44 protein-coding genes and 2 pseudogenes (1 of these 46 running past the window's edge) are annotated in these 57671 nt (G+C 66.1%); 24 read left to right on the forward strand and 22 right to left on the reverse strand.

The window, feature by feature from the left end:
* Nucleotides 1-397, forward strand: a 397-nt coding sequence (locus ASF41_RS08550) for a hypothetical protein (RefSeq protein WP_210166978.1), incomplete at its 5' end; no start/stop codon positions are given.
* Between the two features lie 401 nt (nucleotides 398-798).
* Here the strand turns inward: ASF41_RS08550 and ASF41_RS08555 are convergent.
* Nucleotides 799-1161: pseudogene (locus tag ASF41_RS08555) on the reverse strand (NAD(P)H-dependent oxidoreductase); the annotation flags it as partial.
* A gap of 1797 nt (nucleotides 1162-2958) precedes the next feature.
* Between ASF41_RS08555 and ASF41_RS08560 the strand changes: the two are divergent.
* Nucleotides 2959-3414 carry a hypothetical protein gene (locus ASF41_RS08560; RefSeq protein WP_056492411.1) on the forward strand — a complete coding sequence of 152 codons (456 nt, stop codon included), beginning with the start codon at nucleotides 2959-2961 and terminating at the stop codon, nucleotides 3412-3414.
* Between the two features lie 17 nt (nucleotides 3415-3431).
* Here the strand turns inward: ASF41_RS08560 and ASF41_RS08565 are convergent, their stop codons facing one another.
* The 10 genes from ASF41_RS08565 to ASF41_RS08610 all read right to left on the reverse strand — a co-directional run bounded on the left by ASF41_RS08565 (nucleotide 3432) and on the right by ASF41_RS08610 (nucleotide 15499).
* Complete coding sequence (locus ASF41_RS08565) at nucleotides 3432-4796, reverse strand: TAXI family TRAP transporter solute-binding subunit (protein ID WP_056492415.1); 1365 nt, start codon at nucleotides 4794-4796, stop codon at nucleotides 3432-3434.
* Nucleotides 4793-5857: a DUF2955 domain-containing protein gene (locus ASF41_RS08570; RefSeq protein ID WP_056492419.1), complete on the reverse strand. Its 1065-nt coding sequence runs from the start codon at nucleotides 5855-5857 to the stop codon at nucleotides 4793-4795. Before ASF41_RS08570 ends, ASF41_RS08565 begins: the two co-directional genes overlap by 4 nt.
* A complete protein-coding gene (locus ASF41_RS08575) occupies nucleotides 5847-6890 on the reverse strand; it encodes an HlyD family secretion protein (protein ID WP_244479597.1) in 1044 nt (347 codons plus the stop codon). The genes ASF41_RS08570 and ASF41_RS08575 overlap by 11 nt, the downstream gene beginning before the upstream one ends.
* 99 nt (nucleotides 6891-6989) lie before the next feature.
* The gene (locus tag ASF41_RS08580) at nucleotides 6990-7457 is read right to left on the reverse strand and encodes a hypothetical protein (RefSeq protein WP_056219613.1); all 468 of its coding nucleotides are present in this window, start codon (nucleotides 7455-7457) and stop codon (nucleotides 6990-6992) included.
* Nucleotides 7458-7916: 459 nt separating this feature from the next.
* The gene (locus tag ASF41_RS08585; protein ID WP_056492422.1) at nucleotides 7917-9533 is read right to left on the reverse strand and encodes an FAD-dependent oxidoreductase; all 1617 of its coding nucleotides are present in this window, start codon (nucleotides 9531-9533) and stop codon (nucleotides 7917-7919) included.
* A 150-nt stretch (nucleotides 9534-9683) separates the two neighbouring features.
* Nucleotides 9684-10694, reverse strand: a complete 1011-nt coding sequence (locus tag ASF41_RS08590; protein WP_056492425.1) for an SLAC1 anion channel family protein — start codon at nucleotides 10692-10694, stop codon at nucleotides 9684-9686.
* A 57-nt stretch (nucleotides 10695-10751) separates the two neighbouring features.
* A complete protein-coding gene (locus tag ASF41_RS08595) occupies nucleotides 10752-13001 on the reverse strand; it encodes a xanthine dehydrogenase family protein molybdopterin-binding subunit (protein WP_056492428.1) in 2250 nt (749 codons plus the stop codon).
* Between the two features lie 14 nt (nucleotides 13002-13015).
* Nucleotides 13016-13462 carry a (2Fe-2S)-binding protein gene (locus ASF41_RS08600; protein ID WP_056492431.1) on the reverse strand — a complete coding sequence of 149 codons (447 nt, stop codon included), beginning with the start codon at nucleotides 13460-13462 and terminating at the stop codon, nucleotides 13016-13018.
* A 104-nt stretch (nucleotides 13463-13566) separates the two neighbouring features.
* Nucleotides 13567-14514 carry a GlxA family transcriptional regulator gene (locus tag ASF41_RS08605; RefSeq protein WP_056492434.1) on the reverse strand — a complete coding sequence of 316 codons (948 nt, stop codon included), beginning with the start codon at nucleotides 14512-14514 and terminating at the stop codon, nucleotides 13567-13569.
* Between the two features lie 190 nt (nucleotides 14515-14704).
* A complete protein-coding gene (locus ASF41_RS08610; protein WP_056348796.1) occupies nucleotides 14705-15499 on the reverse strand; it encodes an SDR family oxidoreductase in 795 nt (264 codons plus the stop codon).
* A 119-nt stretch (nucleotides 15500-15618) separates the two neighbouring features.
* Here ASF41_RS08610 and ASF41_RS08615 point away from each other — a divergent pair, with 119 nt between their 5' ends.
* Nucleotides 15619-16593, forward strand: coding sequence for a GlxA family transcriptional regulator (locus tag ASF41_RS08615; protein WP_056349294.1), 975 nt, complete (start codon nucleotides 15619-15621; stop codon nucleotides 16591-16593).
* 164 nt (nucleotides 16594-16757) lie between these two features.
* Here the strand turns inward: ASF41_RS08615 and ASF41_RS08620 are convergent, their stop codons facing one another.
* Nucleotides 16758-17792, reverse strand: a complete 1035-nt coding sequence (locus ASF41_RS08620) for an adenylate/guanylate cyclase domain-containing protein (protein ID WP_210166979.1) — start codon at nucleotides 17790-17792, stop codon at nucleotides 16758-16760.
* Nucleotides 17793-18323: 531 nt separating this feature from the next.
* Between ASF41_RS08620 and ASF41_RS23625 the strand changes: the two are divergent.
* Nucleotides 18324-18659: pseudogene (locus ASF41_RS23625) on the forward strand (alpha/beta fold hydrolase); the annotation flags it as partial.
* A gap of 88 nt (nucleotides 18660-18747) precedes the next feature.
* Here ASF41_RS23625 and ASF41_RS08630 read toward each other — a convergent pair.
* Nucleotides 18748-19017, reverse strand: a complete 270-nt coding sequence (locus tag ASF41_RS08630) for a hypothetical protein (protein ID WP_082504196.1) — start codon at nucleotides 19015-19017, stop codon at nucleotides 18748-18750.
* Nucleotides 19018-19301: 284 nt separating this feature from the next.
* On the opposite strand from ASF41_RS08630, the gene ASF41_RS08635 reads away from it, so the two are divergent.
* From ASF41_RS08635 to ASF41_RS08655, 6 genes are all read left to right on the forward strand, one after another.
* Entirely contained in the window at nucleotides 19302-19832 is a 531-nt protein-coding gene (locus ASF41_RS08635) for a sigma-70 family RNA polymerase sigma factor (RefSeq protein WP_056492451.1), read from the forward strand.
* Nucleotides 19829-20602: an anti-sigma factor gene (locus ASF41_RS08640; protein WP_056348807.1), complete on the forward strand. Its 774-nt coding sequence runs from the start codon at nucleotides 19829-19831 to the stop codon at nucleotides 20600-20602. The genes ASF41_RS08635 and ASF41_RS08640 overlap by 4 nt, the downstream gene beginning before the upstream one ends.
* Nucleotides 20603-20611: 9 nt before the next feature.
* Entirely contained in the window at nucleotides 20612-21724 is a 1113-nt protein-coding gene (locus tag ASF41_RS08645) for a catalase family peroxidase (RefSeq protein WP_056492454.1), read from the forward strand.
* The gene (locus ASF41_RS08650; RefSeq protein WP_056492457.1) at nucleotides 21721-22269 is read left to right on the forward strand and encodes a cytochrome b; all 549 of its coding nucleotides are present in this window, start codon (nucleotides 21721-21723) and stop codon (nucleotides 22267-22269) included. Before ASF41_RS08645 ends, ASF41_RS08650 begins: the two co-directional genes overlap by 4 nt.
* A gap of 664 nt (nucleotides 22270-22933) precedes the next feature.
* Nucleotides 22934-23647: a hypothetical protein gene (locus ASF41_RS24705; protein ID WP_156653245.1), complete on the forward strand. Its 714-nt coding sequence runs from the start codon at nucleotides 22934-22936 to the stop codon at nucleotides 23645-23647.
* A 1224-nt stretch (nucleotides 23648-24871) separates the two neighbouring features.
* Entirely contained in the window at nucleotides 24872-25438 is a 567-nt protein-coding gene (locus tag ASF41_RS08655; protein ID WP_056492460.1) for a phosphate-starvation-inducible PsiE family protein, read from the forward strand.
* 44 nt (nucleotides 25439-25482) lie between these two features.
* On the opposite strand, the gene ASF41_RS08660 is transcribed toward ASF41_RS08655, so the two are convergent.
* Complete coding sequence (locus tag ASF41_RS08660) at nucleotides 25483-26190, reverse strand: hypothetical protein (RefSeq protein WP_056492517.1); 708 nt, start codon at nucleotides 26188-26190, stop codon at nucleotides 25483-25485.
* A gap of 266 nt (nucleotides 26191-26456) precedes the next feature.
* On the opposite strand from ASF41_RS08660, the gene ASF41_RS08665 reads away from it, so the two are divergent.
* A complete protein-coding gene (locus ASF41_RS08665; RefSeq protein WP_244479599.1) occupies nucleotides 26457-27206 on the forward strand; it encodes a LuxR C-terminal-related transcriptional regulator in 750 nt (249 codons plus the stop codon).
* A 225-nt stretch (nucleotides 27207-27431) separates the two neighbouring features.
* Nucleotides 27432-28118, forward strand: coding sequence for a zinc metallopeptidase (locus ASF41_RS08670; RefSeq protein ID WP_056492465.1), 687 nt, complete (start codon nucleotides 27432-27434; stop codon nucleotides 28116-28118).
* Nucleotides 28119-28267: 149 nt separating this feature from the next.
* On the opposite strand, the gene ASF41_RS08675 is transcribed toward ASF41_RS08670, so the two are convergent.
* Nucleotides 28268-28888, reverse strand: coding sequence for a tyrosine-type recombinase/integrase (locus ASF41_RS08675; RefSeq protein WP_056492468.1), 621 nt, complete (start codon nucleotides 28886-28888; stop codon nucleotides 28268-28270).
* A gap of 296 nt (nucleotides 28889-29184) precedes the next feature.
* On the opposite strand from ASF41_RS08675, the gene ASF41_RS08680 reads away from it, so the two are divergent.
* Nucleotides 29185-35127 (forward strand): DUF3320 domain-containing protein, encoded by a 5943-nt coding sequence (locus tag ASF41_RS08680; protein ID WP_056492471.1) that lies wholly within the window; start codon nucleotides 29185-29187, stop codon nucleotides 35125-35127.
* Between the two features lie 7 nt (nucleotides 35128-35134).
* Nucleotides 35135-36097, forward strand: coding sequence for a hypothetical protein (locus ASF41_RS26015; RefSeq protein WP_244479600.1), 963 nt, complete (start codon nucleotides 35135-35137; stop codon nucleotides 36095-36097).
* 127 nt (nucleotides 36098-36224) lie between these two features.
* Here ASF41_RS26015 and ASF41_RS24715 read toward each other — a convergent pair whose 3' ends face one another.
* The 3 genes from ASF41_RS24715 to ASF41_RS08695 all read right to left on the reverse strand — a co-directional run bounded on the left by ASF41_RS24715 (nucleotide 36225) and on the right by ASF41_RS08695 (nucleotide 40430).
* Entirely contained in the window at nucleotides 36225-36386 is a 162-nt protein-coding gene (locus ASF41_RS24715; RefSeq protein WP_156653251.1) for a DUF4113 domain-containing protein, read from the reverse strand.
* 731 nt (nucleotides 36387-37117) lie between these two features.
* Nucleotides 37118-39565: a DNA topoisomerase (ATP-hydrolyzing) subunit B gene (gene gyrB / locus ASF41_RS08690; protein WP_056270416.1), complete on the reverse strand. Its 2448-nt coding sequence runs from the start codon at nucleotides 39563-39565 to the stop codon at nucleotides 37118-37120.
* Between the two features lie 220 nt (nucleotides 39566-39785).
* Nucleotides 39786-40430 carry an MBL fold metallo-hydrolase gene (locus ASF41_RS08695; protein ID WP_056220021.1) on the reverse strand — a complete coding sequence of 215 codons (645 nt, stop codon included), beginning with the start codon at nucleotides 40428-40430 and terminating at the stop codon, nucleotides 39786-39788.
* Between the two features lie 322 nt (nucleotides 40431-40752).
* Here ASF41_RS08695 and ASF41_RS08700 point away from each other — a divergent pair, with 322 nt between their 5' ends.
* Nucleotides 40753-42387: an AarF/ABC1/UbiB kinase family protein gene (locus ASF41_RS08700; RefSeq protein WP_056220018.1), complete on the forward strand. Its 1635-nt coding sequence runs from the start codon at nucleotides 40753-40755 to the stop codon at nucleotides 42385-42387.
* Between the two features lie 15 nt (nucleotides 42388-42402).
* On the opposite strand, the gene ASF41_RS08705 is transcribed toward ASF41_RS08700, so the two are convergent.
* Nucleotides 42403-42702, reverse strand: a complete 300-nt coding sequence (locus tag ASF41_RS08705; RefSeq protein WP_056492474.1) for a HigA family addiction module antitoxin — start codon at nucleotides 42700-42702, stop codon at nucleotides 42403-42405.
* 139 nt (nucleotides 42703-42841) lie between these two features.
* Here ASF41_RS08705 and ASF41_RS08710 point away from each other — a divergent pair, with 139 nt between their 5' ends.
* A complete protein-coding gene (locus tag ASF41_RS08710) occupies nucleotides 42842-43102 on the forward strand; it encodes a DUF3892 domain-containing protein (RefSeq protein WP_056270413.1) in 261 nt (86 codons plus the stop codon).
* Nucleotides 43103-43182: 80 nt separating this feature from the next.
* Here ASF41_RS08710 and ASF41_RS08715 read toward each other — a convergent pair whose 3' ends face one another.
* The gene (locus ASF41_RS08715) at nucleotides 43183-44850 is read right to left on the reverse strand and encodes an alpha-amylase family protein (RefSeq protein ID WP_056492476.1); all 1668 of its coding nucleotides are present in this window, start codon (nucleotides 44848-44850) and stop codon (nucleotides 43183-43185) included.
* Between the two features lie 215 nt (nucleotides 44851-45065).
* Between ASF41_RS08715 and ASF41_RS08720 the strand changes: the two genes are divergently transcribed.
* Nucleotides 45066-48137 (forward strand): penicillin-binding protein 1A, encoded by a 3072-nt coding sequence (locus tag ASF41_RS08720; RefSeq protein WP_056492479.1) that lies wholly within the window; start codon nucleotides 45066-45068, stop codon nucleotides 48135-48137.
* Between the two features lie 99 nt (nucleotides 48138-48236).
* Nucleotides 48237-49307, forward strand: a complete 1071-nt coding sequence (locus ASF41_RS08725; protein WP_056270401.1) for a hypothetical protein — start codon at nucleotides 48237-48239, stop codon at nucleotides 49305-49307.
* Nucleotides 49308-49564: 257 nt separating this feature from the next.
* Here the strand turns inward: ASF41_RS08725 and ASF41_RS08730 are convergent, their stop codons facing one another.
* Together ASF41_RS08730 and ASF41_RS08735 are read right to left on the reverse strand one after the other, a co-directional pair.
* Entirely contained in the window at nucleotides 49565-51190 is a 1626-nt protein-coding gene (locus ASF41_RS08730; RefSeq protein ID WP_056492482.1) for a hybrid sensor histidine kinase/response regulator, read from the reverse strand.
* A 687-nt stretch (nucleotides 51191-51877) separates the two neighbouring features.
* Complete coding sequence (locus ASF41_RS08735; protein ID WP_056220003.1) at nucleotides 51878-52093, reverse strand: hypothetical protein; 216 nt, start codon at nucleotides 52091-52093, stop codon at nucleotides 51878-51880.
* Nucleotides 52094-52318: 225 nt separating this feature from the next.
* On the opposite strand from ASF41_RS08735, the gene ASF41_RS08740 reads away from it, so the two are divergent.
* The 6 genes from ASF41_RS08740 to ASF41_RS08765 form a co-directional block, all read left to right on the forward strand.
* On the forward strand, nucleotides 52319-52570 hold the full coding sequence (locus ASF41_RS08740) for a hypothetical protein (protein ID WP_056220000.1): 252 nt from the start codon (nucleotides 52319-52321) through the stop codon (nucleotides 52568-52570).
* Nucleotides 52571-52758: 188 nt separating this feature from the next.
* Complete coding sequence (locus ASF41_RS08745; protein WP_056219997.1) at nucleotides 52759-53568, forward strand: Crp/Fnr family transcriptional regulator; 810 nt, start codon at nucleotides 52759-52761, stop codon at nucleotides 53566-53568.
* A 39-nt stretch (nucleotides 53569-53607) separates the two neighbouring features.
* Nucleotides 53608-55938 carry a PAS domain-containing protein gene (locus ASF41_RS08750; RefSeq protein WP_082504193.1) on the forward strand — a complete coding sequence of 777 codons (2331 nt, stop codon included), beginning with the start codon at nucleotides 53608-53610 and terminating at the stop codon, nucleotides 55936-55938.
* Nucleotides 55939-56024: 86 nt separating this feature from the next.
* Entirely contained in the window at nucleotides 56025-56837 is an 813-nt protein-coding gene (locus ASF41_RS08755) for a heme ABC transporter permease (protein WP_056219994.1), read from the forward strand.
* Nucleotides 56838-56901: 64 nt separating this feature from the next.
* The gene (ccmD, locus tag ASF41_RS08760; protein ID WP_056492485.1) at nucleotides 56902-57066 is read left to right on the forward strand and encodes a heme exporter protein CcmD; all 165 of its coding nucleotides are present in this window, start codon (nucleotides 56902-56904) and stop codon (nucleotides 57064-57066) included.
* Nucleotides 57063-57671, forward strand: the 5' portion of a protein-coding gene (locus ASF41_RS08765; RefSeq protein WP_056492488.1) for a DsbE family thiol:disulfide interchange protein. 3 nt of this gene lie beyond the right edge of the window; the window shows 609 of its 612 coding nt (coding positions 1-609); its start codon is at nucleotides 57063-57065; the stop codon falls past the right edge of the window. The genes ccmD and ASF41_RS08765 overlap by 4 nt, the downstream gene beginning before the upstream one ends.

The raw sequence follows: 57671 nt of genomic DNA on the forward strand, positions 1-57671 counted from the left end.
GATGTCTGCTTCATCTTCGCTCCTCAGATGTCTGCTTCATCTTCGCTCCTCAGGGGCTACGATGAACCAGCCATCCTCCGTTCGTGAAGACCCTCAATCTGTCCCACAGGTGCTGACGTCGGACAGTGATGACGACCACCGGAGCCTCGCGTCGCAGGCGACGAACCAAACCGTCTTCCGCCTCAATGGCGCGCGCGACGAGCACGGCCACGGCAGCCAGATCCGCAGGGATGGGTACGTGCTCGGTCTTCCTCTCGCCTTCCGTCTTGGCGAGAATGAGTTCTACGGGGTCGTTGGTGGGTTCATCGCACTCGGAGTCTGGCTCGAAGTCCCGGGCGCCCTTAAGGTTTCTGCGCTCGCTCTGCGCCAAGGTTCGCAGGAAGGCTCGAGCCAGTGAATCGGCGGGTTCGGCGTCCGGATGCTGGTCCTGCGAGATTGTTGAGGTCGACAACATGGCATGATCTCCCGCGACCGGGCAGCGGCGCCGGCCGTCAGCATGATGGCTGGATCGGATGCAGCGACGTGGCTGGCTCGTAGTCGGAGCACTCTGCGGACGTCGGCTTCAGGAGACCGCCTGCTTCATAGGCGATATGAGAGGGCATAGAACAAAACAAGAACGTATGCAAGCTTCCGTTCGGTTCACGTGAATTCACCAGAGGATGAAATCGATCGCCCTCCCGCTGCAAGCGATGAGGGCCGCAGCTCCCTTCGTGCAGAACGAACTGTGCAATCTGTAGCCCGCAGCTTGGACTATGTCGGCACGACCGACAGTTCTCCCTTGTTGCTGAATAGTTGCGCTTACCGTTTCACGAACCCGATGTCGGCCGCAACTGCCCCGAGCTGTTCGGGCTCGCGCTCCTTCCGCTCGCTGTAGCGGTTCACGAGGTAGTCTGTCCGCGCGCGTGTCACCCTCGTGAACTTCATTAGCTCCTCGGAGACATCCTCTACCCGGTCGTAGAGGGGGCCCGGCTTCATCCAGCCGTCGTCGAACTCCTTGTAGGCCATCGGCACCGAGGATTGGTTCGGGATCGTGACCATCCGCATCCAACGCCCGAGCACGCGCAGGCTGTTCACGGCGTTGAAGGACTGCGAGCCACCCGAAACCTGCACCACCGCAAGGGGCCGTCCTTACGTTGGCCGCACCGATCCCTCGCTCAGCGGTGCATGCAGACCAGGGAATTAGGAGCTCGAATGATTGGGTCGGGTCGGCTTCTGCCGGCCCGCTCTATGATCGAATCGAGTAGGACCTTGCCGTTCTGCTTTTAGGAAATGAAAGCTTGAAATTTGACGTTCGTGAGAGTCTCGACGAACTGCCGATTTGCGCCAGGAGCGGACCCCAGCGCACCGCCCGAAACCGGACATCCTCGTACAGGTAGGGTACCTTCCGGTGTCGACCCCTTGCAGAAGGCGGGAACGTCCGCTTGCGGGCTGGTCGGTGACGCGGTGACCTACGGCCGAGACGGGTGGCTAAAGGTCTGGCAGCTTTCGCTTGCTTGATGGCTACAAACGGACATAGGTCCAGCTGATGGGTGCCCAATGACTGGCTTAGCTGCTCTCATCGGCAAGGTTGAAAATGCGATGAAGCAGCCAAGATCCGCGAGCCATACAGAGGCGCTCCAGCACCCTCTGTGAGCCCGGCTACCCAAGCAGGAAGATCGAGGGCAAGCTGCTTCTCGCCGCATCGCACCAAGCGATGCGGCACTGCTCGTTCCGCATCTCGTCCGCCGCTTACATGTTAGAAACCGATAGCTTCTCGGGCTTGAGCCGTTCCCATCCGCCTCATACTCTGCTCTAATGCTGATTAAGCAGAACGGAGCCCGGCTATGGCAGTTCTACGCAATTTTCGCGTACAGGTAGACAGCGAGTCTACAGTGCTCGCTTTCGTATTCTCCGTCATTGCGGCTAGCTGCGCCGTAGTGGTGTACGGGGTGCTCTGGCAGTAGACAGGCAGAGACAGTCTCTGAGGGCGTCAGGCCGTTGCGTGATGCCGGCGTTGCTGTCGGCTGAACCTCCAACCCTCGGTCACTTCCTTGCGTCTTTGAGTAGGGGTTGATTGCTTGGCTGACATCCAGGCGAGAGCTTGAATATGTTTCGCTGGAAGCAGGCTTGCACCTCAGGTCCACCCGGACGCAAAGCTCCTGGCGTTGCCGCCGGCGGCAACGGGATGGGTACACAGAGTTGCCAGCGCAACATTTTTGCATGAGAGGGAATTGCAATTTATCCCAACACTCAAGTTGTCACAAATAATCAGACATTTTTGTGGTAGGATGCTACAGTTCCGGCCGCTATGGATCGGCTTAATAATTTTGATGTGATCACCCGGCAATCGGCGGAGGGCTTATCATGAAGTACGTCCTGGTCGCTTTCGGTCTCTTCGTGGGCCTGCTTGCATACGTCCCCACGGAGGCGAATGCCGTCGTCTGCGCTCGTGGCGTCTATCGGGCCGGCTGCGTCGGCCCTCGTGGCTCGGTCGTCGTTCGGCGCGGATACTACGGGCCGCGGGCAGTGGGGGTTGTCCGGCATGGATATTATGGCCCGCGGGCGGTAGGGGTTGTCCGGCGCGGATACTACGGGCCGCGGGCAGTTGGTGTGCGGCGCTTCCGACGCTGGTGACACCCGTCACCGCTTCTCCACCCTCCGCGTGAGAGTAGGGCCGGCGGTAAGGGCAACATTCGTTGGTTTCGAGCCCGACGCTTCACACGTCAGGATCACGGTTGCTTGAAGCCTTTGGCTTTACCCGCCAGGAAGTCCTGTGCGGGAGGAACCGCCGGCGGTCTACCTGCTTTGGGCTTCCAGGTCTTGCTCAAGCGTGACAGGCGAGTACGGACGGCCGCCTTTAAGCACTCCGCGAGCGCTTGAGACAGATGCCATTCGGGAACCTTCATCGGCATCGAGCCGGGTCTTAGGTTGACGCAAGGAGCGATCCCGGTGCGTGCTGACCCAATTGGGGGAGGCTGCATGGGTCAACCGTCACGAAGTGCAGCCGCTTACGGTGCCCTTCTCATCCTTCAGACCACGGTGGCCTCTAGCCTGCTTTGGATGATCCTACCGGTCTTCCGGCGGATGGTCTCGCGCCTCGGAGAGCCGCAGGATCTTGAACCTTGGCGTCACGCGATCATCATCGGCGGCGTTGTCGTCCTACAATCCTGCTATTGGGTGAGGCTTCGTTACGTGCCGCTCTCCGTGCCGTTCCGGAACGTTTTGGTCGGACACCTGCTCCTGTTCTCCAGCCGTGCGAGCTTCTTCTTCGGCGGTGCCTTTTTCTCAGTGGTCTTCTTCAGGCACCTGCCTGAACTCGAGGTGCTCCCGCCGTTCGGTCAGGCTGTGACCAAGGGGATCACGATCATCGCGGTCCTTTTCGCGCTGTTCTGTTACTCGCTGGAACTTGAGCGGCTGGGCAAGGCCATTGAGTAGCCGTCGACTGAACGTCGCTAGGATGCGGGGTCGGGTTGGTCAGTCTGTGTGGACGACACGAGGCGTGGCTTGGAATTGGCCTTCAACTGCGCCTCGGTCACGGCCAGATCGCCGAGGCGCCGGGCGATGGTGGCACGCGCCTGCGCGATAATCCGCTCCAGGAACTGAAAGTGGTCGCGCTCGATCTCGCCCGTTACCAGCCTCTCGAACAGACACTCCGTGATGTCTTCGAACTCCGCGTCAGCGGCGGAGAGTTGCATGGTGCTGCCGATCTTGGCCAGCCGAACCAGTTCGATCACCCGGCGCAGTTTGGCGCCTTCCTCGTGGCTGCGGCGCAGCCGGCGCCGTGACGCGATCCAGCCCACGAGGGGCGCGAGGATGGCAAAGACCATGACCGCGAGCCAGTAGACGTTGACCGTCTGGTCCAGGAGGCTTTCCTGCTCGCCGTTCAGGTAGGCCAGCGTTCCCGGATGCACGGGGAGCAGTGCGGACCGCTCGGTCTCGGGCGCCTCCATCTGTCCCGCCGCTGGCAGAACGGCGACGAGCTTCGCCTTCGTCGTCAGCATAAGCCGCGTGATCTCACCAGCCACGCGGTCCGGTAGCGAGGCCCGAGAAACGAGCAGGGTGCGGACTGCGAAGGTGTGGATCGCCTCATCCGGTTCGCTCGGCGTTCCCCCGTAGATCCCCTGCTTGATCTCGACTGACTTGTAGGCAGGCACCCGGGCGACGATGGCATCCGTTTCCGCGATGTCGAGGTAAGACGGCTTCGCTTTGAAGCTCTTCCGTATACCGGCGAAGGCGTCCGGGATCGGCCCCGGTCCGACCGGGCCAGAGGTGAGCGCGGCGACGACCCGCTTCGCCTTCAGCGCGGGCCCGAATTCCGCCGCCGGCATCTCGATGAGATCGGCCCCGCGCAGGCCGTAGAATTCACTGAAGGCCCTAAGCAGGCCGGCGTCGAACCCCTTCGCCACGGCGACCTTCTTGCCCGCAAACTCGCTCACGTTCTCAATCTTTGTTTCCGGTGGCAGAAGAACCGCAACCCCGTCCTGCCGAAGCACGAAGATCGTTCGTCCGTTCGCAGCCGCCTCGTCGTCGCTCCTCACGACAGCGAGATCGGCGCGGCCTTCCATGAGAGCCTTTCCGCTCTCGGACAAAGTGTCGGTCGGGATGGGGACCAAGCGGATGAGGGGATGCTCGGCGGATAGATCGCGGATGAAGGCGGCGAGCACCTTCTGCCCGTCGCTTCCGACTGGGCCGGTCGCCAAGGTCAACGTGTATCGGGCGGAGATCAGCACCGGGTAGCGCGTCAGGGTGTAGGCACCAACCGAGATCCCCGCAAAGAGAATGCCCACGACCGCTGCGATCTTGAGGGAGGGCTTCATCGCGCGCGGGTCTGGATGGGTGCGTTGTGGATTGGTCGTATGCGCCAGAATTCTAGGACCGAGACTGCCCCGACCGCATAGGCGGAGGCCCATAGAACGTTGGCAAGCCGCGTGATGAAGGCTTCGCTGCTCCCGCCCGGCAACGGTGTCATCCCGAGGCCCAGCAGCAGGATGAAGGTTGTGAGAGCGATGACGTAAACCGGCGCACGCTGGCCGGCGGTCGCGATGCGGCCTGCGAAGGCGAGGGTTGCCGCAAAGCACACCACCACGAAGAACGGGTAGGTCTCGTTCAGCAGGATCAAGTTGTAGACGACAGCCGCCGCCAAACCGCCGATGAAGTTGCCGAGGATTAGCCCCAACGCCGCGCGCTGCCCCTGTTGGGGATCATGCTGACGGAGCAGGTTCACGATCACGATCAGCACGACGACAGCGAGTTCCGACGCCACGAGAACGAACCCTGTCAGGACCGGCAGCAGGACGAGCGTGTTCAGAAGCGCGTCCCGTGCCGCCTCAGGCGGGCCGGGAGCATTCGCGGCGCCGGCTGGCACCTGAGGTGCGGTATCGGTCGCGTCTCCGGGGAATGCCGCGAACGCGACCCAGGCCGCCATCACCGCCACGAAGCCTGCAGAGGCGAGCGCACCAGCAAATCCCACGGCAGCGTCGGGCGAGGCGACGGCAAGGACGGGCAGGGAGACCACCGAGGTCTGGACGAGGAGCGTCACGAGGTTCGGTGCGCCCCTCAGGTGAGCGTAGAATGACAGGTAGAGTAGCAGCGCGAGGGCAAGGAGCAGGGCGGCTGGGTGGCTGAGGAGTGACGTCGTGATCGCGAGGACCGCTCCCATCGATAGTCCGATCAGAACGACGAGGAAGAGACCCTGGGTCAGGCCTGGGGGCTGCCGCAGCTTCGTGAGCATCTGCGCCGTCAGCAGAGGTGCTAGGAACGTGGCGTCCCACCCGAGCGCCTCGACGAGCGCGAAGCACGCGGTCACACCGAAGGCGAGACGGAGCGCGGTGCGGCGTACTCCTACAGGCTCTGGGTCGCTCGTCAGGTCAGTGGACATAGGTCAGGAGCGCAACGAGCCGCATCCGAAAGCGGCCGATGGCATTCATGATGGCATTGTCGCTGGGATAGACCATGACGCTCGCCTGCGAGCCGACCCGCAGGGGACGGGTTTCCCGGTCGAACTCGATGCGCACTGGCATGGGCTGGGGCGTTCTGATCCAGCCGCTCTGGCTGCGCGGGCTTGGCAAGCCGGTGCGCACATCGACGCTGCGGTTTCCGACGCCGTAGCCGAGGGCCCCGACCTTTCCCGCCAGTACCCGCCCTGGGAGGATGTCGAGCACAATCTCGACGGGATCGCCGACCTTGATGCTCTCAAGACTGTTCTCCCGGAACGCAGCCTCGATCCAGACCTCGCGCAAGTCGATGTAGGTCATGGCGGCCTCGCCCTTGCCGAGCACCTGACCGACCGCAAGCGAGAGATTGGTGACGCCGCCGTCGGAGGGAGCAACGATCGTAGTGCGTGTCAGGTCGAAGTTCGCTTGCTCCAGCGCGCCCATGGCCTCTCTGATCTGGGGATTGTCCTTGCCCTGAGGCCCAAGGGTCTGCTGGGCCTTCTCGACCTCGGCTTGCGCCTGAGACACGACTGCCTCGGCGGATTCAAGAGTCGTCTGCGCCTGCTGCTGGCGGGCTTGGGCGTAGACGCCCTTCCTGACCAACTCGAAGATGCGCGCCGTCTGCTCGCGCGCATTCTCCCGCTTGGAAACCGCGTCGGCGAGCTTGGCCTGGGCAGAGGCCACGGCCGCCGTCGAAGCACCGATGGACTGCCCAGCCGCTTCGAGCTTCGCTTCGGCGCGGCGGACGGCAAGTGCGTAGGCGTCTGGATCAATGCGGAACAGAACGGTGCCGGCATTCACGCGCTGGTCGGTCCGGACGCCGACCTCGGTGACCTTGCCGGCGACTTCCGGGGCGATCCGCACGAGGTAGGCCTGGACCAGACCCTGTGCGGTGTAGGGCGTCTCGCGGTCACCAGCGATGCCGTAGACGAAGAGGATCGCGCCCAGCGCTACGACCACAAGGGTGATGCGGCGCACCGGGTTCTTCCTGGGGCTTTGGCGATGTGCGGGAGGGTCCCGCACAGAGCTGTCGCCCTCGTGATCCTCTGAAATCCGAGCCATGGCTGGAGCGATCTTTTAGTTGAGCTTTCGATAAAGCCGCACGATCGCCTCCTCGGCGACAAGCATCGTCACCACGACCGCGATCAGCGTCACCATCCCGTGGAAGGCGCCCTCGAAACGGACGCTTGTGCCGAACACGACCGTCAGAGCCTCCAGGATCACGAACTTGGAGCCGAACAGGACAAGCCAGGCAAAGAAGAAGCGCGAAAATTTCATGAGAGCGCCGGATCTTGCATTGAAAAAATCGGCAACCCAATGCTCGACGACGATCGTCAGCTTCAGCAAGACCTGCAACAGGATGGCGGCCAGCAGGGAAATCGTGAACGACTCGATGAACACTTTCCCAGAATATTCGACGAACAAATTCAGCACGACGAGGTCGATCAGGATCGCCGTGAAATAACGCAGGAACAATCGCTGATTGTTCGACGGCGCGACGGCCGACACTGGTAGGAGCGTGTCAATTTGCGCTGCCGTGGCCATGCGCGGCTCCCGGATGTTATTCGATATCTTGATATCTGAACATACACGAATACTCGAGGCAAGTGGAAACCGACGTCGCGAATTTTGGCTACGATCTAGATTGGATTGCAAGACCGCAGGCTGGAGACGATCCCTTCCAGACCTGCCCAGCGCCGTAGCGCGATGCCAAAATACGCGATCAAAGACATCCTACTTTGTAGGAAGGTCGCGGCTGCGGTGACGACGTGGGTAAGTTGGCGCCGGAAGGTCTGCTTCAGGGCGAAGGGTCAGGGTCCGCTCCCCACCCGATCCAGCCGTAGAGTGGACGGACGGGTCCCGACCCTCTAGCGACCTTCGGAACGTCCGCTTCGAGGCTGATGAGGCAGCGACCCGCGACCGAGATGGGTGGATTGTTTCCAGTCCGCTTTCGGATGAAAAATCCCCAAAACCGACGTTCATTAACGGGGGAATGCGATGCGATCAGGCGTGGACGTAGTCCCAAACCTTGGAGATGACGACCGACCCCTCGCCCACCGAGGATGCGACGCGCTTGACCGAGTTGGCGCGCACATCGCCCACCGCGAAGAGGCCGGGCTGCGACGTCGCGTAGGGCGAGGTCTCGCCGATCGCCTCCCCGGTCAGCACGAACCCGTGGGCATCGAGCTTGGCGAGGCCGGAAAGCCAGCCGGTGTTGGGCGCGGCACCCACCATCACGAACAGGGCGCAGGTCGAGACCGTGCGCAGGGTGCCGTCGGCGACGTTGCGGATCGTCACCGCTTCGAGGTGATCCGCACCCTGCAGGGCGGTCACCTCGGCGCCGTATTCGATCGTGATCGCGGGCTCCGCCTCCAGGCGGTTGGACAGGTAGCTCGACATCGAGGTGGCGAGGGACCGTCCGCGCACGAGGAGGCGCACGTGGCCCGCCGAGCGGCTGAGGAACATCGCCGCCTGACCGGCCGAGTTGCCGCCGCCGATGATGATCGTCTCGGTGTTCCTGCAATAGCGCGCCTCGATTTCCGTCGCGGCGTAATAGATGCCCGCGCCCTCGAAGGCTTCGAGGCGGTCGATCGGCAATCGCCGGTACTGCACGCCCGTCGCGGCGATGACCGCGCGCCCGCGAACCCGCTGGTCGTTGTCGAAGGTCGCGCAGAAGGCGTCGTCTTCGAGCCGCTCCAGCTTCACCACCCGGCGTGGCATCGCGAACCGCGTCCCGAACTTCATCGCCTGGACCTCGCCGCGCCAGACGAGGTCGGCGCCTGAGATGCCGGTCGGGAAGCCCATGTAGTTCTCGATGCGGCTGGACGTGCCGGCCTGGCCGCCGATCGCGAGATCCTCGATCACCAGGGCGCGCAGCCCCTCCGCCCCGGCATAGACGCCGGCCGCCACGCCGGCGGGGCCGCCGCCGACGATGAGCACGTCGAAGGCCTCGTCGTCGACGAGGTCGTAGTTCAGGCCGAGCAGCTGCGCGACCTTGTCCGGGGTCGGGTCCGTCACCACGACGTCCCGGCCGAAGATCACGGCCGGCCGAGCGGAGGAGATCGCGCAGCTCTTCGCGATGGCCCCCACCTCCGGGGTGCCGAGCGCGTAGGATCGATAGGGGAAGCGGTTGCGGCTCGCGAATTCCGCGATCCGCCGGACGGCCCGGTCGTCATCCTCGCCGATGAGGACCAGCGTGCCGTCGCGCGAATCGAGCTGCCGCCGCCGTCGTGCCGCCAGCACCGTGATGACGATGTCCGACATTTCGGGAATCTCGGACATCAGCCGCAGCATGTCGGCCCGCGGCACCTCGATGACGCAGGTCTCGGTGACCGCCCGCATGGGCATCGACCAGGTGCCGCCGTTCAGGATCGAGATTTCGCCCATGAACTGCGTCGGCCCGAGGGTGGACGGAAGGTGGCGCTCGTCGGTGAACGGGTTCACCACTTCGACCTCGCCCGCGACGACGTAGACGAAGCGGTCGGCCGGTTCGCCGGCGCGGGCGAGGAACGTCCCGGCCGGATAGAGCCGCTGGGTACCGGCGGCTCGGAGCGCGGCGACATGCGCGGCGGCCAGGGGTACGCGCTGCATCTCGCTCAGGTCGCGGCCGATGGTTTCCATGTGTTCCCCCATCGTACGATCAGAAGCAGCATCGAGCGCGCGTCTCAGTCGAGCAGGCGCGCGGTCTTGCAACGGGTACCACACTGGTCCGCCTGCGCACCGGCGCTCGAACAGTCTTCTCCGCGTTCGCCGGCCGACGGAGTACGTGGACTAACCGGCGAGTTGACGGAGTTCGCCCCGGGCAATGCCGACGAGCGTGCGCATCGCGAGGCCGACGACGATCACCGTGGCAAGGCCGAGCAACAGCAGGGCCACCGCATCCGCGGCGATGGCCTGAGCATGCCCGGCATAACGCAACGCTGCGACCGCCATGGCGGCGATCGGGAAGCTCACAGCCCACCACGAGATCCGGAACGGGCAGCACCGCGGGAGATCGCACAGTCGGCCTATAAGCACAGCGAAGACGAACAGGGCGATGAGGAAAAGTGCCTCCGCGAAGGCGTCGACCCGGCCGAACGTCGCGACGTAGCTGGAGAAACCGACCGCGAAGGGGGCCACGAGGATCATCAGGGTCGGCCGCTGGGCCGGGACCAAGGGCTCCTCGAACACGAGCCGGGCAAAAACCAGCGTGAAGAGGGGGACCGCAAAGAACGACCCGATGCTCAATGAGAACATCATCAGGGTCTGGGTGTGCGGCAGTCCGAGCGCCGGCCCCGCCAGTGGCACGTCGAGAAGGCCAACCACCGGCACGATCCAGGCCGGCGTTGCGTGGGCAAGCTGGTGCCGGCTACCCATCCAGCGGCTGACGATCAAGAAGGCGAACAGGATCATCCCGCCGGCGCCGAGCATCCAGGCCGCCGCCGCCAGGAACGGGCTGAGTGGCTGAAGCACGAAAGGCAGCAGGAGCAGGCTGATGAGCACCGTCCCGAAGAGGTTCCCGGCGATCGGATGCCGGAACTCGCTCTGGACGCTCGTCCACGCGGTCACCGCCTTGGCGCCGTAAGCCACTGCCAGGAGACCGAATACGGCGAGCGCGCTCCAGCCTATCCCATCGCCGATGACCGCGGGCAGACCATACCGGGCGCTCGCCAGCCGCCATCCGATGCTGAGCCCCGTCAGTCCCATCACGGAACCGAACAAGCTCACCGGCAGGTAATCGAACAGGGGTTTGCGCGCCGCGGAGGCAAGCTGTATCTCGTCAACGGCCGCAGGCATCGTCATCGCCGGGCTTTCTCCATGCAGGCACCCGGGGGGACAACCGAGGCGAAGTGATCAGGATCAGGCACCAGACAGCCGGGTCTTTGCGAGTGGCAGGCTGCGGATGCGCTGCCCAGTCAGCGTCGCAACGGCGTTGACCACGGCCGGGGGTACGCCGGGCAGCCCCGGTTCGCCAATTCCACCCATGGGCGCCCCGCTCTCGACGATGGCGACGTGCACGCGCGGCATGCGCTCGCGGTCGAGGATAGGATAGGCGTCGAAGTTGCGCGCTTGACGCTGCCCGTCCTCGTAGACGACCTGCTCCAGTAGCGTCGAGGAGAGCCCTAGGGCGGCTGCGCCCTCCACCTGCCGCTTGACGATGGCGGGGTTGACCACGCTGCCCGGATCGATGGCGATCCAGAGGTCATGCACCCGCGCCTCGCCGTCCTTCAGCGAGACTTCGGCAATGGTCGCCGTCTCGGAACCAAAGGGCGAGGCCATGGAGACGCCGCGTGCCCGACGCGTGCCGTCGGCTGCCTGGAACGTCCCGCCTTTCCAGCCACCGGCCAAATCGGCGACGGCCCGAAGCAGGGTTCGGTGGCGCGGACTGTCCTTTAGAAGCGCCATGCGGAGTGCGAACGGGTCCTTGGCTCCGGCGGCCGCGACCTCGTCAAGGAAGCTCTCGTAGAAGAAGTCGTTCATCGAATGTCCGACAGAGCGCCAAAAAGCGATCGTGACCGGGTGCGGCACCTTCACGTAATCGAGGCGCCGGTTCGGAATGGCGTAGGGTTTCTTGTCGAGACCTTCCACGACAGACGAATCCACCGGCGATTTGAACAGAGCACCGAACCAGCGCCCGATGGGGCCTTCGCCCACTGCCGTCGTCTGCAAGGCGACCGGCATCCCGTCGTTCCCGAGGGCTGCGCGGAATCGGGCGAAGCTCAGGGGACGCACCGCATCCATGCCGAACTCCTCCTCGCGGGACCACAGCACCCGGACCGGTCGTCCGGTCGCCTTCGCGAGGAGGATTGCCTGTGGGAACGGGTTGGCGGGTCCGTAGTAGAAGTGGCGCCCTAAGAAGCCGCCGAGCATCGGCGAATGGATGCGCACTTGCGCCGGCTGAATTCCCGCCGTGCCGGCCGCGATCTGTTGGAACAGTTCCGGCATCTGGTTCGGCAGCCAGAGGTCGAGGCTACCGTCCGCCTCGAACCGGGCGACGGCCGAGGGGGGCTCGAGCTGTGCATGCGCGAGGTAGGGCGCATCGTATTCCGCCTCGACGATCTTCGCCGCCATTGCGAAGGCGCCCGCGACATCGCCCTCCTGCTCGGCGGCGATGCCCGGCTCCGTCGTGGATTTTAGGGCCGCGAGCATCGCGGTTGACGAGAAGGATTTGGAGACCGTGGCGACCCCGTCCTGAGCGGGGCTCGTCCAGGTTACCTGCAACGCCTCCGCGCCCTTGCGCGCCCGCCACCAGGAATCCGCCACGACCGCCACCGCGCCAGGCAGGCGATGCACCGAGTCGATCCCGGGCATCGCACGGATGTCCACTTCGTTGGCGATGGTCTCGGGCTCCGTGCCGAGATGCGGAGCGTGCTGGATCGCCGCATGGAGCATCCCATCGAGGCGGAAGTCGATCGCGTAGACCGCGCGGCCGGTGGATTTATCCCGCATGTCGAGCCGCGCGACCGGCTTGCCGATCCATCGGAAGCTCTTGGGGTCCTTCAGCGGCACGTCGTCCCGTGGCTGGAGGGCGAGCGCGGCGGAGGCGAGTTCACCATAGCCGAGCGACCGGCCAGATGTGGCGTGGATCACCCGGCCGTCATCGGTGGTGAGCTGATCCTGAGGGACGCCGAGCTTGGCCGCGGCGGAGCGCAGCATCAATTCGCGGGCTGTGGCGCCCAGGCGCCGCATGGCCGTGTAGCTGGAACGGGTCGAGAAGCTTCCCCCCGTCATGCGCAGGCCGTTGACAACGGCATAATCGGGCCCGGGCGGCGCGCATTCGACGTCAAAGCGCGCCGGGTCGAGGTCGAACTCCTCACCGATGGTCTGAGCGAGACCAGTATTGATGCCCTGGCCGCCCTCCACGAACGGGCTCAGCAGCCGCACCGTGCCGTCGGACCGCATCTCCAGGAAGGCCGCGACCCGCGTGCCGGGCTTGGGCGCTATGGCGGCCGCGCCCTCGGGCCGCTCCCCGGCGCCGACGGGGTCGGGACCAAGGTTGACGCCGAGCACGAGGGCGCCGGTGGCGGCACCGAGGAAGTTTCGCCGCGACAGGTTGCGGATGGGCTCGCGGCGGCCGGTGGTCGGCCGGGAGGGCGTGAGGTCGTTCATGATGCCATCTCCCCTCAGACCGCGGCCTGCCGCACGGCGGCAGCGATCGCGTTATAGGTGCCGCAGCGGCAGAGATTGGTCATCGCCGAGGCGATGTCGTCCTCGGTCGGCTTCGGTGTTCCCTTCAAGAGGCCGGTCGCCGCCATGACCTGGCCCGACTGGCAGTAGCCGCATTGTGGCACCTCGATGCCGATCCAGGCCGCGACGACCCTCGCGCCCACCGGATCCCGCTCGATCGCCTCAATGGTGGTGACGCTCTGCGTCCCAACGCTCTCCAGCGGGATCTGACAGGAGCGCGTCGCTTGTCCGTCGAGGAGGACCGTACAGGCACCGCACTGTCCGATGCCGCAGCCATACTTGGTGCCGCTCAGCCCAAGGGTGTCGCGCAGGACGAAAAGGAGCGGCGTATCGGGTTCGGCCTCGACAGCATGTGGCCGGCCATTGACCGTCAGATTCACCATGGCCGCGTTTCTCCGAGAGGTTCGCCCCGCACTGCATTATGGATAAGTCTGGCCGACGCGGTCGCAAACGTCATAAACGCAGCGTTTTCGGACATGCGGCGGCTTCACGCGGCGTGCCTGTCTCGCAGCAATCCCTGCCGGATCTCCTGCGGAGTCTGCCCGTAGATCCGCAGGAAGGCGCGGCGCATCCGCTCCCTGTCGGCGAATCCTGATTCCATGGCGACCACATCGAGGGAGTGCCGGCTTCGCACCAACAGCACGCGGGCGGCATCGGCACGCAGGCGCTCGATCACCTTGGCCGGCGACAGGCCGAATTCCGCCTGGACTGCCCGGTTGAACTGCCGGGGCGAGAGGCGGGCGGCATCGGCGAGGCGGGTCACACTAAGCGATTCCCGCAGATGGCCGCGCGCGAACGTGAAGGCCCGCTGAATCCGATCGGATTTCGGCTCAAGGTCCAGAAGGTCGGAGGCCTGCGGCTGACCGCCGGAGCGGCGCCGATCGAGGAGCATCCGGCGGGCAACTTCGCGGGCCGCCCCCGGCCCGAGGTCGTCTTCGACCAGCGCCAAGGCCATGTCGACGGAGGCCGTCATGCCGGCCGAGGTCCAGATCGTCCCATCCCGAACGTAGAGCTGGTCGGTTCTCACCCGCAGGTCGGGAAAGCGCGCCGCCAGCTCCGCGTTGTCGCGCCAATGGGCCGTGACCTGACGGCCCGCGAGAAAGCCCGCCTCCGCCAGTACGAAGCTGCCCCGACAGAAGGATGCGACACGCCGCGCCTGCCCAGCGACCCGGCGTACGAACACGAGGAGGACCGGCGAGTCTGCCCCCGCGCTAGTAGTGGCTCCGACGATGAGGGTGTCGAACGCCGCCTCGCCGGGTGGCTCGGTCATCACGGCAAAGCCCGCGTTCGTCTGAACCGGACCGCCCGCTTCTGAGATGAGATGCAGGTCGTAGAAGGGTTCGCCGGCCACGTTGTTCGCGACCTGGAATACCGCCATGGCCGAAAGCGACATCAGCTTTAATTCGGGGATCGCCAGAACGCCGATGGTCACCATGGCCTTCTCCCTGCGTTCGGTTTCGCGGAAGTATTGGGCGAGATTAACAGATTTTACAGAGGCGGTCCCCGGTTCGCGACAGAGACCGGCTTCGCGACCAAGTTCTCGGCAGGCCCGTGTTGGCGGGCCGACCTGAACCTGCTGCGCTCAGAACCGCGATGTCCGGGCGAGCGACTCGGCGTGAATCGTCTCAACCCGCCCGATACCGGTCCGCTGCCACGGCGCTCGACAGGTGTGGCAGCATCGCTTGGCGAGCGTCCTCCCATGCCTCCCATTCGGCCCCATCCATCAGCGACGGAACAGTGGCGAACTCACCCCGGTCGAGGCCGACTAGGGCTGCGTCCACGAGATCGGGAGCGGACATGACCCACCCGTCGGGAAGGTTGCTGGCCGGAAGCCCGGCGATGTCCCAGAACTCCGTGCCGGTCGCCCCAGGCAGGACGACCTGCACGGCCACCCCGGTGCCGGCGAGTTCCTTGCGCAGTGACTGACTGAAGGCGAGGACGAAGGACTTCGTGCCGCCGTAAACACCGTTGAGTACCTCCGGGCCAATGGCGACGATCGAGGCGATGTTGATGATCGTGCCGCTACCGCGTGCTGTGAAACGTGGTACGGCCGCATAAGTCAGGCGCGTCGGGGCAGTGACGTTGATCGCAATCATCTGCTCCATCTCGTCCACCGAGGCGGATGCCAGGGGCGCGGCGCTGCCGAAGCCGGCATTGTTGACTAGATGGGTGATGCTTGCATCGGTCTTCAGGATCGCTTCGACTTCGCGGAGACCCTCGGCGCCCGCCAGATCAGCCGCGACGGCTCGGACCGTGACGCCATAGCGACCCGACAGTGTTTCGGCGACCGCATCGAGCCTCGTCCTGTTGCGTGCCACCAGGATGAGATCGTGGCCGCGCGCAGCGAAGCGGTCGGCGTAGACTGCACCGATGCCCGAGGAGGCTCCAGTGATGAGCACGGTTCCTGGCTTGATATTCATGGTCCTGGTCCTTCGACATACGTCGGTGGCTGTTTGCGACGTCGCGATACTAGGACTGGACGGCAATGTCTCAAATGACGTAAAAGTGTCAATTCGGGACACAAGCGGTGGTGGTTTCGATGCCAGAGGTCGGCTTCATTCTTGAGGACGGGTTCCAGGTTATGGGACTGGCCGCGCTATCGGCCTTCGAGTTCACCAACGTGGAACTCGGATACGAAGCCTACCGCCTGACAGTGATGTCCGAGTGTGGTGGAACGATCCGGTCGTCGCTGGGCATCCGGATTGAGACGGTTCCACTCACCCTCGTGCCAGACACCTTGATGGTCGTCGGCGAGCTGCTTCCCCGCCCCCTCACGCTTGCCCTGCGCAGCTATATCGCTGAGGCGGGCCAGACTTCCCGACGGGTCGCAGGACTATGCACGGGGGCATTCGCGCTGGCTGAGGCGGGATTGCTCGATGGCCGTACCGCGACCACGCACTGGGCCCATGCCCGGGACTTGCAGGCCAGGTTTCCCCGCGTCCGCGTCGACGACGACCGCATCTTCGTCTCCGACGGACACATCTGGACATCCGCCGGGATGAGCGCGGCCATCGACCTGACCCTCGCCCTGATCGAAGACGATCACGGCGCGGACCTGTCGCGGATGGTGGCGCGCAAGCTCGTCGTCTACCACCGCCGCCCGGGCGGCCAGTCCCAGTTCTCGGCGCTCTTGGAATTGGAGCCCCGCTCCGACCGCGTCCGCCGCGCGCTGGTTTACGCCCGAGAGCATCTGGCCAATCCGCTGACCGTCGAGGAGCTCGCTGACGCCGCGAGCGTAAGTCCCCGACAGTTCAGCCGGATCTTTCGCGAGGAGACCGGACAGTCCCCGGCCAAGGCCGTAGAGCGCCTCCGCCTGGAGGCTGCGCAACGCATGCTCGAAGACGGACGCCATGCGATGGATGTCGTCGCCCGCGACACCGGCTTTGCCGATCGCAATCGGATGCGGCGAGCTTTCCTGCGCATGTTCGGTCAAACGCCGCAGAGCTTGCGTCGCGGCACGCGCGTCGTAGAGCCGTCCGATACACGCTTACAGATAACCGAGACAACGGACTGAGCGGCCGAGTTAGGTTCACACCTGGCAGCCCGCTCTACGACCGGGTTGGATGGAATGCGGTCCGACCGCTTTGGCACTTCGAAGATCTACGAGGACATCGACAGACGCGCTGCACCGGCGGCAAACTATCTGGCAAACCAGATATCTTCGCTGTGCCGATGACACTAATCGATGCTTAGCGCCGCATCTCTTGGAATTGCAAAGAGCCGTATGGCTTCTGAGTGCCCACGGATCGCGTGAAAACCACGGTCGGTGAATCTGCGCACCGTCCCCTCGCTCCCCTCGTTCAGCATGCGCCGGACCACGGCGTCTGTGATCAGGATCGAAGCCTTCGCTTCCCGGCAGTGGTTCTCGACACGGCTCGCAACGTTCACGGTATCGCCGAGGACCGTCAGTTCGAGCCGGCTCTCGCATCCAACATCGCCGAGCACGACATCGCCATAATGGATGCCGATGGCAACTGTGACCGCTTCCTGTCCCGATGCCGCACGCTCATCGTTCCATGCTTGAAGCCTCGCCTGCATTGTCAGTGCACACCGTACGGCATTCGTTGCGCTCGAATCACTCGAAACAGGCAAGCCGAACACTGCGATCAAACCGTCGCCCGTGAACTTGTCGACGGTGCCGTGATGCTCGAACACACTGGAACTCAGAGTGCACAGCAGTTCCCGAAGCATGGCGATCACGTGTTGCGGCTGCAGAACGCTACAGAACTTCGTAAATCCAATCATATCGACGAACAGGACCGCAGCAGGCTCATATCTGGTCGTCGATAGCGCGATGTCGTTCGTCGCGATTTGTTCGACGATAGCCTGCGGGAAGAAGCGGGCCAGATTGTCCTTTTCCTTACCAACTGCGATCAATCGCTCACGAGTTGCGATGTTGAACAAAGCGAGTTTCGTGGTGATCGCGATTGCGGCGAGGCTGATCATTGTACGGGCTGCGGCGCCACTGTCCGGGTCCGAGCCATGGGTGATGATGAAGCTTAAGCATGTCAGCGCCGCGCAAAGCGCCGCAGTCCTGAGTATGCCAACTTGTTTGAACCATAGGGCCGCAAGGACAATGACGACAATGTAAAGGACGGCAACGGCGAAATGCAACGGACGCCACGTGTCGAATAAGAAGATTGAGGCTGCTGAAAGCACCACGTAGCCCAGAGGCTTGCGGCTTTGAAAAAGGCCGCCAACCCTCGCCTGCATGCCAACGAATGTCATTGGCGAGGACGTTAGGTCATACCCCACTGCGAACCACCCCCCCCCAAATTGAATCGTAGGCAAAGTAGGCGGATCTGATTATTTTTGCCAATTCCCTGAAGTCAATCGCACCCTATTCGCGAAGTCTGGCCCTCGCCTCGGTTGTCAGATCCGCGCAACATCGGCCTTCTCTGATTCAAAGACCGGTCTTGCCGGCGAGCCATGAAGCCATGGGTATCCTCCTGACCAAAAAGGGACGACAGCCACGCATCATGAACAGCCCGCAGGTTTAGGACCGACACCTGATGGTTTCCGCGCCTTAACGCGCGATGAAACCGCCGTCGATCAACTGGCTCCACCGTTACCAACCTTTGCCCGGCCCTGCCAGGAATGCGATGATCGGCGTGATCTCGCTTATTGTGCCGAGGCGGTTCTGTACTTTCATCCTTTTCCGGAACGCCGTGGAATGCTCCGTCTCTGCCGGGTAGAAGAACACTGGATTGTCCGAAAAGCACATTTTCTGCGAGGATTGAGGGCCACGGCTGGCCGCTGTCCTCGGACGCCTTCGAAGACCAGATTATGGCCCTTACGGATCAAGGCTTTCGCTGCATCGCCCATGACCGGCGCGGGCATGGCCGCTCGAGCCAGACGTGGTCGGGCCACGACATGGACACCTACGCGGCCGATCTCGCGGCCGTCGTCGGAGCCCTCGGCGCGACGAACGCGGTCCATGTCGGCCATTCGACCGGCGGTTGTGAAGCGTTGCGCTAAGTCGCACAGCATGCGCATGGCCGACCCGCCAAGCTCGTGCTGATCAGTGCCGTGCCGCCGATCATGGTGCAGTCGCCAGCCAATCTCGGCGGACTACCGATGACGGCGACAGTGCATGTGCCCCGTCCGTGGGCTGGATGACACCGAGAAGCCCCGAGCGCGGGCTGATGCGCGCTCGGGGAAAGCCGAACTAGTTTGGGATCAGCTCACGGGCGGGACCGCCCGTCTCTTGGCCGCGGGCCTGAGCGTAGCCCGGCAGGGCTGGGTTCCGGGCATTGCCGCTGTCGGTGTCCGGGCCGCCGAGCCAGTAGGCTGACCGCGCCTGCGGCAGGATCGAGCCCGTGATCGCCGGGCTCTCTGTGGGATGCGAAACAGTCCGAGCCTGGGAGGCGCCGGTAAAGGCGGCAAGAGTGCAGGCAGACGCGAAAGCGACGGAAGAAACAGTCTTGAGCATCGTCATGTCCAATCTCCAGTATTTCCTGCCTGATCGACCAACGCCAGGCAGGGATGCCGGATAGACGACGTCTTCGGCTGCTTATTCCACCTCGCATCCAAGAACTTTGACTCTCATATTCATAGCCACATCGCCGAGTATGGGTACGTAACGCGAGGCTGAAAAAGATCGCTGCGTGCGTGGAATAATCCCGGATTGGCAGCGTCCATGCCCCCGAAGCCAAGCTCAGAGCAGGCTCGCATCGTTTGGCCTGCACACGGAGGAGTCCCGCCCATGCCAGGAGACCGGACATGACGGACATGATGCGCCTCATCGAACCGCTGATCCCGGCCTTGCGCCGCTATGCACGAGCACTCCTGCGCAATCCCACCGATGCCGACGATCTCGTTCAGGACTGCCTTGAGCGCGCCGTCGGCCGCTGGCACCAGCGCCAAGTCGACGGCGACGCGCGGACCTGGCTTTTCGCCATCCTCCACAACCTTGCCGTGACGCAGATGCGCCAGCGCGCGCGGCGCGGCGCCCACATGCCGATCGAGGACACGGCGGAGGCCAACCTCGCGGTGGCGCCGACCCAGGAGAGCGGCCTGCGCCACCAGGACCTGATGAGCGCGCTCGATGCTCTCCCGGAGGAGCAGCGCAGCGTCCTCCTCCTCGTGACGGTGGAAGGGCTGTCCTACGCGGAAACCGCCGACATCCTCGCCATCCCGACGGGCACCGTGATGTCCCGCCTTTCCCGCGCCCGGGATCGGATAATCCAGCTCATGGATGGCACCGACGCCGCCGTTCCAGCCAAGCGCCCGCTCCTGCGGAGGGTGAAATGACCATGCGTCCCATCAGCGACGATGATCTCCAGGGCCTCGTAGACGAGCGGCTGGATGCCGCCCGAAGGCGCGAGGTTGAAGCCTATCTCGCCGAACATCCCGAAGCGCGAGCACGGGTCGACCGCCTCGTCGCCCTTGGCGAGGAGATGCGTGCCGCCTTCGCGCCCATCGCTGCGGAGCCGGTCCCTGCACAGCTGAACCTGACGCGGATCGTCAAGGCACGCCGTCGCCCGCAACGTCCAGTCTGGCAGGCGATGGCAGCCGGGCTGCTACTTCTCCTCGGCGGCGCCGGAGGCTGGGGCCTACGCGATGCGGTCTCGCCGGTGCCGACTGGGATCGAGGCGTTGGCCCAGGCGGCGAGCATGAACTACGCGGTCTATGCCCCAGACCACACCCGGCCCGTCGAGCTCGCCGCAGCCGATCGGGACGAACTCGCCGGCTGGTTCTCGGCCCGGCTCAAACGGCCGGTGGGCGTGCCGGACCTCAGTGGCTCTGGCTATCACCTCATGGGCGGACGCCTCGTCGCGACGCAGCAGGGGCCTGCCGGCCTGCTGATGTACGATGACGGGCACGGCGCGCGCTTCGTGATGCTGATGCGGCCCATGTCCGTGCCCGGCGACGCGCCGATGCAGCCGCACACCTCCGGGACGTCGAACGGCTATGCCTGGGCTCAGGACGGGCTCGGCTACAGCCTCGTGGGAGCGGCCGACCCGGCAATCCTTCACCCACTCGCCAATGAGTTCCGACGCGCCACCGCGAAGAGAATCTGAAGGCCCGCTATGTCTCTCCTGAACGACCTCACCGGTGCTAGTCTGGCTCTGAACTCGCGCGCCGTCCTCCTGCGCCTCGGTGCCATTGGGGCGATCGTTTCCGGCGCTGCCGGGGCCTTCGCCTATGTCGGCGGCTGGTTCTCGCCAGGCGCCCTGACCCAGGCGCGGATCGTCGACCGCTTCGAGCGGGTCAACGGCCCGCATACGGGGTTCCGACGTAACCACGCCAAGGGGCTCTGCCTCGCCGGACGCTTCGAGAGCACCGGGCTGGGCGCGCGCCTGTCGAAGGCGTCGCTGTTCGCCGCTGGCCAGGTGACGCCCGTCACGGGTCGCATCGCGCTTGCTGGCGGACAGCCCTACGCGGCGGATGCGTCTACGACGGTGCGCAGCCTCGCGCTGCGGTTCCACCTTCCCGACGGCGAGGAATGGCGGACCGGCAACAACGACATCCCGGTCTTCCCGGTGCGGACCCCGGAGGCATTCTATGCCCAGCTTCTCGCCGCCAAGCCCGATCCGGCCACGGGCAAACCCGATCCCGAGGCACTAAAGACGTTCTTCGTCGCCTATCCCGAGAGCACGACGGCGGCGGCCTTGATCAAGGCGCGCACGATCACCTCCGGGTTCGCCGACGACACCTTCCGGGGCTTGAACGCTTTCCGGTTCGTGGCCGGAGACGGCATTGAAACGCCCGTTCGCTGGGCGTTCGTGCCGGAGCAGGCCGCCACAGCCGAGAGTGCGGCCCAGACAGCACGTGCGGACAAGAATTTCCTATTCGACGACTTCGAGTCCGCGGTCCGTCGGGGGCCCGTGCGCTGGCACCTCGTCGCCACCCTTGGCGAAGCAGGCGATCCCACGGCGGACGCGACACGTCCCTGGCTGGCAGAGCGGACGAGCGTCGACCTCGGGACGGTGATCGTGACTGCGACAGAGGTGGAGGCCAACGGCAATTGCCGCGACGTGAACTTCGACCCCCTGGTCCTGCCGGCCGGCATCGTGGGATCGGACGATCCGCTGCTCAGCGCGCGCTCGGCGGCCTACGTGCAATCCTTCACGCGACGCGCCGGCGAGCCGAAGGCGCCGAGCGCCGTCCACGATGCCCCCGCTTCAGGAGCCGGATTGTGAGCAACACCACGCACTTCAACCGGCCGGCCCGGCTGCTGCACTGGACCATGGCGGGCATGATCCTGGCCATGCTGTTTATCGGCATGGCGATGGTGACCTCCGTGGCCCACTATTATGCCCTCGTCACCCTACACCGACCGCTGGGCCTCGGCATCCTGGTCCTCGCACTGCTGCGCCTTGCGAACCGCTGGCGCCATCCGCCGCCGGAGCTGCCTTCAGACCTCCCGGCCTGGCAGCGTCGGGCGGCACACGCCTCGCACATCCTGCTCTACGGCTTGATGCTTGGGCTGCCGCTGGTCGGCTGGGCAATGCTGTCGGCCGCCGGTTACCCGATCGGGCTCGGCGGCGCGGTGGTGCTTCCGCCGATCCTGCCGCTCGATCCGAGCCTCTATGCGTGGCTACGGTCGCTTCACACCCTCCTGGCCTATGCCTTATTTGGGGTCATCCTCGCCCATCTCGGCGCAGCTCTGATGCACGGGCTGATCCGCCGGGACGGGGTCTTTTCCAGCATGGCCTCGCACCCGATCCCATACCGGTCCCGCTGAAGCGATTGCCGCCGCGATCCACGTCGGGCCAAGGAGCACCTCAGGGGGGACGCGAGCCGTAGGCCCGGGTATCGAAAACCATCACAAGCAACCTATGACCCCTGCAACTTTCGCGTCGAACGTCCGCTTCTGAGAACCGGCCGTAGACCTTCGAACGGCGAGGTTGGGTCGAGACCCGTCCGTCCGTTCTACGACCGGGTCGGGTGGATTTGCGCCGGTCCGCTTACGAGCGGCAGATGGATTTAAGCAGACATAGCTACAGGGACCGCTCCCGACCTATCTCGGAAGCCCAGGAGTTTCGCTCGCAAGTATTCTAACCGCTTTTGCCAGGCTCTCATTTGCGTAATTCCGCCCACAGGTGACGGCTAAATATCAACACGATATACTTCAATTCTATGGTTACCAGATCCCACAGCTAGCGCCCTGTCCTCTTGTTTCAAAAATATCATGCTGAACCGGAGTGATCATAATTGTCCCTGCTGGACGAATGGCTATCAAGCTGTACGATAACTGGCTTATCTGAGCCCGCATAAATCTCCAGATAGCGAACGAAATTTATTCACTTCATATCTCGACAACTGACGGTCAAGTGTGCAGCATCTGCCTTGCTCGGCAGGGCTTCGGGCTGGCATGTTCAACAAACTGGAGGGCGGCTACTATGTACATGACTAGCTGGCAGCGTGATACGTACAATTCTCTATTTGATGTTGCCGAAGCCGATGATCGGCTAGTCGCATCCGGAAAAAGTACGCATCTCCATCGTCTGCTGTCGATCATCCGCGACCATGGTGCACATCATCATATGGGTATTAGGCTATTGCATCGACACAACTTAATTGAAGAAGGGGAAATCATGATTGCCGACACGCTCGACGACGACGAGGGGTTTGCGGTCGTTTCTCAAGCAATGTCCGGCGCAGATACCCGTAAGGACGTGGTCCCATCGAGTTGGCAGTTGGTTGGAAGTGATTTCGCTCCAAGTGAGTTTAGCCTAAAGCACCTCGTCCGCGAGGATAGTCTGGCTATCCATGAAAGCGATGCTTTGCTGCGCGATCTCGCAGCCGCTGTTCATGAAATGGGTGTTCAAAACCTACTCGGGCCTTGTCTCAACATGAATGATTGGGTGTATTCCCATTCTCCAACGAAAGATGCGATTTTGCTTGAAAAAACGAACCATGAGCATCGTGCAAATGTATCAAGGTTTGTAAGCGAGGAAGAATTCCGGTCCGTAAAGTCGCGAGAGACTACGTGGCAGGTATCCACCGCATCAGGTTCTGGTATTGACCACCCAGGCAATCTCATCGCGAAGTGCAAATGCGCGTGTTCTGTAGCTACTGGCGGTGGACATCTGGGAACCCATGTGTGGTTAGGACACTGACGCGTCTACTCGGGCGAGGCCAAACTTGGCCTCGCCACTTTGGAAAATGTCGTGACAATATCCTACAATCAGAACCGATATTTGGTAGCCAATTCACTTAGGGAAGCAAGAGCAATCCATGCTCTTAGTATTCTCGATATTGGTGCAGGATCACCCATGAGCGCAGTTCAAATCGCGTCGTCGGTGTCAAAATATCTGGCTATCGAGGTATGCCCGGACAAAGCACAGAGGCTTAGATCAAAAAGATTAAACGTGATTTGTGACGAGTTCCCTTGTCACATAGAATGTAAATACGATCTTGTTATTGCATCTCACTCTATGCCGAGCGATCCAATTGGGATTAAGGTATTCGTAGATGCAGCATGGCAATGCGTTGAACAAAGTGGCCGACTTGTTCTCGTGACGTTCTCTGACCCCATATCAAATCTTTTTGGCGAAGACCTCCGCCATAGCGCCAGCTACCAGGGCAGACGTCCTAAGATTGAAATTCTACGTTCGTTAGTCTCCGACCTCGGGGAATCACGTCATTATAGTGTGCACAGTTTTCTTTCTTCTGACTCTGAAAAAGAACTCGCAGACGAAATAATTAAGTGGGACTCAAGGCTATCGGATAATGTAATGCTAAATCGAGATGCAATTATTGTTGCCCTTCAGCGTAGATTCAAAGTGGAGAACCTTTTCCATTTTCCAATTCAGCACGACGTGTTTACTGCTGATCGGTACTAATCCTGATCTATAATTTTTGGCTTAATTCTGCTTCAGTCGATGTATTTATATTGACGAAATCGTACCTGAATCTTTGGAAATGGTGCGTCGGTGTGGAGCTAAACATCGGGTTCCGGCAGGCGGCCAGCATCTGCATTCCACCCCGAGCCGATGTTGCCAGACGGCTGATGAACGACCGCTTTGAAGAAGCGCCCAAAGCGGTCGTGGCGGCTGGGTTGGGTCGGATGCGGAGAGTCCGCTTCTGGGCGAAGAGCCGGGGTCTGCTCCCCACCCTGAGGCGAAGTTGCCGGACGGCTGACGAATGGCAGCTTGTAGGCGGCGCCCAAGGGGAACCCGAACGGCTGGGTTGGGTCGATAACGGCCATGTTCCAGCGGGGCCGTTCCATAGGGCGAGCCCTGTTGGAAAGCTCGCGCTCCTAGGAACGGTCCTCAGACGGCTGAGGTTGATTTCGTAGATGCGCTTGGCCGGTTAGCAGCGCCATCGAAGGAGCCGCAAGCGTGGATCAGACAACAGCTGATGGAACGGACGCTAGCGGCCAGAACCGCTATCCCTTCGCCAAGCACGTCTCGGCCGCGACCCATACCTTGAGGGAAACGCGCAAGGCGTGGCCGGGCCTGAGCCTCTATGAGCGCTTCGAGGAAGTGGTCGTGGTGGTGCTCACTGCGCTAATCGGGTTAGTCATCATCGCGGCCATGGTGAACCTTTGCTTTCGCATCGTTCTGCTCGTGATCTTCGGTCTGCTCGACCCAGCCGAGCACACGGTCTTCCAGGCCGTGTTCGGGATGATATTCACGGTACTCATCGCATTGGAGTTCAACCACTCGATCCTGAGCGTGCTGCACCGTCAGGAGAGCATCATCCAGCTGCGTACCGTCATCCTGATCGCGCTGCTGGCACTAGCGCGCAAGTTCATCATCCTGGACGCCAGCAAGACGGAGCCGCTCACCATTATGGGCTTGGCGGCGGCCGTTCTGGCACTTGGGGCTGTGCATTGGCTCGTGCGTGACCAAGATCGCAAGGACACGCAAACAGCTGCCGAGGGCTCAACGAAGATGCCAGATTGAGCAACCGGCTGCTCACTGGACGGTGTGCGGGAGCTCTTGATTGATCAAGCCAGGATGTTGACGGCCCGGGCCGCGACCAGGGCAACCGTCAGAAGCGAGATGAGCGCTTCCGCCATCATCAAGAGCTTCGCTTGGTGCGAGAGTGGCAGCGTATCGGTCGGCGAGAAGGCCGTCGCATTGGTGAATGATAAGAACAGGTAGTCGACAAATCCAGGCACGAACGAAGTTGGGTTACCACCCGTCGGGAGGGTCATCTGCGGAAACAGGAAATCGGATGCTGCGGCCTCGGGATGGCCTCGCATGACTGCTCCGCCTCGATCGATCGCCCAGAACCACAGCGCGAAGATGATTACGTTTGTACCCCAGATATTCACCGCGTCGATCAACAGGGTCGGACCGCTTTGGGCCTTTCCGGCGAGAAGGGCGCGCACGAGAGCCACGAGGGCCGCGGTCTTCATGGTCGTGATGAGGGCGGTGAGAACCATGGCAGCGCGGCGGATGAGGCGGTGGTGATGCACCACGAGGCTCCAGTGCTCCTGCGTTCGGGCATGGCGAGCGCGACCCTGGTTCCAAGCCGTTGCGGCCGAGAGCGGGATCAGCAGCACTATCTCCAGAGTAGGAGCCAGCCAGCGAGGTCCGAATGAGAGGTCATTGACGACGAGGAGCTGCAGTCCAGCGATCAGCGCAATGGCACCGCGGGCAAGCCAAAAATCGATACTCTTAGTCCGAACTCCATGAAACGTCGGCTGCATCGTTGAGGTCTGATCCCTTGCGTCGAGCTGGCCGAAGCCCTGCGCCATCAGCCGTCGGTTCCATAATGACCAGCCTACGAGCGCCCGCTTTCGATGTGTAGGGCGGTGACAAAACCATCCACTTGAGCGTCGGCGGGGTGCTGATGCGGCCGGGGTAAAAGCCGGCCAGTTTGAGAGGCTTCTCTTTCGGGAGGGGCCCAGGATGTTTGCCGTGGAAGTCTACGCGGCCGTTCGGCAGTTCGTATTCAATGCTGGCAACTCTCGTCGTGAGCCAGCTCGGCAACTTCACCAAGGCGGCCGAACGCTGCAGCGTGACGCAACCCGCGCTGACCCGGGCGATCCAGAAGCTGGAGGACGAACTCGGCGGCCTATTGTTCTCGCGCGAGCGCTGTCACGTGCACCTGACCGATCTTGGGCGCCTGCTTGAGCCGGAGTTTCGCGAGATGATCGAGCGCCGTGAGCGTGCCAAGCGGGCCGCCTCTCGCTTCCTGCGGCTGGAAGGGGCGCAGCTCACAGTCGGGGTTATGTGCACCATTGGGCCGATGCGCTTCGTCGGCTTCCTGAACCACTTCCGGGTGGCCCATCCGGGCATCGAGTTGACCTTGATCGAGGGTGTGCCGGCGCGCCTGTCCGAGATGCTGCTCGCGGGCGAGCTCGACGTCGCGATCATGGCCCAACCGGACGGGTTCTCAGACCCTCTGTGGGAACCGGAAGCGCTGCTGTATGCAGTCAGGACAGCGCTCGCCGACATCCACGCCGCGGCAGGTCAGGCGCGCGGGCGCGACAAAGTCCGTGACCGGATTGCGGCGCTTTCTGCGCGAGAGCGCGAGGTCCTGGAGGACTTACTCGCGGGCGGCACCAACAAGACCATCGCTCGAACGTTAGGGCTTAGTCCTCGGTCGGTGGAGATCCACCGCGCCAGGGTCATGGAAGCGCTCGGTGCCCGAACGCTGTCAGAGGCGGTTCTGATAGCGACCGAAGCCGGTGTGCGCCCCGCAGGTCAGGATGGCGACTAGTGGGCAAAACCTGACGCTTGGTACCCGGCCTCGAACTCCGCGAGCCGACACAGGTGGGACTGCAGCAATGCGCTCCACGCTGAATATCGGCTTTAGGGCAGCAACCTAATGCCGGCTTGCCACCCAGTCCGGTCTTTGACGCCGGCCGCGCGATTGTCAGACAGCGAACATCCCGAGTAGGGTGCCGCGCTTCCACGGCTGCGGCTGCGGGACTACATACCCCACGTGCCCATCCTCCTCGCGCTTGGCGCTGCCCTCCTGTTCGGTCTCGTGTTCGGCCCCCAGTGGTGGGTGCGCCGGGCGATGCAGCAACACGCCACCGAGCGGCCGGATTTGCCCGGGACTGGCGGCGAGCTCGCCCGCCATCTGCTCGATCTGGCGCGGCTAGAGCACGTCCTCGTCGAGGTCGCGCCAGCCGACCACTACGATCCGGTTGCGAACGTCGTGCGGCTATCGCCGGAGAGCCATGACGGCCGCTCGATCACAGCGGTCGCGGTCGCGGCGCACGAAGTCGCCCACGCGCTCCAGCACGCGGCGGGGGACCGGCTCCTTGCGGCGCGGGTGAGGTTCGCCCCAGTTGTGCAGGGCTTCGAGTTCGCCGCAGCCGTGGTGATGATGACCGCGCCCGTGGTGCTCGCCTTCGTCCATTCGCCTATCCTGCTCGCCCTGCAGGTGGGTATCGGCATCGCGCTCCTTGGCGTTCGCGTTCTGTTTCACTTTCTGACGCTGCCCGTTGAACTTGATGCGAGCTTTCGCCGGGCCCTGCCCATCCTGGAGACGGGTCGCTACCTCGACGCCAGCGACATGCCCGGTGCCCGCACCGTTCTGCGCGCCGCCGCTCTTACTTACGTGGCCTCGTCACTCGTTGCGCTCGTGAACATTGCCCGCTTTCGGCGGCTCCTGCCGTTTTGAAAACTCTCAGGCGAGCGTCGGATACTTCTGCCGCGCTTACTCGAAAGCGCACCATCTCTTTCCAGTCAGACCAAATTCGCTGTTTGGCGCCCTTATAGGACGGCGGGGGACTTGGTGCGGCGGCCTGCAGTAGGCCGCCGCGATGTTCGTTAGATGTCAGTCTGCTCGGACATGACCAGCGCGTCGTCTGCCTCGATGCCGAGGTAGCGCACCGTACTCTCCAGCTTGGTGTGGCCGAGCAGCAGCTGACAGGCACGCAGGTTGCCTGTCCGCCGGTAGATGAGTGCGACCTTCGTCCGACGCAGGCTGTGCGTGCCGTACCCCGCCGGGTCGAGGCCTATCAGCGCTACCCATTCGTCGACGAGCCGACCATACTTGCGCGTCGTCAGGTGCTCGCCCGGGCGGCTGCAACTCGGAAACAGCCAATCACTCGCACGAAGCCCCCGCAGCTTGAGCCAGGCAGTCAGCGTCTCACGGGTGGTCTCGGTCAACTCGAACGGGACGGGTCGGCCCGTCTTCTGCTGGACGATGGTGGTGCGCAGGCGGACGCCGTCGCCGAGGTGGACGTCTGACACGCGCAAGCGGACGAGATCGCAGCCACGCAGTTTGCTATCGATGGCGGTGTTGAACAGGGCGAGGTCGCGAGTGCGGCCCTCGTGCTGCAGTCGGGTGCGGATCGCCCAAATGTGCTTTGGCTTGAACGGCGGTTTGGGACCGATGAGCCGACCAAGGTTCCACGGTCGGCGGGTTGTGTCGGTGGTTGAAAGCATGATGGGACACCATTTTCGAGGAGCCATCAGCATCTCACCCCAACCGCAATCCGAACGCGCCACAGCTCAGCGCCATGAGCGGACATAAGGCGGCGCTCGACAAGCACTTCACGGCCAGGGTTTCAGCCTTGCCGAGCAACACAGGGCCGAAAGCCGCGGGCAGCTTAAGTCACCGGAGCATTTGCCGTACGAGGGCCCTAAGGTACTTGATCTAGGTTGGTTCAGGCGCGAATCGTGGGCCTTGCGCTACTTGAGGGTGCCCCCATACAGTCCCGCTCAGGACAAGGGGGAAAGCCGTGCAGGACGGTATCCAAATCACGTGCTCGGCCACGGAGCACGTCAGTCTCGCCTACCACGAGAATGCGGTTCCGATGATCCGCGAGGTGGTGGTCGAGAATACTTCCGAGCATGGACTTTCCGATGTCCGCGTGCGGATCGAAAGCCGGCCCGCCGTCGTGCATCCGCTCACGCTCCGCATCGATCGCATTCCGGCCGGATCGAACCACCACATTGAATTGCCCGACGTTCGGCTCGACGCGGCTTTGCTCGTCGGCTTCACCGAGGCGAGCCGTCTTGAATTGACGGTCACCGTTGAGGATGCGACTGGCGAGAAGGCCCGCCATCTTGAAGAGCTTCGGGTCCTGCCGCCATCGCATTGGGGTGGCGGCAGGAGCGCGCCGGAGCTTCTCGCGGCGTTTGTCCGTCCCAATGATCCGGCCGTCGATGTCGTCCTGCGCGATGCTGCGACCAAGCTCGGCGAGGCCGGGCGCGAGACGGGCCTGAACGGCTACACGACCGCCAAGAAGTCGCGCGCGTGGGAGTTGGCCGAGGCGATCTGGGCGGCGATCGCGGATCGGCGAATTGCCTACGTCCTTCCGCCGGCGAGCTTTGAGCGAGCCGGGCAGAAGGTTCGCGGGCCGAGCGACGTGCTGGAGCGCAAGGTCGGCACCTGCCTCGATCTCTCGCTGCTCTACGCCGCCTGCCTTGAGCAGGCCGGGCTGAACCCGGTGCTTGTCCTCACCGTAGGACACGCCTTCGTCGGTGTCTGGCTGCAGGACGACGACTTCGCCAGCGCGACCGTCGAGGACATGCAGTTGCTCCGCAAGCGGCGCGACCTGCAAGATCTCATCTTCGTCGAGACGACCCTGCTCACGCCGGATCCGCCGGCGACGTTTAGGGTCGCCGCCACGCAGGGCGGCGTCCAAGTCGAGGACGAGGCTCCTGCGGCGCTGGAAATTGCCATCGACGTCCGACGCTGCCGCCGGCGGGGGATCCGGCCGATGGATCTCGGCGACGGAAAGCCGACGGGCATCGCGCCTGCGCCGACAATCCCGCTGAACCAGACGCTGTCCGCGCCGCCGAGCTTCGAGGAGGAAGCGCGCGCGCCGGTCGATGAAGCTCCCGAGACGCCTGTCGGCCGCGTGGAACGCTGGAAGCGCAAGCTTCTCGACCTGACGCTTCGGAACAAGCTGCTGAACTTCAAGCCGGGCAAGGGATCCGTCAGCCTCGAATGTGCCTCTCCCGGCGCATTGGAAGACGGCCTCGCGGCGGGGACCGAGTATCGCCTGAAGCCGCTCTCGGACGTGCTGACCGGATCCGACGAGCGTAGCGCAGACCTCTACTCACGCCGACACTACGACGATGGCCGCCGCACCTATCTGGAGGCCGCGCTCGCCCGGAAGGAGATCTACACGACCTCGACCGAGGCCGATCTCGACCGTCGCCTGCTCGATCTCTACCGGCTCGCCCGCAACGGCTTCGAGGAAGGCGGGGCCAACATCCTCTTCCTGGCCGTCGGCTTCCTGTCGTGGACAAAAAAGGAAGGTGAGGCTGCCTATCGCGCGCCGCTGCTTCTCGTCCCGGTCACCCTCAAGCGGTCGAGCGTGCGGGCCGGCTTCAAGCTCGCCCTCCACGACGATGAGGTGCGAATCAACCCGACCCTGCTCGAAATGCTGCGTGAGGACTTCAAGCTCCGGATGCCGGAGTTGGAAGGGGATCTCCCTCGCGACGGCTCCGGGTACGACGTCGACGGCATCTTCCGGATCGTCCGCCAGCACGTGAAGGAATTGCGCGGCTGGGAGGTGGTGCCGGACGTCGTGCTCTCGGCCTTCTCCTTCACGAAGTACCTGATGTGGAAGGACTTGGTGGACCGGGCGGAAGTGCTGAAGCGCAACCCCGTCGTGCGCCATCTCATCGACACGCCAAAGCACTCCTACGGCGACGGTACTCCGTTCCCTGAGCCGACACGCCTCGACCGCGAGCACCCGCCGGGAACCGTGTTTGCGCCACTCTCCGCGGATTCCTCGCAGCTCTCGGCCGTTCTCGCCGCCGGTTCCGGCAAGGACTTCGTGCTGTTCGGGCCTCCTGGCACTGGCAAGAGCCAGACGATCGGCAACATGATCGCCCAGTGCCTCGCGCAGGGGCGCACCGTGCTGTTTGTCTCGCAAAAGACCGCCGCTCTGGAGGTCGTACAGCGCCGCCTGCAGGAAATCGGACTCGGTGACTATTGCCTGGAGGTCCATTCGACCAAGGCGCAGAAATCGGCTGTTCTCGGCCAGCTGCGCCGGGCCTGGCACGAACGCTCAACGCCATCTCAGGGCACCTGGGACGCGGCGACGAGCGAACTCGCGAGCCTACGCGAGGAACTGAACAGCCTCGTGAACGCCCTGCATCGGAGGCGCGAGAACGGGCTTTCCGCCTATGAGGCCTTCGGGCGTGTGATCGCGGCCGGCAGCGGCGCGCCTCCGCTCGTCCTTACATGGCCGGATCACCTCGCCCACAACGAGACGACGCTCGCCAACCTGCGCACGGCCTGCCGAGAGCTTCGCCCCGTGCTCGCGTCCGTCGGATCGCTGGTGGATCATCCGCTTCAGGGCGTCGAGGCCACCCAGTGGTCGCCGGTCTGGCGCGACGACATGGGCACCGCGATCCGAGCCGTGGAACAGTCGCTCGGCGCGCTTCGGGTCAGCGGTCAGACGTTTGCCGACGCAATCGGTCTGCCCTCCCTTTTGGCGACCTATGCCGGTACGCGCGGGCTGGTGGTGCTCGGCAACTACCTCGTGCGCTCCGAGGCACGCTGTGGGGCCGCCTTCCTCGCTGACGGCGCGCGTGACCTCCGCCGGGCCGTCGCCGCACGCGAGCGCTTCCAAACAACGAAGGCTCAGCTGCTCGGCCGGCTCACCGGCCGCTACGGCCCGGGCATCCTCGATCAGAACCTTGGAGCACTGCTCGCCGAGTGGGTCGCTGCTCAAGGGTCGAACTTCCTGGCTAAGGGCGGCAAGCTGAAGAGGGTGTCCGCCCAGGTCCAGCCCTACGCGGAGGGACCGCTGCCCCCCGATCTCGGGCCGGACCTTACGGGGCTGATCGAACTCGCCAAACACGTCAAAGGCGGATGCGTGGAGGAACTGATCCTCGCGCGGCTCGGGCTGCCGTGGAGCAATCCGGACTGTGCAGCCTCCGAGTTCGCTTCGGCCATCACCTGGGCCGAGAAGGTCGAGCAACTCCTGGATATCCTGGGGCCGCCGTCGCTCGGGATCGACGGATTGCGCGATCATCTCGTACAGCTAGTCGAGCGCCAGGGGCGTGCTTTCGCAGAGGGCGGCCGCATCGCGCAGAGCTACACCGCCTTCGCGCAGGATCGAGCCCGCGCGAACGAAGCGATGAAGGCGCTCGGCATCCTGGCGGGTCGCGCCGATCCCGAGGAGCCGTTGGCAGCCGACGCCGATTGGATCGAACAGAGCCTCGCGCTCGTCCGACGCTGGTCGTCGGGGCTGGGACGCGCCCAGGGGTGGTGCGCGTGGCAAGCCGCTGCACAGAATGCGCGTCAGACCGGTCTCACGCCGCTGATCGACGCCCTGGAAGACGGCCGCGTCGCCTTCGACCGCGCGGAAGCGGCCTTCGAGACAGCCTATGCGCATTGGTGGATCGACCGTGTCGTCAGCCACGATCCGGTGCTCCGGCGCTTCCTGCCCGAACGGCACGAGGATGCGATACAGCGCTTCCGCGCCGCCGACGCTCGGGTCACCGAACTCTCCAAGCAGGTCGTCCGCTCGCGCCTTGGCGGGGGCATCCCGGGGGCGACAGCGTTTGGGGCCGATCCGGAATGGGGCACGCTCTCGCACGAGCTGACGAAGAAGACGGCGCACATGCCGTTGCGAAAGCTGTTCGGCCGGATGCCGACAGCGCTGACCAAGCTCACCCCCTGCGTGATGATGAGCCCGCTCTCGATCGCGCAGTACCTCCCGCCCGACAAAGAGCCGTTCGACGTCGTAATCTTCGACGAGGCCTCCCAGATCTCCCCGTGGGACGCCATCGGAGCGCTCGCTCGGGCGAAGCAGGTCGTCATCGTTGGCGATCCCGAGCAGCTGCCGCCGACGAACGTTGGTGACCGCGGCGTCGACGACATCGAGGACGGCAGCGACGTCACCGACCAGGAGTCGATCCTCGACGAGTGCCTCGCCGCTAACATCCCCCGGCGGAACCTCGACTGGCATTATCGTAGCCGCCACGAGAGCCTGATCGCCTTCTCGAACAGCCGCTACTACGGCGGTCGGCTCGTGACCTTCCCTTCGCCCGTCACTGATGACCGCGCCGTCCGGCTCAGCCTCGTGCCGGATGGGGTCTACGAGCGTGGATCGGGCCGCGTGAACCGGCCCGAGGCCCGCGCCGTGGTCGCCGACATCGTGCGTCGCTTGCGCGATCCCAGCCTCGCCCAGGAGCGTCGCTCCCTCGGCGTCGTCACCTTCAACGGTGAACAGCAGCGCCTGATCGAGAATTTGCTCGACGAGCAGCGGCGGTCGTATCCAGAACTGGAGCCGTTCTTCGATCGGGACCGCTGGCACGAGCCCGTGTTCGTGAAGAACCTCGAGAACGTGCAAGGCGACGAGCGTGACGCCATCATTTTCTCGGTTGCGGTCGGACCGGATCAGTCCGGGCGTCCAGTCAGCACAGTGTCGTCGCTCAACAAGGACGGCGGTCACCGCCGCCTGAACGTCGCGATCACCCGCGCCCGGCGCGAACTCGTCGTGTTCGCCTCGATGAGGCCTGAGCAGATCGATCTGGGCCGCACCCGGGCGCGAGGCGTCCGCGACTTCAAGCACTTCCTTGAGTTCGCCGACCGCGGCGCACGGGCGCTCGCCGAGGCCTTCGCGCCGACTGGCGGCGACGTGGAATCCCCGTTCGAAGCCGCGGTGATGGCGGGGCTCGAAGCGAGAGGCTGGACCGTTCACACGCAGATCGGCGTCTCGGGCTTCCGGATCGATCTCGGGGTCGTCCACCCCGACGCCCCCGGGCGCTATCTCGCCGGCGTCGAGTGCGATGGCGCGACCTACCATAGTTCGGCCACGGCACGCGATCGCGACCGTCTGCGCGAGCACGTGCTGACCGACCTGGGCTGGCGCATCCGCCGGGTGTGGAGCACCGAGTGGTGGATGGACGCCGAGGGTGCGCTCGCCAAGCTCGATCAGTGCTTGGTCGAGGATCTCGAAGCCGACCGCGCCAGGGCTGCAGCGGCAGTTCCCGTCGAGCCTGCTGCCGAACCCGTGGCCGATGAGCAAGGCGGCGATGAACTGACGGCGCAGCCCGAGATCGCTTCCCCCGTCGCGGACACGCCGAGCGAACCGGCGAATGACCCGAAGCCAATTGACGAGGCCAGTCCGCAGCGCCTCTACGCGGATCAGATCGCTCCGATCACCACGCCAGCGCCGAGGCTGTCATCCTACGACGAGATAAGAGATTACAGGATCGCTGATCTCAATGGTCTGAGCCGACCGGTCGAGCCAGGCCGGTTCTACGATGCCTCCTACCGACCGGCTCTGAGCGCCATGGTCGATCACGTCCTCTCGGTGGAAGGGCCGATCTACGAGGAGTTGCTCATTCGGCGCATCGCTCGCGCTCACGGCCTCCAGCGCGTCGGTCAACTTGTCCGTGAAGCCATCGCTGCCCAGATCGATGCGTCCGTCGCGCGAACCGACGATGAGGGACGTCCCGTTCTGTGGCCGCCTGGCGAGGAGCCTAGGACGAGCTATCCATACCGCCCGGCCGATGCGTCCGTCCGCAGTCACAGCGACACGCCGATGCCGGAACTCGTCGGGATCGCGCTGGCCCTGCAGTCCAATATCTCAGAGGCGGAGCGCGCCAGGCTGATCGGCCAGCGTCTCGGGCTGTCACGCATTGAAGCTTCCGCGCGGTCTCGGTTCGAGAAAGCGAGCGAACTCGCCCGCCAGTCAGCCGCGTTTTGAGGCGAGGATGCGCATCGGGATCGTCACGGCTTTGGTCCTGCTGAGCGGCTTCGAGGCTGCGGTCGCACAGGGCATCCAGGACGATCCCCGGCGTAGACGGCTCGTCCTGCCTTCGGTCCGAGAGGCGACCGACTGCATCGCGCGTGAGACCCTGAACGAGCCCGGCATTGAAGGCGCGACGAGGCCTGGCCAGTTCCGAGCCGCCCTCGCTCAGCCCATGCGCCGCTGCGCCGACGAAGTCGACGCGATGATCGCGGCTCACGATTTGGTCTACTATCCCGGCTACGGCGAAGCCTTCTTCCAAGGGCCCTATCTGCAAGACCTCGTGCGGGCCATTCAGAGGCGGATTGGGCCTGAACTCGCACGGCGCGTCTCAGAGGCCGCTCAGCGAGCCACCGCGGCACAACAACCGAACCCTGGCTTCCAGGTCGCCCAGCCGGCTCCGAAGCTGGTCGATCAGAACGCCGAGCAGGCCAAGCGCGACGCTGAAGAGCGCGAGAAGCGTGAGGTCGATGCGATGTGGCAGCGGACTCGCCAAGTGAACGCTGCACCCGCGATTGCACCTGCACCGACAATGAGTACGCCAGCCGCTCACTCGGCCCAGCAATCCACCTCGACGGATCAATCAGGAGGTGGAGGATCGGCCCTCGGCGGGTTCGTCGCACTGGTGATCGGTGTCTTTGTGTTGCGCGAGGCGGCAAAGCGCCGAGCCAGAAAGCGCCGCTACGACCGCCTGATGGTGAAGTATGGGGACGCTTCGATCGTCAACCGGATCATGGCTGCCGAGATGTGGCAGGGCATGACCGCAGAAATGTTGACCGACTCGTGGGGATTTCCGATTGATCGTGACCGTGAGGTCTACAAGACCCGGACGACCGAGACATGGAAGTACGGTCAGACTGGGAAAAATCGCTTCAAGCACCGTGTCGTTGTCGAAAACAGCGTCGTCGTCGGTTTTAAGCAGAGATAGCCCGCAGTTGGACTGACTGGTAACAGCCACGTAACCGGTGCAAATCCGACTAACCGGCAATCGGCGCGCCTAATTTTGCGGCGGTACGGAACGCTCAAGCAGGTAGGCTGCACGTTCTGACAACCGCTCAGGCGCAGGCGACCGGAAGATCTGACACCCGCGTTGGGTACCAAGGCGTGCGCATCTCGAACTTCGTGTTCCATTCGTGCTTGGTCGCGACGCGGCGCGGGCGGGTACGACAGAACCCCCGGCCCCAGGCGGCGTTACGCGCAAAAGCTGTTCGCCCAATGCGAGCGGATCGCTAGGGTCCCTGACGAGCAGAAACGGCAACGGTCTAAAAAGGACATTCGGGCAAACGCCTCTTAATGCGCCAAAGGGGCGACAAACTGCGGTGGAGCACAACACCCCAAGTCAACCTCGCCGAAGGTTCATAGCCGCGGGCTGGCCGCCCACAAGCGGACATTCCCAATGCCCGGAAAGGGTCAGCAGTTAGCATGCCGACTGGTCGGCTACGCGCCACTTCCGGACTTTCTGCCACAATTGCTGAGATGGCGGCTCTTCGCCCGCAAGCCGCCTCTGCACGGAAGGGTCGGGCTGGGCGTTTACAAGATTTTAGGCTGGGCACGCCGCGCTCGTTGCCCTGGCCAAAACCGCTGAAGTAGAAGCCGCCCGCGTCCAGGCCCGCCTCGCCATGGTCGAGAACCAGCTCGACCGCTTGCATGCCCATAAGTCGGCACTCTCGATCGCGCCGCGCCGCGCCGCACAGCGTGGCCTGTGCCTGCGCCTGACCCCCGCGGCTCCCAGCGTTGACGGCAGGAATTATCTTTGAATCAATGCTCTCGCGACTATTAGGCACGAGCCATAAGGCCGCGAGAGACACGCTTCTTAGTAAATCAGGACAGACTACCCGACTGCAGGGGTAATCTTTTCTGAAAAATCACACCGATCAAGCGGTCTGGAATTTTCTCAGAAACTCTTGGGCATTTCTCAAGATCTACTGGAATGCCCACCCGGCCCGCCTCAGACGTCGAGGTTGGCGACGCTGAGGGCGTTGTCCTGGATGAACTCGCGGCGGGGTTCGACCACGTCGCCCATCAGCTTCACGAACAGGTCGTCGGCGTCCTGGGTGTCCTTGACCTTGACCTGGAGGAGCGAGCGCACGTCCCGGTCGAGGGTGGTTTCCCAGAGCTGCTGGGCGGTCATCTCGCCGAGGCCCTTGTAGCGCTGCAGCTGCAGGCCCTTGCGGCCGAAGGCCATCACCGCCTCGAACAGGCCGACGGGCCCGTGCAGGGTGGTCTCGTCGCCCTTGCGCGCGTAGGTGACGGGCTGGTCGTAGATCTCGCGCAGGGCCTCCGCCCGGTCGGCGAGGCGGCGCGCCTCCTGCGAGGCCAGCAGCGAGGCGTCGAGGGTCGCCACCTGGCGCACGCCGCGCAGGGTCCGGCTCAAGACGTAGCCGCCCTCCGAGACGGCGCCTTCCCAGCCGCGCTCGATGTCGTCGGCGATCCGGTCCATGCGCCGGGCGACCTCCTCGGCCAGCACCTCGGCCTCGGCCGCGTTCTCGTCGACATTGGCCCGGAAGGCGCCGGCGATCAGGGCCTGCTCGACCACGGCGCGGTCGTAGCGGGTGTGGAGCGCCTGCATCAGCCCGCGGAACTGGCGGGCCTCCTCGACCAGGGACTTCAGCTGCGGGCCGCCGAACTCGGTGCCGGAGGCCAGCCGCAGCACGGCGCCCTCGACGCCGGCATCGATGAGGTAGTCCTCCAGCGCCCGCTCGTCCTTGAGGTAGAGCGCCGACTTGCCCTTGGCGGCTTTGTAGAGGGGCGGCTGGGCGATGTAGAGGTGCCCGCGCTCGATCACCTCCGGCATCTGCCGGAAGAAGAAGGTCAGCAGCAGGGTGCGGATGTGCGAGCCGTCCACGTCGGCATCCGTCATGATGATGATGCGGTGGTAGCGCAGCTTGTCGGGGTTGAAGCCCTCGCGGTCCGTGGACGAGCGGCCGATGCCGGCGCCGAGCGCGGTGATCAGGGTGCCGATCTCGGCCGAGGACAGCATCCGGTCGGCCCGCACCCGCTCCACGTTGAGGATTTTTCCGCGCAGCGGGAGAACGGCCTGGAAGGTGCGGTCGCGGCCCTGCTTGGCCGAGCCGCCGGCGGAATCGCCCTCCACCAGCAGGATCTCGCACTTCGAGGGATCGCGCTCCTGGCAATCGGCGAGCTTGCCGGGCAGCGAGGCGATGTCGAGGACGCCCTTGCGGGTCACGGTCTCGCGGGCCTTGCGGGCCGCCTCGCGGGCGGAGGCCGCCATGATGACCTTGGCCATCACCGAGCGGGCCAGCGCCGGGTTCTCTTCGAGCCAGTTCGAGAGCCCCTCGTTCAGCACGTTCTCCACGGCCGGGCGCACCTCGGAGGAGACCAGCTTGTCTTTGGTCTGCGAGGAGAATTTCGGGTCCGGCACCTGCACCGAGATCACGGCGGTGAGGCCCTCGCGGCAATCCTCGCCGGTGAGCGAGATCTTTTCGCGCTTGGCGATGCCCGAGGACTCGGAATAGCCGGTGATCTGCCGGGTGAGGGCGGCGCGGAAGCCCGCCATGTGGGTGCCGCCGTCGCGCTGCGGGATGTTGTTGGTGAAGGGCAGCACGGTCTCGTTGAACGAGTCGTTCCACCAAAGCGCGACCTCGACGCGGATGTTGTCGCGCTCGGCCCGCACCATGACGGGCTTCTGCATGCCCTCGATGGGTTTGCGCGAGCGGTCGAGGTAGCGCACGAAGGCCTCGATGCCGCCCTCGTAGTACAGCTCCTCGCGCTTGTGCTCGGCGTGGCGGGCGTCGGTGAGGACGATGCGCACGCCGGAATTCAGGAAGGCGAGCTCGCGCAGGCGCTTCTCCAGCGTCGCGTAGTCGAACTCGATCATCGTGAAGGTGTCGGTGGAGGGCAGGAACGACACCTCGGTGCCGCGCCGGCCGTTGCCGTCGCCGACGACGATCAGCGGCGAGACCGCGTCGCCGTGGCGGAACTCCATCGCGTGCTCGCGGCCGCCCCGCCAGATGCGCAGGCGGAGCCATTGCGAGAGGGCGTTGACCACCGAGACGCCGACGCCGTGCAGGCCGCCGGAGACCTTGTAGGAATTCTGGTCGAACTTTCCGCCCGCGTGCAGCTGGGTCATGATGACCTCGGCCGCCGAGACCCCCTCCTCCTTGTGGATGTCGGTGGGGATGCCGCGGCCGTTGTCGGAGACCGTGACGGAGCCGTCGGCGTTCAGCGTGACGGTGACGAGGTCCGCGTGGCCCGCGAGCGCCTCGTCGATGGCGTTGTCGACCACCTCGTAGACCATGTGGTGCAGGCCCGAGCCGTCGTCGGTGTCGCCGATATACATGCCGGGGCGCTTGCGCACCGCGTCGAGGCCCTTGAGGACCCGGATGGATTCCGCGCCGTAGGCATCGGCGGCGAGGTTATGGGAACTGTCGGACATGAACTTCCTCGGGCAGGCGGGCATTCAGGCCGGACTTGCCGGCCCAGGCCGGGCCCCCGCCGCCTGCATTTCTTCTTGACCCGCGCAATATAAGCATTTCCCACTGGGAATGCATCGTTTTCGGTCCCGTGGACCCCCGGAATCGCGACCACGATGCCCCGTTCGCGTTAACCCCCCGTCAAGGCCCCGCCGGGATCCGGCCGCCGGGGCCCGGCCGGCCTCAATCCTGCAGAAACGGGTTCGACACGCGCTCCTCGCCGAGCGTGCTGGTGGGGCCGTGGCCGGGGATGAAGGCGACGTCGTCGCCCAGCGGCAGGACCTTGTCCTTGATGGCCCGGATGAGCTGCTCGTGGTTGCCGCCGGGCAGGTCGGTGCGGCCGACCGAGCCCTTGAACACCACGTCGCCGACCAGGGCGAAGCGCGCGTCGCGGCTCATGAACACCACGCTGCCGGGGGAGTGGCCGGGGGCGTGCAGGATGTCGAAGGCCAGGCCGCCGACCTCGACCACGTCGCCGTCGCCCAGCCAGCGGTCCGGCGTCACCGCCCGGGCCCCGTCGAGGCCGTAATTGGCGCCCGTCTCCGGCAGGCTGTCGAGGAGGTAGCGATCGGCCTCGTGCGGCCCCTCGATCGGCACGCCGAGCCGGTCGCGCAGCTCGGCCGCGCCGCCGGCGTGGTCGATGTGCCCGTGGGTGAGCAGGATCTTCTCGATGGCGATGCCCTGGGCGGCGATCGCCGCCTCGATCCGGTCGAGGTCGCCGCCCGGATCGACCACGGCGCCGACCTTGGTCTCGTCCGACCAGATCAGGGTGCAGTTCTGCTGGAAGGGGGTCACCGGAATGATTCCGGCGCGGGGCGTGCCTGGCATCAGGGGTCTCGCGGGATGGCGCCGCGGCGGCGCGGGGGTCGGCGCCGCCGGAGCGCGGGGTGGACGTGAGGGCGGGCGCCGCAGCGGCGCCGGTGGCGGCCTGTCTAGCCCGAGATCGGTGCGGGGGCGAATCCGCCGCGCCCGCCGCGTCCCCCGCCGCGCGGCTCCCCGGTCGCCGTTCCCGTGTCGCGGCCCCCATGTCGCGGCCTCATGGTCAAACTTCGGCCTCGCCACGGGCCTAACGGAGCCTTAACCACGGTCCGGCCGCACGCCTCGCCGGGCGAGCCACCGTCCCCCTCCCCCATCCGGGCCCCTTGCGCACATGCTGAAAACCGCCTTCGTCGCCGCACGGGACCGGCAGCGCCTCGGGGAGATCGCGTCCGTCCTCATCGGCTTCGGCGTCACCAAGGTGGTGGAGCGCCTCGGCCTCGCCCAGGTTGCGCGCCTCGCCAAGCGCCGGACGCCGCAGGTGGACATCGCCCGCCTGTCGCAGCCCCAGCGGGTGCGGCGCGCCATCGAGACCCTGGGGCCGACCTTCGTGAAGCTCGGCCAGATCCTGGCGAGCCGGCCCGACCTCCTGACCCCGGAATGGACCGAGGAGCTGGAGAAGCTCCACAGCCAGGTCTCGCCGATCCCGTGGGAACGCATCCGGCCCCAGCTCGAGGAGGACCTCGGCGGCCCGGCCTCGGAGATCTTCGCCGAGTTCGACACCACGCCGCTCGCCGCCGCCTCCATCGCCCAGGTCTACCGCGCTCGCCTGCAGACCGGCGAGGAGGTGGTGGTGAAGGTGCTGCGCCCGGGCCTGCGCAAGACCATCGAGGCGGACCTGCGCCTGATGGGCCACGCCACCCGCATCGTCGTGGACGAGTGGCCGGAATTCGGGCGCTACCAGCCCCAGGAGCAGATGCGCCACCTGGCCAGCGGCCTCTACGGCGAGCTCGACCTCATCAACGAGGCGCGCAACTGCGAGACCATCGCGGCGATCTTTGCCGACCGCGACGACATCGTGGTGCCCAAGATCCACTGGGAATGGACCTCCGAGCGGGTGCTGGTGCAGGAATTCGTGCACGGCATCCCGCCCAACGACCATGCCCGCCTGGACGCCGCCGGCTACGACAAGGTGCTGCTCGCCCAGAAGGGCACCGACGCCTTCCTGCAGATGGCCCTGATCGAGGGCGTGTTCCACGCCGACCCCCATCCCGGCAACATGCTGATCATGCCGGACAACCGGATCGGCTTCATCGATTTCGGCATCATCGGGCGCCTCTCGCAGCGCCGCCGCACCCAGCTCCTGATGCTGATCGGCGCCATGCTCAAGGAGGATTCCGACGGGCTGATGGCCGTGCTCCTCGACTGGAGCGGCTCGAGCAACCCGGACCTCACCAAGCTCGAGGCCTCGTCGCAGGCCTTCGTCGCCCGCCACACCGGCGCCTCCCTGGATTTCGGGGCGCTGCTCACCGACTTCATGACCATGGCCCGCGAGAACGACCTCGCCATGCCCACGGATCTGGCCATCCTGTTCAAGGGGCTGGTGACCGCCGACGGGGTGATGCGCCAGCTCGACCCCGGCTTCGACCTGTTCTCGGCCGCCGGCCCCACCGTGCGGCGCAAGCTCGCCTCGCAGTTCTCGATCAAGGGCCTGACCCGTAAGGTCGAGGCGGTGGGCGCCGGCCTGTTCGGCGCGGCCTCCGAGCTGCCGACCCTGATCCACCTCATGCTGGTGCGCCTGAAGCAGGGCCGCGTCACCGTCGAGATCGAGCTCAAGGGCATCGAGAAGCTCACCCGCGGCATCGAGCGCGCCGCCGCCCGCATCGCGGTGGCGCTCATCGTCGCCGCCTTCGCCACGCAGCTCGCCCCCCGCTTCATGGACCTCGGCACGCCGGCCTTCATCACGGTCGGCGCCATGGTCTGCGTGATCGGGATCGGCTGGCTGGTCCTGCTGGGGCGCAACAAGTAGCGGGGCGGGCGCCCCCTAGGACGCCGCGGCAGGCTCGGCCGCGCGGGGGCGGACGCCGGAATCATCCACCGTCGCCCGCGCCTTCGACAGGTCGTGGGCGTTCTGGAGGTTGAGCCAGAATTGCGGCGTGGTTCCGAAGCGGACGCCGAGCCGGATCGCGGTGTCGGCGGTGATGCCGCGCCGGCCCCGGATGATCTCGGAGACCCGGTTGGGCGGCACGCCAATCTCCGCCGCGAACTGCCGGGCCGACAGGGCGAGCGGCGTCAGGTACGCCTCCACGAGGATCTCGCCGGGATGGGTGTGGATGCGGGCCATGGCCGATCTCCTGTGCGGTCGCGCGAGGATACATCGGCCCGCGCCCGCGAAAAGTTTCTCTCAGGTTGCATTTCTGATGAAACAAATTACCTGAAGTTCGCATGCCCCATCGGGCTGTCAACGGAAGGACGCGGACACCATGGCTGATCGTGCGGTCAGGAAGACCGGAAAGAACGCTGAAGGCGACATCACGGCGTTGTGCAACGATGGCGACGCGTGGTCGCCGCGCCGGAAGCAGGACGCCATCAACGACATCGAGCTCGGGCTGCACAGCTATCACGTGCCCTGGACAAACGGACGGACCGAGATCCGGGTCGTCCAGGGGCCGAACGGCAAGTACCTGCGCACGGATCGGGATACCACCACCCGGAACAACCTGGACGATCTTCCGGATTGCTGATCCGGTTCGGGGTTCGGGCGTGAACGCCCCGGCGGTCCTGCTCCCGGCAGGGCCGCCGTCCCGGCGCCGGGGCGGCTGGCCTACCCCACCCGCCGCTTCAGCGGGGCGTCGAGGCCGCCGACGCGGAACCAGTGGTAGCCGTAGCGCTCCATCATCAGGCAGTGGCGGCCCTCCGCGTCCGCCTCGCAGCGGCGGCCGGTGAGGAGGTCGACGAGGAGGTGGCCCTCCGGCCCCTCGATTCCGGCCAAGAGTGCGATCTCCATCGGCGTGCCCGCGAGGTTGTGCACGCAGAGCACGGAATTGCCCTCCCAGTCGTAGCGGATCGCCAGGATCGCCGGCGAGGCCGTCTCGATCACGGTGAAGTCGCCCCAGCCGATCTCCGGCACCTCCTTGCGGGTGCGGATCACGCTCTCCATCCAGTTCAGGAGGGAGCCGCGGTCGTGGCGCTGGCTGGCCACGTTGACGTGGTCGAAGCCGTAGGCGCCGTGGTCGATCACCGGCAGGGTCGGGGTCTCGCTCTTGGTGAAGCCGCCCTGGGCCTCGCCGCTCCACTGCATCGGCGTGCGGGCGCATTCGCGCTCCTTGAGCGAGAGGTCGTCGCCCATGCCGATCTCGTCGCCGTAGCGCAGCACGGGCGTGCCCGGCAGGGTGAACATCAGCGAATAGGCGAGCTCGATGCGCTGCTGGTCGCCTCCGAGCATCGGGGCGAGGCGCCGCCGGATGCCCCGGTCGTAGAGCTGCATGCCCTTCTCGGGTCCGAAGGCGGAAAACACCGCCTGGCGCTGGGCCTCGGTGAGCCGCCCGAGGTCGAGCTCGTCGTGGTTGCGCAGGAACACCGCCCACTGGGCGGAATCGGGCCGGTTCCAGGTCTTGCGCATGGCCTTGGCCAGGGGGCGCCCGTCGCCGGCCGCGAGGCCGTAGAACAGGGCCTGGTTGACGGGGAAGTTGAACAGCATGTGGAGCCGGTCGGCGTCGTCGCCGAAATAGGCGAGGTCCTTCTTGGGCAGGATGTTGGCCTCGCCCAGGATGATGGCGTCGCCCTGGCGCCACTGCAGGAACTCGCGGAAGTCGCGCAGCATGTCGAACTGCTCGTCGGGCTCGCCCGTGACCTCCGGCCCCTTCTTGGCGATGACGAACGGCACCGCGTCCATGCGGAAGCCCGAGACCCCAAGCTGGATCCAGAAGCCCATGATCTTCTGGATCTCGGCCCGCACCGCCGGATGGGCGGTGTTGAGGTCCGGCTGGAACGGCATGAAGCGGTGGAAGTAGTAGGCCCCCGCCTTGGCGTCGCGGGTCCAGGTCGTGGTCTGGACGCCGGGAAAGACCATGCCCTCGTCGGCGTGCGGCGGCCGGGTCTTCGACCAGACGTACCAGTCCCGGTAGGGCGAATCCGGGTCGGAGCGGGCGGACTGGAACCACGGGTGCTGGTCCGAGGTGTGGTTGACCACGAGGTCGATGAGGACGCGCAGGCCCCGCTGCTTGGCCGCGTGGGTGAAGGCGACGAAGTCGCCCAGCGAGCCGTAATCCGGATCGACGCCGTAATAGTCGGAGATGTCGTAGCCGCCGTCGCGCTTGGGCGAGGGCTGGAACGGCATCAGCCAGATCGCCGTGATGCCGATGCCCTGCAGGTAGTCGAGCCGGCGCTCCAGCCCGGCGAAGTCGCCGATGCCGTCGCCGTTGCCGTCGAGGAAGGTCCGGACCGAGAGGCAGTAGACGATGGCGTTCTTGTACCAGAGGTCCTTGATCATGCCGTCATCCCCGGGAGCGGGCGCCCCGGGCCACAACGCGGGCCCGCGGGAAAGCGTTGCCGTGAGCTTGGCCAGTGCGGAACGCCCCGAGCGTGGCCGTCCCGTCCTTAAATCAGCCGCCTTGTGCAGCGCATCTGCCACGCTCCGGCGCGCGGTCTCGGCTATGACCGTGCGGCCCTCCGCGCCACGACCCCACTCCCGGTATCCCGGCCCGCATGAACATCATCCTGATCAAGCTGTTCGCCACGGCGCTGACGCTCAGTCAGGTCACGACGCGGCCGGATGCGGTGAAGACGCAGTTCGATCCCGTGGCCGACAAGGCCCAGGTGGTGCAGATCCTGCGCGACGGGTGCGCCCACATGCGCAAGGCCTTCGACATCGAGGACATCAACCTCGACGAGCTGATCTCCACCGCCATGGAGGACCCCAGCGCGGTGGCGGGCGCGAGCGCCCCCAAGATCCTGCACGGCCTCGACATCGGCGAGCTCAACGTCAGCTACCGCCAGTTCTGTAAGGGCGAGACCCCCAAGGACTCGCCCTTCGACGCGGCCGAGGTCATCGCCTTCTACAACAAGGCGGTGGCCGACCTGCCCTCGGCCGAGGCCCTGAAGGAGCGCAAGCTCCCCGGCGCCTCCCTGATCCTCGACGGATCGGGCAAGCGCTACGCCGAGGCCTTCGAGGCCAACGGCCGGCGCCTCAGCGTGCCCATCGCCGAGGTGCCCACGATGGTGCAGAAGGCCTTCGTGGCGGCCGAGGACAAGCGCTTCGAGACCCACCGGGGCATCGACGAGCGCGGGGTGATCCGCGCCTTCATCGGCAACCTCGCCTCCCCGGGCCGCCCGGCCGGCGGCTCCACCATCACCCAGCAGGTGGTCAAGAACCTCTCGGTCGGCGACGACGTCACCTACGAGCGCAAGATCCGCGAGATGATCGTGGCCTCCCGCCTGGAACACATCCTGGGCAAGCCGCAGATCCTGGAGCTCTACCTCAACGGCATCTATCTCGGCCGCGGCGCCTACGGCATCGAGATGGCCGCGCGCAGCTATTTCGGCAAATCGGTGGGCCAGCTCACCGTGACGGAGGCCGCGCTGCTGGCCGGCATGCCCAAGGGCCCGAACTTCTACAGCCCCGACAAGTACCCCGACCGGGCGCGCGAGCGCCGGGCCTACGTGCTGGCGCGCATGAAGGAGGAGGGCGTCATCACCGAGGCGCAGCTCGGCGAGGCCGCCAACGCGCCCCTCGGCCTGAAGCCGATCGACGCGGTCCGGCGCGATTCCGGCTTCTACTTCGTCGACCACCTGGCCCGGGAGGTGCGCACCTTCGCGGGCGTCGACTCCCTCACCGCCGCCAGCCACGTGGTGCGCTCCACGATCAACGCCGGCCTGCAGACCGCCACCGAGACCGCCCTGCAGGAGGGCCTCTCCACCTACGAGCGCGCCACCGGGCGCGCCCGCTACGAGGGGCCGGAGCTCAACCTCGCCGAGGCCGTGCGCAAGCTCGAGGCCGCCATCCCCGCCGCCGAGGCCTCGCCCCTGGGCGTCCCCCTCCTCACGGGCGATCCGGTCAAGCCGGCCGCTGCGCCGGCTCCGAAGCCGGCCCCGAAGACGAAGGCGGAGCGCAAGGCCGCCGCCGCCGCCGAGAAGGCGGCGGAGCAGGCCGCGCCCAAGGTCGAGCGCCCCAAGCCGGCCTGGCAGCGGGCGCTGGAGACCGCGCGGCCCGTCCTCTACGACGTGCACTGGCCTCTGGCCGTGGTCCTGGATACCGGGCGCGGCGGCACCGCGAAGGTCGGCCTCGCCGACGGCCGCACCGCCAGCCTCGAGCCCGGCCCGGCGCGCGGAAAGCTCCAGCCCTACGACGTGGTGCGGGTCAAGCTGCGCGATCCGAACGCGAAGGCGCCGCGCGCCGACCTGCGGGTCCGGCCGAGCGTCCAGGGCGCCGCCCTGGTGCTGGAGAACCGGACCGGGCGCATCCTCGCCATGGCGGGCGGCTTCTCCTATCCGGTGAGCCAGCTCAACCGCGTCACCCAGACCGTGCGCCAGCCGGGCTCGACCCTGAAGCCCCTCACCTATCTCGCCGCGCTCAATGCCGGCCTGCAGCCCAACACCCTGGTGCTGGATTCCGCCATCACCCTGCCGCCCATCGGCGGCGTCGGCGATTCCTGGTCGCCCAAGAACTACGAGGGCACGGGAGCCGGGGCCACGACCCTGCGCCGGGGCCTGGAATTCTCCAAGAACCTCGTCACCGCCCGCCTGCTCCAGGGCGGCATCGCCGACAAGGCGCCGGCCAGCCTGCAGAAGGTCTGCGACCTCGCCCTGGAGGCGCAGATCTACGCCGAGTGCGAGCGCTACTATCCCTTCGTGCTCGGCGCGCAGCCCGTGCGGATGGTGGACCTCGCCGCGTTCTACGCCGCGGTGGCCAACGAGGGCGCCCGGCCCGCGCCCTACGCCCTGGAATCGGTCGAGCGCGACGGCAAGACCCTCTACACCCGCGAGGCCCGGGCCCCGACCCGGATCGGTTCGGCCGACCGGGTGGCGTTCTACCAGCTCAAGACCATGCTGCAGGGGGTGACGAACCACGGCACGGCCGCGGCGCTCGCCCGGTTCTCGTCGTCGATCGCGGGCAAGACCGGCACCTCGGAGAACGAGAACGACGCCTGGTTCGCCGGCTTCACCAACGAGATCACCATCGTGGTCTGGGTCGGCTACGACAATGCCGACGGCACCCGCCGCACCCTCGGGCGCGGGCAGACCGGCGGCCACCTCGCGGTGCCCATCGCCGGCACCATCCTCCAGGCGGCCTGGGCCAACGGCGTGCCGCGCACGGCCCTGGCCCCGCCCTCCCCGGAGGCGCGCCAGGACCTCCTCGAGGCCAGCATCGACCCGCGCAGCGGCCAGCGCGTCGACGACGGCGGCGTCCTGGAGCATTTCCGGATCAAGGACGGCCGCATGGCCGACACCCAGTACAAGCTGCTGCCCCGCGAGACCCGGACCGCCATGCGGCCCGATCCCGAGGACGGCGACCTCGGCGCCGAGGACGACGCCCCCGACCTGGCCGGAGGCCTGTTCGGCGGCCTGCGGGGCCAGCCGGACGACGATCGGCGCCGGGCCCAGCCCGAGAGCGACCTCCTCGATCCCTACGGCGAGCGGCGCAACCGCCGGGCCCAGTCCGAGACCTACCAGCCCTGGCCGGGCACGCAGCGCTCGCCCTTCGGCGACGAGGAGGAGATCCGGCCGCGCCAGCGCCGCCGCGATCCCGACTACCTGTTCGGCGACGAGCCGCGCTTCTGAGGGCGCCCCGCCCGGGGCACGGCCCCGACCCCCTCTCCTCGACCCCCTTTGCCGACCCCCCTTTGCCGACCCCCTCTTGCCGACCTCCGAGGCCCCGACGTGCACAGACCGCTTCCGGCAACCCTTCTCCTCGCCCTCGCCCTGACGGGGGGCGCCGTCCGCCCGGCCCTCGCCCAGGAGGGCATCAAGCTCCAGCCGCCCGCAAGCCCGGCGGTCTCGGAGCGGATCAAGGACGTGCCCGCCATCGAGGCGGCCGGCGTCGCCGGGCTGAAGCCCGGCACCATCCTGTTCACCGACCATCGCGACGATCCGGCCAAGCCCGAGAACGGCCTCGTGCCCTATCTCGACTGGGGTAAGCTGCGCCCCGGCGAGCGGGCGGCCCTGGCGCCGCATCCGGGCTATGTCGAGCCCGATTACGTGCAGACCCTGAACGGCGTCGCCAAGCGCCGGCACGAGACCCTGAAGGTCTACGTGGCGCAGGGGCGCTTCGTGGTGGCCAAGGCCCCGGAGAGCATCGACCTCGCCGCCTACGCCACCCTCGGCTTCGTCGCCAAGATGGACCCCGTGATCAAGCACAAGGCCCTGAACCCAGCCGACGCGACGCCGAACAAGGACCCGGCGGCCGCCTTCGCCAAGCGCCCCGACCGGCCCTGGTGCGAGGTCGGCACCACCTGCATCGAATCGCGCTACGACCTCGAAGGCAAGCTGCCGCTGGGCGTGAAGCTCGCCAACCGGCTGGAGGACGGGGCCTCGAAGAAGATCGCCGAGTTCGTCTCGTTCCAGAGCGAATTGCGCACCCTGCCCCCGGCGGAGATCGCGGCGCTGGGCAACCTCACCAAGCTCGACACGCCGGTGACGGGCGGGCTGGAGCAGACGATCTTCTGGGTCAACCAGATCCTGCGCTTCGGCAAGTTCCTGGCGGTGTTCCAGCCCATGCCGGGCGATCCGGCCAAGACCGTGGTGACCACCTACGTGGCCCTGGCGATCAAGGGCGACGTCCTCGACCGCAAGCAGGAATATGCCCGCGTGCCGGTGCTCAAGAACCTGCTGCCGGCCCAGGTGCTGATGGGCAACTCGTCCTTCAACACCGGCACCTCGATCAGCGCCGGCCTGCCGACCTACGCCCGCAACCGCATGATCGCCTTCGCGGACGCGCTGGCGAAGAACTGAGGGTGGGGGGATGGAGCACCCGCCTCCCCCGTGTTGGGAGGCGGGGGCGGCGCCGCTCGGGTCGAAAACCCCATCGGCTTGGCCCCGCGAGGGTCTGCACCCGACCCTTTGCAGAAGCCCGGAACCGCCGCTTGCGGGCTGCACGGTTGAGCAGCGTCCTACGGCCGGGACGGGTGAATTTCTGCCCGGCTGCGATCGGATAGATCCTGGGCGAGGCGGACGTATCGATCAGGGCCGGAAGCCGGGGGAATGACAGCTCAACCTACGCCGGTCGGGCCATCAATGACCCGCCGCACGCGGCGCGCGAGTTCCAGCCGTTTATAGGGCTTATTGATGATCTCGAAATCCGTGCCACCCGCATCCGAGCGTTCGATGGATGCCTCCGCGTAGCCCGTAGTGAGCAGCACCTTGATCTTAGGCTGTCGCTCGCGTGCGGCGCGGGCCAGCATCACGCCGTTCATCCCACCCGGCATGATGAGATCGGTGAACAGGAGATCGATCCGGCGCTCGCCGTCGAGGAACTCAATCGCCGCGCGGGGGCCGTCGGCCACGATGACTTTGTAGCCGAAATCCTCCAGGATCATTCCCGCCGTCTCCGCCACGTCCGGTCGGTCGTCGACCACGAGTACCGTTTCGGTCCCGTGCCGGTCGGCGGCGCGCTGCGAGGCCCTGCGCTCGTCCTCGATCTTCTGGTCGCTTGCTGGAAAGAGCAGGCGCACCGTGGTGCCGTGCCCCACCTCAGAGTAGATCTTGACCGAGCCGCCCGATTGCTTGGCGAAACCGTAGACCATCGCGAGGCCTAGGCCTGTGCCCTTGCCTTCGCCCTTGGTGGTGAAGAACGGCTCCATCACTCGGTTCAGGATCTCGGCCGGCATGCCGCTACCCGTATCGGTGACGGATACCACCACGTAGGCCCCAGGGCCGACCGTCTTGAAGAGCGCCGTATCCTCGTCCTCGATGAGGAGGTTTTCGGTCTTGACCGTGACTGACCCTCCGCCCGGCATCGCATCGCGGGCGTTAAGCAAGACGTTCAGCGAGGCGACCTCGGCCTGGGTCGGGTCGATGCGGGTGTTCCAGAGATCGGATGCGAGGGACTGCTTCAGGGTGACGTCGTCTCCCAGGGTACGCTCGGCCATCTCGCTCATGCTTTGGACGAGGCCGTTGAGGTTGAGGAGGCGCCCCTCCAATCGCTGCTTGCGCGAGAAGGCCAGAAGCTGATGGGTCAGCTTGGCGGCGCGTTCCGAGGCGTCGCGCACCGCCTCGCCCGCCCGCCGCAATCGGCCGACATCGATGGTCGGGTGGTCGATCAGCGCCAGCATGACCTCGTTGTGACCGGAGATCACCTGTAGGAGGTTGTTGAAATCATGCGCGATCCCGCCGGTAAGCTGCCCCAGGCTCTCCATCTTCTGTGCTTGGTGTAGACTCTCCTCTGCGTCGCGGCGGCGCGAAACGTCGAGCTGCGAGCCGAAGAAGTATACGAGGTCGCCGGCTCGGTTGAAGACCGGCGAGACGAACAGCGCGTTCCAGAACGAAGACCCGTCCTTGCGGTAATTGATGATCTCCGTGGAGAACTCGCGCTGCTCCGCGATGGCGACACGCAGTTCGGTGACCACCTCTCGGTCGGTCTCAGGCCCTTGGAGGAAGCGGCAGTTCGTGCCGATAAGTTCGTCCCGGGTGTAGCCTGTCATGCGCTCGAAAGCGCGGTTGACGAAGATGATGGGATTGTCGGCCTGGTGCGGGTCCGTAACGATCATCGGCATGCGCGTCGTTTCGACGGCCGCGAAGAAGATGTCGTGATGCTGGTCGATTACGCCCGAAGGGCCACTGCCGCTGACCGGCGTCTTCGGGCCGTAGGTCTTCGGCTTCTCGGGGGAAGTTGGCAAGAAGGAACTCCGGGCTTCGAAGGACCGCCGGAGCCCTCGGTCACTCCAAACACGTCTTTATTGTATTCTCTGCGCCAGCGGAAATGCCACTGAACAAAAATTGACCAGGGCCTGAGGGTAGCAGTGTCGCACCGAGGCGCGCCGGTCAGAGCAAAGCGAATGACCACTTCAGGGGATTAGGGAAACCGCTCGCTATGGCCATTGTTGGTCGGAGGCGGAACATCCGCTTCAGGACGAAAGGTCAGGATCCGCAAACCACTTGCAGCAGCCCTTCGCAGGTCGCGCGGATTGGGTTCTGACCCCGGCCTCCTCGGCCTGAGGGGCACCCCAGCACGCCCACGCCGAACCTCTCCCCGCGAGGGGGGAGAGGGACGCGCCCTGCATCCAGGCTGTGCGTCGGGCGACGCTGGCCCGTTCCGGCTTCCGGGCGAGGTGACCGCCGGTGAGGGCCCACCGTCATTCAGGATCGCCAGAGGCGCGCCCCTTCGGGTCCGGGCTCCGCTGCGCGGCCCCGGGAAGAGGGTGGGCGACGGCAACCGTTCCGGCGCGCGAACCGGTCCTTGCGATCACCCCGGCTGGACGGCGTCGGGCCACGCCGCTCCGGTTCCCCACGCGGTGGAGGGCGCCACCGCGATGCCCCCTTCCCTCACCGGGGAAAGGAGCACGCCCCGGGGGGGCGCCGCCCGCTCAGTTGCCGCGGCTGGCGATCGAGGGCATCGACGGCTGGGTGTACTGGCGGTTGACGTCGCGGCGGGTCTGGGTGCCGTTGGTGTCGTTGGACTGGCGATAGTTGCTGGTGTCGAAGGCGTCGGAGAGACCGCTGCGCCCGCTCGGGCTGTCGGTGTTGCAGGCGCAGAGGCCGCCCAGGAGGGTGGCGGCGAGGGCGAGGGAAGCGAGGCGCATCGGGGCGGGTCCTGTGGCGAAAGCAGCGCCTGTGGTGCTGCCCGGGCCCCGCGCCCGTCAAGCGCAAGGCTAACGAATCGTCGCCGGTTCCTGCCGCACTGATGTCGCCGCGCCACGAAAATGCTCACCACCTCCGCAAGGAAGCGGCGGTTCGGGGGTGAAGATGGGGAATCGGGGCCCGCGCAGGCTGGCGCTTTGGCCGGGAACACGCGAGACATAGGGCCGATGAGCAACGTCGTCCCCTTCCTCCGCCGCCCCGCCGCTCCGCCGGTCGTCGTCACCGACGTGGTCGCCGTCGCCGACGACCTCTTCGCGCTCCTGGAGCAGCTGGAGCTCGTGAGCGCCCGGGCCGCCGCCATGGGACGACCGGCCCGCGAGGTCGAGCGGACGGTCCAGAACCTCCTCGACGCCGTGACGGCCGTGGAACGGGCCCTCGACTGCATCGGCGAGGGCGACGAGGCCGGACAGGCGCGCTGAGGTGCGACGGGCGCCATGGGCGCGCCTGGCCCCGGTCGGCCTCTCCGCCCGACCCGTTTCGGAGCACCCATTCTTCGGGTTCCCATCAAAACAACAAAATTGTCTCACCAGGGTCTACTTCTAGACAGACGGACGCGACGGCGCTGCGCTAGAGGCCGGAGAGACAGACGGTGAACACAGCGCACTGCATGGGCCCGGCCTCCGATCCATCGACGGGCAACCTTCTCCTCGACGGCCTCCGGCCCGAGGATCGCGCGCTTCTCGACCCCCATCTCGATCGCCTCTCCCGGGACCGCGGCGAAGCCCTGTTCCAGGCCGGCAGCGACGTCACCGCCATCGCCTTCCCGTGCCGGCAGACGGTGGTCACCCTCATCGTCGCCATGCGCGACGGCCGCAGCGCCGAGGTCGCCACGGTGGGACGCGAGGGCGCCGTGGGCGGCGTCGTCAGCAGCGGATTCCTGCCCGCCTCCACGAACGCCGTCGTGCAGATCGGCGGACCGGTCCTGCGCCTGGACGCCCTGCGCCTCCAGGAGGTCAAGCGGTCTTCCCCGGCCCTGCGCAACCTGTTCACCCGCTACGCCGACTGCCTGCTCGCCCAGGTCCTGCAATCGGTGGCGTGCAACGCCCTGCACCCGATCGAGTCGCGCTGCCTGCGCTGGCTCCTGACCCTGCAGGACCGCATCGGCACCGACGTCCTGCCGGTGACCCACGAATTGCTCGCCACCATGCTGGGCGTCCAGCGGACCTACCTCACCCGGATCCTGCGGGCGCTGCAGCAGCAGGGCCTCATCGAGGTCGGGCGCGGCCGCATCACCATCCGCAACCGCGTGCTGGCGGAGACCGCCGCCTGCGAGTGCCACGGCGTCGTCCGGCGGCACTACGAGACGGTGCTCGGCGCGATCTACGCGCCCGGTGGCGCCCTCGTGGCGGTGGAGCCGCCCCCCGATCGGCGGGAGACGGATGCGCCGCGCGAACTCGCGATATCCGAATCGGCCTGACCCTCCCCTCCCAGAGCTTCGATCCTCCGCCCGCCCCCGATGACCCAGCCCGCCGCAGACCAGCAGCCCGGCCAGGCCCCGGACGCGCCGCCCCCGGCCGCCGGGGACGGGACGTCTGCGGGCGGAGCCGTCTTCGAGCCCGCCGGCGACTCCCCCTTCGCCCCGTCCGACGCGGCGACGCTCCTGCGCCTCGCCGCGGACTCGGCGGGCCTCGGCCTCTTCGCCTACGACCCCGCCACCCGGACCCTGCGGGGCGACGCCGGATTCCGGAGCCTGCTCGGCCTCGCGTCGCCGGGGCCGGTCGCCGACGCGGACACCGTCCTGTCGGCCCTCGACCCCGGGGATCGCGCCGCGTTGGACCGGGCGTTCGGCGCCGCCCTCGACCCGGCGGGGTCCGGGACGCTGGACTGCACGGTCCGGCGCGCGACCTCGACACGACCTCTGTGGATACGGGCGCGGGCGCGACGCGTGGTCGACCAGGACCGCCCCGCCCGCCTCGTCGGCACGGTGCAGGACGTCACCGAGGCGCGGGCGGCCGAGATCGCCGCGCGCGCCACCAACGACGCCATCCGCGACTGGGACCTCGTCACCGGGGCCGTCCTGTGGAACGCCGCCCTGACCACCGCCTACGGCTGGGCGCCGTCGGAGGTCGTGCCGACCAGCGCCTGGTGGCTCGCCCAGATCCACCCGCACGATCGCCCCGGCGTCGCGGCCGGTCTCCAGGCGACCCTCGCCGGCGGCGTCGAGGCCTGGAGCCAGGAGTACCGGTTCCGGCGTGCCGACGGCACGTACGCGGAGGTCCTCGACCGCGGCTCCCTGGTCCGCGGCGCGGACGGGGCCCCCCTGCGGATGATCGCCGCGATGCTCGATCTGACCGAGCGCAACCGCGTCGGCGCCCAGTTCCGCGCGGTGTTCCAGGGCGCCAATATCGGCATCGTCCAGTTCGATCCGCGGACCGTGCGCGCCCTCGCGGTGAACGCCAAGCTCTGCGAGATCTGGGGGGCGCCGGAATCCGAGATCCTCGGCCATTCCCTCGCCCGCTGGACACCGCCCGAGGACGACGACGACCGGGCGGCGCTGCACGAGCGCCTCGCGACCGGGGCGACCCTGCAGCTCCGCCTGGAGAAGCGCTACCGGCGCATGGACGGGCGCATCATCTGGGCGCGGGTCAACCTGGTCTCGCAGCGCCTGGGCGGCGACGTCCACGCCACGGCGATGATCGAGGACATCACGGAGGAGAAGCGGGCCGATGCCCGCCGCGAGGCGCTGATCGCCCTCGGCGACCGCCTGCGCGACCTGCACACCCACGCCGACGTGGTCTCCGCCACGGCCGAGAGCCTGGGCCGGACCCTCCGGGTCGCCCGGGCGGGCTATGCCCAGGTCGATCCCGGCGGCCAGATCGCGTCGCTCAATCCGGACTGGACCGCCGAGGGGGACGCGGAGCCGACCTGCACCGTCGGCCTGCCGACCGCATCTCGGTCGACCCTGGCCGCGAGCGTCGACCGTCTGGGGCGCGGCGACGTCATCAGCGTGGCCGATATCGCGGCAACCCCCGAACGCGTCGACGACCCGGAGGGCTATGCCCGGCTCGGGATGCGCGCCGTGATCAAGGTGCCGGTTCTCCGGCGCGGCCGCCTCGTGGGCATTCTCTACGTCCTCGATCGCCATCCCCGCGACTGGAGTGCCGGCGAGATCACGTTCGCGCGCGAAGTGGCGGAGCGCGCCTGGGGCGGACTGACCCGCGTCGAAGCCGACGAGCAGCAGCGCACGTTGAACCGGGAATTGAGCCACCGCCTCAAGAACACCCTCGCGATGGTCCAGGCCATCGCCTCGCAGACCCTGCGCAACGTCACCGACGTCGAGGCGGCCAAGGAAGCCCTGGCCGCCCGTCTCATCGCCCTCGGCAAGGCGCACGACATCCTGCTCGCCGGGGTGCACGAGAGCGCCGAGATGGAGGCGGTGATGCGCGGCGCCCTCTCGATACATGACGATCGGCAACCCGGTCGCTTTGACGTCGCGGGGCCCCCAGTGCTTCTCGGATCGAAGGCGGCCCTGGCCCTCGCGCTGATGCTGCACGAACTGGCGACCAACGCCGCCAAGTACGGTGCGCTCTCGGTTCCCGATGGGCGGGTCAGCCTCCACTGGAGTCTCGACCGGGACGCAACCGCGGGTGGAGCGACCGTTCGGCTGATCTGGTCCGAAGCGGACGGACCGATGGTCGTACCGCCGACGCACAAGGGATTCGGGTCGCGACTGATCGAGCGCGGCCTCGTCGGCGCCGTCGGCGGCACGATCGAGTTGGATTATCGCCCCACCGGCCTCGTTTGCCGCGTGGTGGCACCGCTGGAAGGCTTCCAGTCCAGTGGTTGACCACCCGAGGACGTGACCGGGCCGCGCCTCCTGCGCGTAACCCACGCATTGCCGCTGCACCGCACCCTGCGCTAGAGGGCGAGACCATGTGGACACGCCTTGCCCATCCCGGTCACTTCCTGCGCTGGACCCAGCCCGTGATGCCCTGGCTCGCCGGGCTGTCGGGCCTGCTCCTCGGGGTCGGTCTGTATCTCACCTGGTTCGTCGTCCCGCCCGATTACCAGCAGGGCGAGACCGTACGGATCATGTACATCCACGTGCCGGCGGCCTGGCTCGGCGTCTTCTTCTACGGCGCCATGGCGATCTCGGCCATCGGAACCCTCGTCTGGCGTCACCCCCTGGCCGACGTCGCCCAGCGCGCCGCCGCGCCGATCGGAGCGGCGTTCACGCTCATCTGCCTCGTGACCGGGTCGCTGTGGGGCAAGCCCATGTGGGGCACCTACTGGGTCTGGGATGCGCGCCTGACCTCGATGCTCGTGCTGTTCCTGATCTATTGCGGGATCATCGCCCTGTGGCGAACGATCGAAGATCCGAACCGGGCCGCGCGTGCCATCGCCATCCTGACCCTGGTCGGCGCGGTGAACCTGCCGATCATCAAGTTCTCGGTGAACTGGTGGTCGACCCTGCACCAACCGGCCTCGATCATGCGCATGGGCGGATCGTCCATCGATCCCAGCATGCTCTACCCGCTGCTCGAGATGATCCTCGCCTTCACGATCCTCGGGGTCACCTTGCACCTCTATGCCATGCGCACCGAGATCCTGCGCCGGCGCGTTCGGGCCCTGACCCTACGCGAAGCCGAACGCCTCGATGCCAGCCCGTCGTCCGTACGTGGGGCGTCGATCAGCCAGGAGCCGATGGGGCAGGCGCCGATCGGTCGGGTGGTTCAAAGCCTGTGAGCTCCGCGTCGATGCGGGCCGAAGAGACCGGCACTTTGGAAACCTCACTCGTGAAGTCCCGCCCATGACCCTTGGCCACCACGCCGGCTACATCCTCGGCGCCTATGCCTTCACCGTTCTGGTGATTGGCGGGCTCATCCTGCATGCCTTGCTCGATCATCGCGCCCGGAAGCGGGAACTGGATCGGCTGCAAGGCGAGGTGATAGACGGGTCGGGAGTCCGCTCATGAGCGCGCCCCAACCCTCGCTGCAGACTCCGGCACCGGTCCGGCGATCGCTTCTGGTCATCCTGCCGCTCGTCACCTTCGCAGTCCTTGCCGGAATTTTCTTTCTTCGCCTGCGCTCGGGCGCCGATCCCGCGGCCATTCCCTCTGCGCTGATCGGCAAGCCGGCGCCGGCCTTCACCCTTCCGGCGATGCCGGGCCTGATTGCGCAGGGCGCGCCGGTTCCCGGCCTCTCCCGTGCCGACCTTCTCGGCAAAGTCACGGTGGTCAACTTCTGGGCTTCGTGGTGCGCTCCCTGCCAGATCGAGCATCCGCAGCTCATGCGATTGGCGCGCGAGCCGGGCGTCCACTTGGTCGGCATCGACTACAAGGACACGCCGGAGAACGGACGTCGTTTCCTGACCCGGAACGGCGTTCCATTCCGAGCCGTGGGCCTCGATACGGAGGGACGGACCGGGATCGATTTCGGCGTCTACGGAGTGCCGGAGACCTTCATCATCGGACCGGATGGGATCATTCGCGAAAAGCTCGTGGGAATTCTGACCCCGGAGAGCTATGCCGGCGTGCTCGACAAGATCCGATCCATCGGATCGGCGGCCTCCGTCCCGCGG

It is taken from the genome of Methylobacterium sp. Leaf111, from assembly GCF_001423285.1.
Lineage (GTDB): Bacteria > Pseudomonadota > Alphaproteobacteria > Rhizobiales > Beijerinckiaceae > Methylobacterium.

Coding starts and splice junctions, on each gene's coding strand:
- ASF41_RS08585 (WP_056492422.1), bottom strand. CDS start 9,533: ATGGAAACCATCGGCCGCGACCTGAGCGAGATGCAGCGCGTACCCCTG.
- ASF41_RS08635 (WP_056492451.1), top strand. CDS start 19,302: ATGACGGACATGATGCGCCTCATCGAACCGCTGATCCCGGCCTTGCGC.
- ASF41_RS08660 (WP_056492517.1), bottom strand. CDS start 26,190: ATGCAGCCGACGTTTCATGGAGTTCGGACTAAGAGTATCGATTTTTGG.
- ASF41_RS08570 (WP_056492419.1), bottom strand. CDS start 5,857: ATGTCCACTGACCTGACGAGCGACCCAGAGCCTGTAGGAGTACGCCGC.
- ASF41_RS08740 (WP_056220000.1), top strand. CDS start 52,319: ATGAGCAACGTCGTCCCCTTCCTCCGCCGCCCCGCCGCTCCGCCGGTC.
- ASF41_RS08750 (WP_082504193.1), top strand. CDS start 53,608: ATGACCCAGCCCGCCGCAGACCAGCAGCCCGGCCAGGCCCCGGACGCG.
- ASF41_RS08640 (WP_056348807.1), top strand. CDS start 19,829: ATGACCATGCGTCCCATCAGCGACGATGATCTCCAGGGCCTCGTAGAC.
- ASF41_RS08755 (WP_056219994.1), top strand. CDS start 56,025: ATGTGGACACGCCTTGCCCATCCCGGTCACTTCCTGCGCTGGACCCAG.
- ASF41_RS08620 (WP_210166979.1), bottom strand. CDS start 17,792: ATGCAGGCGAGGGTTGGCGGCCTTTTTCAAAGCCGCAAGCCTCTGGGC.
- ASF41_RS08715 (WP_056492476.1), bottom strand. CDS start 44,850: ATGATCAAGGACCTCTGGTACAAGAACGCCATCGTCTACTGCCTCTCG.
- ASF41_RS24705 (WP_156653245.1), top strand. CDS start 22,934: ATGACTAGCTGGCAGCGTGATACGTACAATTCTCTATTTGATGTTGCC.
- ASF41_RS08605 (WP_056492434.1), bottom strand. CDS start 14,514: ATGGTGACCATCGGCGTTCTGGCGATCCCCGAATTAAAGCTGATGTCG.
- ASF41_RS08675 (WP_056492468.1), bottom strand. CDS start 28,888: ATGCTTTCAACCACCGACACAACCCGCCGACCGTGGAACCTTGGTCGG.
- ASF41_RS08695 (WP_056220021.1), bottom strand. CDS start 40,430: ATGCCAGGCACGCCCCGCGCCGGAATCATTCCGGTGACCCCCTTCCAG.
- ASF41_RS08645 (WP_056492454.1), top strand. CDS start 20,612: ATGTCTCTCCTGAACGACCTCACCGGTGCTAGTCTGGCTCTGAACTCG.
- ASF41_RS08710 (WP_056270413.1), top strand. CDS start 42,842: ATGGCTGATCGTGCGGTCAGGAAGACCGGAAAGAACGCTGAAGGCGAC.
- ASF41_RS08610 (WP_056348796.1), bottom strand. CDS start 15,499: ATGAATATCAAGCCAGGAACCGTGCTCATCACTGGAGCCTCCTCGGGC.
- ASF41_RS08735 (WP_056220003.1), bottom strand. CDS start 52,093: ATGCGCCTCGCTTCCCTCGCCCTCGCCGCCACCCTCCTGGGCGGCCTC.
- ASF41_RS26015 (WP_244479600.1), top strand. CDS start 35,135: ATGCGCATCGGGATCGTCACGGCTTTGGTCCTGCTGAGCGGCTTCGAG.
- ccmD (WP_056492485.1), top strand. CDS start 56,902: ATGACCCTTGGCCACCACGCCGGCTACATCCTCGGCGCCTATGCCTTC.
- ASF41_RS08595 (WP_056492428.1), bottom strand. CDS start 13,001: ATGAACGACCTCACGCCCTCCCGGCCGACCACCGGCCGCCGCGAGCCC.
- ASF41_RS08560 (WP_056492411.1), top strand. CDS start 2,959: ATGGGTCAACCGTCACGAAGTGCAGCCGCTTACGGTGCCCTTCTCATC.
- ASF41_RS08705 (WP_056492474.1), bottom strand. CDS start 42,702: ATGGCCCGCATCCACACCCATCCCGGCGAGATCCTCGTGGAGGCGTAC.
- gyrB (WP_056270416.1), bottom strand. CDS start 39,565: ATGTCCGACAGTTCCCATAACCTCGCCGCCGATGCCTACGGCGCGGAA.
- ASF41_RS08745 (WP_056219997.1), top strand. CDS start 52,759: ATGGGCCCGGCCTCCGATCCATCGACGGGCAACCTTCTCCTCGACGGC.
- ASF41_RS08580 (WP_056219613.1), bottom strand. CDS start 7,457: ATGGCCACGGCAGCGCAAATTGACACGCTCCTACCAGTGTCGGCCGTC.
- ASF41_RS08615 (WP_056349294.1), top strand. CDS start 15,619: ATGCCAGAGGTCGGCTTCATTCTTGAGGACGGGTTCCAGGTTATGGGA.
- ASF41_RS08600 (WP_056492431.1), bottom strand. CDS start 13,462: ATGGTGAATCTGACGGTCAATGGCCGGCCACATGCTGTCGAGGCCGAA.
- ASF41_RS08630 (WP_082504196.1), bottom strand. CDS start 19,017: ATGACGATGCTCAAGACTGTTTCTTCCGTCGCTTTCGCGTCTGCCTGC.
- ASF41_RS08590 (WP_056492425.1), bottom strand. CDS start 10,694: ATGACGATGCCTGCGGCCGTTGACGAGATACAGCTTGCCTCCGCGGCG.
- ASF41_RS08720 (WP_056492479.1), top strand. CDS start 45,066: ATGAACATCATCCTGATCAAGCTGTTCGCCACGGCGCTGACGCTCAGT.
- ASF41_RS08565 (WP_056492415.1), bottom strand. CDS start 4,796: ATGAAGCCCTCCCTCAAGATCGCAGCGGTCGTGGGCATTCTCTTTGCG.
- ASF41_RS08700 (WP_056220018.1), top strand. CDS start 40,753: ATGCTGAAAACCGCCTTCGTCGCCGCACGGGACCGGCAGCGCCTCGGG.